The sequence below is a fragment of the Salipiger sp. HF18 genome (assembly GCF_011806505.1).
Classification (GTDB): Bacteria; Pseudomonadota; Alphaproteobacteria; order Rhodobacterales; family Rhodobacteraceae; genus Salipiger; species Salipiger thiooxidans.
Genome location: NZ_JAATOS010000004.1, coordinates 1 through 51366, shown reverse-complemented (window position 1 = coordinate 51366; position 51366 = coordinate 1). Strand labels below are relative to the sequence as shown.

Sequence of the window (51366 nt, the reverse complement as noted above, 5' to 3'; positions counted from 1 at the left end):
CAGCACCAGCGCGCAGGCGATGCCGCCGCCAAGGGTCGCGGCGGCAATCGCCCAGAACAGGGGCGCGACCTGCTCCTGCGCGAAGCCCAGCGTCTGGAAGAGCCCCGGCGCGCCAGAGGACTGCTCGGAGAGGATGATGCGGAAGATCAGCAGCGCGGCGGTCAGGTGCAGCATGGCGGGCGAGGTCAGCCAGCGCACGTCGAGGAGCGGCGTGCGCCGGTGCAGCTCGATCACCAGCGCGAGGACAAGGGCGGCGATACTTGCGGCGATGGCCTGCCCGAGCCATGGCACCTCGACCCACCAGTAGGTCGCGCCGGTGGTGAAGCAGGCGACGAAACCGCCGAACGAGGCGGCGATCAGCCCGAAGCTCACGAGGTCCATGCCCTTGATCACCTTCATGGTCTCGGCAGCCACCAGCGGCAGGCGGTAGACCAGGACCAGGCAGATCATCGACATGCCGAGCTTCAGCATCAGGATGTTGGTCCAGCTGCCGTCGGTGAGGATCAGCGGGTTGATCGCCCTTGCCAGCGGCGTGCCGAGCGAGATCATGGTCAGTGCCAGCGGCAGGCCGATGGTCAGCTTCTTCTCGGGGGGCAGGGGCTCGAGCATGTAAAGGAAGGCCAGCGTCGAGAGCGGCGCGGCGGCGATACCCGAGAGCAGCTCGACCACCAGCGCCGAGCGCAGGTCGGTGGCCAGCAGGCTCAGCAGCGCCACCGCGACGTAGACGATGATCGAGACCTCGGCAAAGCGGCGCAGGCCGAACTGCATGCGGATCTTGATGAGCATCAGCGGCAGCACCGCCCGCGGCGCCATGAACACCACCATCAGCCACATTGTCTCGGACTGGGTGGCGCCGAGCTCGCCGCCAAGGGTGGTGAGATTGGCCGACAGGAAGCCCTGCCCGAGCGACTGGGACAGCGCGATGAAAGTGGACGCCAGCATGTAGGCCGCCGCGAGTAGCGGCGGTTTCGGCACGAAGGCGGGGCGGGGCGGCGTCGCGGCCGCCCCGGGGGTGGCGGAGCTCTCGGACATCAGCCTTCCATCCGGTCTAGGTTCTGCTGGATCCGGCGCAGCGTCTCGAGCGCCTGCGCAAGTTCTTCGGGCGTGACGTCGTGGTAGACCTCGCGGCGCAGTTCTTCGGTGAAGCCCACGATGCGCTCGGCCTTGGCATGGGCTTGCGGGGTGAGGAACAGCCGGCGCAGGCGCTTGTCGTCGGGATCACTGCGCCGCTCGATCAGCTCCGCCGCCTCGAGATGGTCGAGCGTGCGGTTCATCGACGGCGTGCGGATCTCGAGCCGTTCGGCAAGCTCGGCCTGACTGAGCCCCTCGCAGGCGGAAATGTGCAGCAGGGCCTGCGCTCGGGCGTAGGTCATCTCCATCGCTGCGGCGCGCGCGTTGAAGCGTTTGCGGATCCCCCGCACGAGCCCGAACACCGCGGGCAGGAAGTCTTTGTGAACCGGATCGGTCATGGCGCGATACGTTACCCTGCTAATGATTGCCTAGGTAACGATATTGGTGCTGCGGTCAACCCCGGCGGCCCGCCGTGGTGGCTCACTTGGGTGTGAGGAGAGTCGCGGCAGACGCTCTTTCGCGTCAGATTTTTTGGCGGGCGAATCCTCCGCGAACCATCGCCGATGGCCGCGCGCGGGTGGTGTCGCGTCAACTTCGCCGCCGCGGTGGTGCGGGAATACCGGACGGCGATTCGGCCCGATCCCGGGGCGGTCAGGCGGATGCGCGGACGAACCGAATACTATCATGTAGTTCCGCTGGAATTTCTGCGGCTTTGAGGCCCGCATGTGGCGGTCGTTCCCGGCGCGCGAGGGCAGAGACTTTGTTGAGAAAAAACGCCTGTCAAGTACGGAAAGCAACACGCTCGAAGGGCTATGCAGGTCAATCACGCGCGTGTTAGGCTGATCAACATTAGCGGTAGGAGAGTTTTTTAGCCTATTACAGAGCCCCGTCGCCTTTGAGTCCCCGGCGACCACACCCGTTTTAGGCGGCAAGTCGACTCTTCCCTGTTACCCAGTGACTGCAGGTGTGCGTACCGCCCATGGCGCCACGCGCAATTTTTTATGGAGATTTTGATATGCCCAATACCCCAGTCGCCTGGCTCCCCGAGACACTCATTCCCAGCACGAGCTCAGGCACCGACGCCGACTCCCACGTCGTCCAGCTGTCCAACGGCAACGTCCTCATCGTCTGGACTGCCTTTGACGACGGCGACTACGACGTATGGGGCCGCATCCTCGATCCGTTCGGCAACGTCGTCTCGGCCGAGCTTTATCTCGGCGAGACCGACAACGCTGACGATTTCCCTGCCGTCGCCGCATTGCCCGACGGTGGCTTCCTGATCGCGCACGAGGTCGACACCGGCAGCTTCGACGACATTCGCGTGCGCCAGTTCGATGCGGACGGTGTGCAGGAAGCCCTTGCCTACGCGTTCTTCGATGGCAGCAACGGGGTGCCCAACGGCTTCGTGCCCGAGATCGCCGTGTCGAGCAGCACCTCGGCCATGGTGATCTGGTCGCAGCAGGAGAGCGCCACCGAGAGCGACGTCTACGCCCGGATCTGGAACTCCGACACCGAGTCCTTCACCGGGGCCGCGACCCTGATCCTCGGCGGCGGCTCGGTCACCACCTATCCCTACATCGACATCGATGTGCTCTCGAACGGCAACTACGTCGTGGCGGCCGGTCGCAACAATGGCGCCGGCGATACCGACATCGTCATCCGGATCCTCAGCCCCACCGGTGCCAACGTGCTCAGCATCACCTCGATCGCCGGCACCGCCGGGGACTCCGAGCTTGACTACGATCCGTCGGTGACGGCGCTCGCGGGTGGTGGCTTCGTCGTGGCGTGGCGCAACTTCGACACCGACGATGACATTCTCGCACAGGTCTTCGACGCGTCCGGCTCTGCCACGTCGGGCGTCATCGTGGTGTCCAACCTCGGCGGGGTCGACGATGCCAACGAGCCGGTCGTGGTCGCGCTCGACGATGGCGGCTTCATGGTCATCTACGACGAGGACACGCTCGACCAGCTCATCGCGCAGCGTTTCAACGCCAGCGGTGCGCAGGTCGGAAGCAACTTCGTCATCTCCGACGAGGCGAACGCCTCGCAGCCCGATGCGACGCTGCTCGCGGATGGCCGGGTGCAGGTGACCTATACGCTCAACAGCCGGATCTACACCCAGATCCTCGACGTCCGCGATGCCGCGAGCGAGGGCGATATGCCGCTGTCCGGTTCTCAGTTCGACTACTGGGCGGGCACGGTCGGCAACGACACCTTCACCGTCGACAGCGGCGCTGGTGACGTCCGTGGCGGCGCCGGCAATGACGACATCACCGAGCTCGGTGCCATCCGCAACTACTTCGGCGATGCCGGCAACGACACGCTGCGCGTCTCGTCGGCGATCAACTCCGACCTGCATGACGGTGGCTCCGGCAATGACTGGATCGACTTCTCGAATTCGGGTGAAAACGGCCTCGAAATCGACCTGACCGCGGAGCTCGTAACCGACACCAACGCCAACACGGAGCAGATGATCAGCTTCGAGAACGCGATCGGCACCGCGGGTGACGATACCGTGACCGACGCCGTGACTGAGAACAACGAGCTCATCCTCGGGGCCGGCAACGACCTCGTGAACCACCTCGGCGGGCTCAACGAGAACGGCGACACGATCACCGGCGGTGGCGGCAACGACACCGTCGCCCAGACCGGCAGCGGCTGGAGCTTCAACTTCTTCGGTGGCGCCGGAAGGGATACCGCGGACTTCTCGGGCACGACCTATGGCACGCTCGGGATGCTCGTCGATCTTGCCACCGAGACCTATGACTATCTCTATACTTCGACACGTACGGCCTATGGCGCCTCGTTCGATATCCAGAGCGTCGAGAACGTCTTCGGCTCGAACGAGCATGACAATCTCTTCGGCGACGGCGCTGACAACATCTTCCTTGGCAACGACGGGGACGACAGCATCAACGGCCGTGGAGGCGCGGACACGATCAACGGCGGCCTCGGCAATGACACCATCATCGGCGGGCTCGGAGATGACGTGATCGCGGGCGCCCAGGGCGCGGACAGCATGTTCGGCAACAACGGCCGCGACACGCTGTCGTACTCCGCCTCCAACGCCGGCATCAACATCACGCTCGAGACCGGCGCCAACACCGGCGGTCACGCGCAGGGTGACTTCATCACCGGCTTCGAGCGCATCGTGGGCTCGGCCTTCGCCGACACCATCGACGCCAACAGCCGCAACCTGACCACGGTCGAAGCCGGTGGCGGCAACGACCGCATCATCGGTGGTGCCAACACCCAAACCATGCGTGGCCAGGGTGGCAACGACACGATCACCGCCTATGCCGGTGCGAACTTCAATTCGACCAGCGTCGCGGACTTTCTCGACGGCGGTTCGGGCAGCGACGTTCTGGCCGGTGCGGCGGGTAACGACACCATCATCGGCGGTCTCGGCGACGACGTGGTCGCCGGCAACGCAGGTGCCGACAGCATGGAAGGCGGCAACGGCCGGGATACGCTCAGCTATGCCAACTCGAACGCCGCGGTGAACGTGCTGCTGGAATCCGGTGCCAACACCGGCGGCCATGCGCAGGGCGACTTCATCACCGGCTTCGAGCGCGTCGTGGGCTCGTCCTTCAATGACGTGATCAACGCCAACAACCGCAACCTGACCACGATTGAAGCCGGCGGCGGCAATGACCGCATCATCGGTGGCGGCAACACCCAGACCATGCGCGGTGGCGGCGGCAACGACACCATCACCGCCTATGCCGGTGCCAACTTCAACTCGACCTCGACAGCGGACGTGATCGAAGGCGGCAACGGCGACGACGTGCTCGCAGGCGCGGCCGGCGACGATACCATCATCGGTGGGCTCGGCGACGACGTGATCGCGGGCAACGCCGGGGCAGACAGCCTCGTTGGCAACAACGGCAAGGATACGGTGAGCTACGCCAACTCCAACGCCGGGGTGCAGGTGCTGATGAACTCCGCCACCAACACCGGCGGCCACGCCGACGGCGACATTCTCGAGGGTTTTGACCGGCTGGTCGGTTCCGCCTTCGGGGATGTCCTCGATGCCAATAGCATCAACACGGTGACCATCGAAGGCGGTGGCGGCAACGACATCATCATCGGTGGCGGCAACTTCCAGACGCTACGTGGCGGTGGCGGCAACGACACCATCACCGGCTACTCGGGTGGCAACCCTGCGTCGACCTCGACACTCGACAGCATCGAGGGTGGGTCGGGCAATGACGTGCTGGCCGGTGCCAATGGCGACGACACCATCCTCGGCGGGTCGGGCAACGACATCATCCGGGCCAATGGTGGCAACGATACCGTCGCTGGCGGTTCCGGGGCCGACACCTTCATCTTCGGGCTGAGCTCCGAGGTGGATACCATCCTCGACTTCCAGGACGACATCGACACTCTGCGACTCGACGCAACGCTCTGGGGCGGTGGCATGACGGCGCAGCAGGTGGTGAACACCTTCGCCGACGACAGCTCTGGCGACACCATTTTCGATTTCGGCGGAGGCCGGATCGTGGTGCTCGACGGGGTGACCGACAAGCAGGACATGGTGGACGACCTGTCGTTCTTCTGATCCCGCGAGGCGATCGCAACGCAAGACCGGCCCCCGGCGCGTACCGCGTCGGGGGTCTTTTCGTCTGGGCGATTGCCGGCCGACGCGAGTGACTGCGACTGCGCCGCAACGCAGCGTCGAATTTTCTGGACACGGAGCCCGTTGTCATGTGACGTAGCACGCGCAAGGGAATTCTTGGTCGACCCGCCGGGAGGAGGAGGGCGGGCCGACCCTGAAGACGGATGGCGCGATAGAGTAAGGGCCCATCCAGTCTGGAACCGGTCGCCTCCAGGGGAGGTGTGGGGCGACCGGGCGTCTCTCTTACCGAGATATAGGTGCCAGAAGGCGGCGCAATGGCAGCGGGTGGTGAAACACGCCATATGCGACCAATTGGCATATCCGGCGCTCATCTTTTGCTCACTTCCTGAGCATCTGCCCGTCCGGCGATCTGGCGATGTACGACCCTGTGTCGCAACGTCCCGGGCAACGCCCGGTCATGCCGCTTGGTTGCGCTACCGGACTGTGCTAAGAAGAGGCACCCGCCGCGCACTCGGGCGGGGATCCGAACAACTGGATGACACCGATGGACGGCCGTCCCGCCCTCTCTGGGGGCCTGTGCCGACCGAAGCCAAGGGAGAGGACACCATGAACCTTCTGAACCGCGAGCAGGCCAACAAGGTCGAGCTTCTGCTGCTGCGTGGCATGTCGGACTTCGACATCGCGACGAAGGTCTGCGGCTCGGACGATGATCCGGAGCTGTACCTCGAGGCGGTCTCCGCCGAGCGCGAGCGCATGGACCGCAGCACCGCCGCCTGATCCCTCGAGGGACGCTGACTACGACAGACAGACCCGCCCGGCCCGTGTGCCCGGCGGGTCTTTTCACGCGCAGGGCATATGCAAGGGGGCGGACTACCAGTGAATGCGAGGGGGAGGGTAGGGGCGCGGCGACCCTCAGGGAGGAGGAGAGAGGGTCGCCGCTGATTTCCGGGGCTCAGGGAGGAGGAGAGAACCCCAGGAAACTCTGTGGCACATCGCTGCGCCGTTGCCCTTACCTACGCAGTGCTGCGGTGCAGAACAAGGGACGCTGCTGCAAGGCCGCCTTGCCGCTGGTGCATGGCATTGGCTTTTCGCGTCCTGAAACGCAAGAAAGGACGGATCGTCGATCCGCCCTTCCTCTTCGGCTTGGCTGTCTGTCTGCCTTGCTGGGTCGCCCGCGCGGGCGGCCTTGCTGGGGGGATGGATGGCGTCGCCCTGTTCCGGGCCGCTCAGGCGGCTTCGGCTTCGAAGTGGCCGCACCAGTCGTCGGATTTCACCACCGGCCAGAGGCCGCGGGCGTTGGCTTCGGGCTGGGTGACCGGCGGGTTGAAGCGGCAGAGGCCGGCATCATCCAGAACCGCAGTGGTGTTCGCCTTGTGGTCTTCGAAGAAGGCACAGGTTGCGCAGTTATGCTCTTTGGACATGGCTTTCTCCTATGTATCTCTGTTGGTAAGGGCCGTGGTCCAGCGTCCCTCGCCATGAAGGGGATATAGTTGCACCTCGCGGAGTTGGCAAGATAAAAGCGAATAAAAACAAATGGTTGAGGGATATTGTCGGGATCGGATGCCAATCGTTTCGGTCAGGTTTGCTGCCTGCGCAAGGCGAGTGTTTCGCTCAGGATCGTCCGGCCCTTCATTTGTTGAGAGTTATGAACCCTGTGCATGTCGGTCGGGAAAGCCAGGGCAATCGCGGGCACGAGGCAGGGCAACGCGCAGTATCCCGAGCGGACGAGCCCGGCCTCGGGGAGTCGCGGGACGAACGGGCCCAGCGTCAGCTCGAGCGAGCGTACCGAGCCGCCCGGAACGGCGACGAACCCGTCGATGGCGCCGTCGAGGACCCAGCCCGTGATCACCAACACTGCTGTCACTCAATAGAAGTCCTCAGTTCCCGCGAAGCTTGAAAACGCCATGTCGCGTCCAGCACTGATTGGCCATGCTTGACGGGCGGTCTCCGCGGTGTGACCTTCCGCGAAAGCGTTGCGCACCTGTTCTTCCAGCGAGCTGGCGTTGTTGCAGAACTCTGTCTGCGAAGGATTCACCTCGTGAATCCATGCGGTTAGACGGGGTGCATGAGCAAGCCTGAAGCCGCCCGCTAGCGCACGACGAACTGGTCGAGCTACACGGCTTCGCAATCGCGGGTCGCTACTGATCTGGCTGGACAAGGAGTTGACTTGGCTCGCGGCGCATGACGGCGACCCCGGCCGCCGCGCGTTGTTCTCGGATGCGGCGATCCGGTTTTGTCTGTCGACTGCCCGGCATCAGGTTTCTCGGCAATGGAGAGTGGCAGGCGCGCAAGCACGGTGCTCGGGGCCGTCGTCAATGGCGCAAGGTGCATCTGGCCATGGATGCCGCCACGTCTGACATCCGCGCTGTTGAATTTACTCCCGGCAGCGATGGTGACAGTCCTGTCTTGCCGGAACTGCTCGACAAGATCCCCGAGGGCGATGAGATCGGCACCGTGACCGCCCCTTTCGGTGAACGCATGCAGTCACCTGCCGGGCAGGGGATGAACCGGATGCCACTTCCGAAGCCGGATCGAGGCGAAAATGCGGTGCCTCAGGGCCTTCGGTAGCGCGTCGCCTCAAGAGACCCGGGCCGACAAAGCGCCGGAATCCAGATCCGCATCGCCCTTATCAACCGCTTCCTCATCAACCGCTTCAATGCGCCGGGCACCGCTGAAATCGTCTGCGAGGCATGACGCCGACGGCGAAAGGGGCCATCAGGCCTCAGGCATGCGTCGCGCAACAACGCCCTGTCGAGATGAAACGGCGCGGGAGGATTCCGAGGAAGAGCGCCGTGGCCAAAGGCAGATCCACTCTCGGGACGGGATCGATCTGGAACGGCCGACCATGACAGATTTACGGACAAGCGCTTTAAGCGCTGCCTTCGCCTTGACTTCAGGCGCATGCTGCTTCCGTTTGACTATCTCTGATCTGCTTCTCGTCGAAAATCGGCACAGAGCACATTATGGCTTACGTCTGCATCCGGCTTTATGGGGGCGCTCATGGCTCGTCGCAGAGGTTCGGCGCGCCGTCGAAGTTGTATTCGCCTCGGTAGAGCCGCCGCAGGGTCGTGACCATCGCCTCGAAAGACTCATCGAACCTGACCGAGGTGCGCTCGGTTGGCGCGATATAGATCGATTTTCCCACGGGCTCGCGCCGCAGGTAGCCGCTTTCGACCAAGCTGTTGATCTTGCGGTGTAGCGTGCTGATCGGAAGGTCGAGCGCCTCTGACAGAGCCGAAAAATCATAGAGCTTGCCCTGCATCCGGCCCTGCACAACCGTGCGGATGATCAGGCTGTCGAGCGGCTTGCCCCACATCCCCGATTCCATCGCATAGAACCGGTTGAGACAGTCGATGATCTGCGACTGAACCGCCGCCCGCATCGCGTCGGGCTCTTGCTGAGAGCTGATGGCGTCGTTCATTTTTGGCCCCTCCCACGCACCCCTGTTTTCCAAAATGGAAAGGTTGGCGCTTGGTCGCAAGCCAAATCTGCTCGTATTTGGACCCCTGGTCCGAAGTCCACCGCACTGGTGGGCGGAGGGTTCCAGTATTCCAGGGGAGGGATCATGCAAAAGCATATACTCGTGGTCGGTGGCGGTATCGGCGGTACGATGACCGCAAACAGCCTTGTCACCAAGTTCTACAGAGAGATCGCAAACGGCAAGGTCAAGGTGACCATGCTTTCGGACAATCCGTGGCACTACTACAAGCCTGCGTTCATGTATGTTGCCTTTGATATGTATTTTAAAGGTGAACTGCGCAGGAAACAGCAGTCCCTTCTGCGTCCCGAGATCGACTTTCAGCTCGACAAGGTTGAAGCCTTCGATTTCAAGGGCTCCAAGGTGAAGACCGCCAGCGGCAAGACGATCAGCTACGATTACATCGTGGTTTCCACCGGCTGCCTGCCCGCGCCTGAACGGATCGAGGGGCTGAAGGAAGGCGGAGACTATTTCTATCAATACGAGCCGGCCCGGAAACTCTCGGACAAACTGCTGACGCTTGAAAAGGGCCGGGTGTTTGTCACCGTGAACTTCCCCGAAACGCCGAACGTCCCGCACCAATGCGGCATCGCGCCGATGGAAACCACGCTGATGCTCGACGAGTATTTGCGCCGCAAGGGCGTGCGCGACCAGATCGAGATCGTCTATACCTATCCGACCGTTTCTCAGCTTCTGCGCAACTGCCTGTTCATGCAGGAAGAGGTGTGTTCTGTCCTGCCGCCGATCTTCGAAGAGCGCGATATCAAATACAAGCGTAGCTTCACGTTGGCCAAGGTCGATCCGGAACGCAAGGTCGCGATCTCCAGCGAGGGCGAGGAAGAAGAGTTCGACATTCTGATGTCGACCCCGCCGATCCGCGCTGTGGACGCGGTGATCAACAGCGGTCTCTCGCAAGCGGCGAACAACGAGGGCTGGCTGCCCACCGACCGGGACACGCTGCAACTCGAAGGCTATCCAAATGCCTACGTGATGGGCGATACGGTCGATCTGCCGATCTCCAAGGCCGGCGGCTCCTGCCACAACCAGTGCCCGGTGATCGTCAACAATATCGCCGGGGATATGCGGCTGGGCCGCATCGTCGAGCACTATGACGGCAAGGTGCAGGCCGTGGCGCAGATGGGATTGGAAGCGGGCATGCCGCTTTTCTACAACTACGATGAGGATGTGCATCCGACGCCACCGACCAAGGTCGGCGGACTGCTGCGCAAGGCATTCAACCGCGGCATCTATTGGTCTGTCGCGCGCGGCATCATCTGAGATCTGAAGCTTAAGAACAGGAGGGCGCCATGGCGAACCCCACAGCAAACGGCGCGGAAACCCCGCTGCTCGAGCGCATCAATCAAGAGAGCGCTTTTTCCGACGCAGCGACGGAGGAGGGCCTGATCGATCTTGCCAACAAGCTCGCACCGTTGATCCAGGGCCGACGCCTGCACAATGTCATCGATCTGATGTCGCTCGCTTCGGACGGTGTGGACATGGCGGATGATGCCATGATCCAGAAGATGATGACCGCGTATGAAGACATCACCGGCACCGCGTGGGCGCTCGGCAATGCTGCGCGTTATGCGGCCAATCAGGCGGCGACCGCGCCAGTGCCGTCGCGGCTGGGTCTGCTGCGGGCGGCAGGCGATGAGGATGTGCGGCGAGGGCTGCATTTTGCGCTTCAGTTTCTTGCCGTGCTGGGCCGTCAGGTGACGCCCGAGCCCGACGTGGATTGACCGTGTCTATGAATGAGGCGGAACTGGCCGCACTCTACAGACCGCGCATCCGAGAGCTTGCCGCTCGGGTGCGTTCCGACCGGCGGCTGAAGAACCCGGAGGCTACGGTTTCCCGCAGAAGCCAGGTTTGCGGCAGCATGATTACCCTGGACCTGATGTGCGAGCAGGGCCGCATCACCGCTCTTGGCTGGCGGTCGCGGGCCTGCACCCTGGGCATGGCCTCGCTGGGCCTCGTCACCGAAGTCGCCGTCGGTCAGTGCCGGGCCGAAGTGGCTGCGGCCGGGGCGGCACTCTGGGACCTGTTGCATGGGCAGGAGCAGGCCTTTGCCGCTCCGTGGGAAGAGTTGTCAGTTTTTTCCGCCGCCCGCGGATTTCCGACGCGGTTTGGCTCGATCATGCTGCCCTTCGAAGCGATCAATGAGGGCTTCCGGCAAATGGGATGAACTGGTGGGGGCCACGACCCGGCTTCTGCGCACAGTCGCCCGTCAGGTGTTCAGTCCCGGCATTTGGTGGATCGGGTTCAGGATGAATCTGTCCGGATCTGAAATCCAGACCTTGCAGACCTATTTGTAAGGTGTGAGACCGCTGAGCGACTTGAGCCGGCGAGCGAAATTGTGGGCAGCGATGAAGTCCGCGAGGTGGGTGCGGAGCTGGTCGTGGCTATCGTAGTGGAAACGCTCGACGGTGCCTCCTTGATCGTTCGGTTCATCCGCTCAACCTGACCGTTTGTCGGAGAAACAGTCCCCCGGGACTGTTTCCCAATCCTCCCAACTCCAAGGATGGTTGGGCTTCGTGAGGCGATGCACAATGCCGTTGGCTTTGCAGATCATGTCGAAGCGCATGGGCCTGGAGTAGGCAGTATTTCGGTTTCGGGGCTGCTTTGCGAATTGGATGCCGTAGCACGTCGGGAACAAGCGCTGCCGACAGGTTATGGCAGCGAATTATCTCTCGCGATCTCGACCTGTGGGCTTATGCCAACGAGGTCACTTTGGACTTCTCACGCCCTGGCAAGCCAACCGACAATGGCTTCATTGAGGCCTTCAACAGCAAGCTCCGGTCGGAATGCCTGAACGCGCAATGGTTCATGAGCCTTGCGAACGCGCAAGAGAAACTGGAGGATTGGCGTAGACACTACAACGAAGACCGACCCCACAGCGCCATCGGATACAACCTCCCGATCGCCCTGCATTATCCCGGCGGCGCAGCCAGCCCGTCGCCATGACCAGGCCGAAAAACTCCGGCATTCGGCGGTCCAAGGTTGGGGAGCAGCGCAAGTTGGCTCAGACTCTACACTACGATGAGGGATTTCGCGGGAGCAGGTCACCCCGATTGACTCATCGCTGAAATCCTAGTTTCTCATCATGGTCTCCTTGCCTCAGATTTGGCGAGGACGGCGTCTTGGGCAAATGGGAACACCTAGTTTCGAGAAGTCGCTCAATACGGCGCAGGAGGCGTCACGCTGCTGGCCGTTTCCCGGTAAACTGCGCGACTTCAGTCGGACTGCTTGGCGCGCCGTGGGATTCGCAAGCGCTGTGTAGCCACTGTATCGAAGGCGGTGAGAGCAAGATGTCACGCCCGAAGCGATCCGCTCAGCCACTCCGACAGATCATGTTGAAATGAGCGGCTTTTTGGCGGAACGTTCCGGCAAGGCGGACGAGGCGAGCCGCGGATCGGAACCGAGATGCTGAACCGAATATTCAGGCGCTCCAGGCGTCCAACACCCGAGGGAAACGACGAGATCGTGCTGCCGGTGGTCTGGCTGCTCGGCAAGACCGGCGCGGGGAAGTCGTCGCTGGTCGGGGCCCTCACCGAGCAGTCGGACGTCGAGATCGGCAACGGGTTCCAGCCCTGCACACGCACCGCACGCAGCTACGATTTTCCGCCCGAACAGCCGCTCGTGCGGTTCCTCGACACCCGCGGCCTGGGCGAGGCGGGTTATGATCCGGCCGAGGACCTCGCCGCCTGTCTTGACCGCAGCCACGTGCTGCTGATTGTCTGCCGGCTCGACGATCCGGTGCAGGGCATGCTCGCCGATGCGGTCTCGGACATCGCCGGTTCGGACAGCCGGATGCGCGCCATCCTCGTGCTCACCGGCAAGGATCTGGTGCCCGACCCGGACGCGCGCGAGCGTGCCGAGCGCACCATTGCCGCGAGGATGAACCGGGCTGCCGGGCGCGAGCTTCCCGCGGTCAGCCTCTCGCTGGCACCCAGCGAGGCGACCGATGTCGAGGGGCTCGACGCGCTGAGGGGACACCTGCTCGAGGCACTGCCGGCGGCGGGGCTGCTGCTCGAGAAATCCCGCGCCGGCGACGCAGAGCATCTGGAATTCCAGAGGCACAAGCGCTGCGTCCTGTCCTACGCCGGTGTCGCGCTCACCAGCGATCTCGCGCCGGTCGTCGGACTGGTGGCGGTGCCCGCGACGCAGCTCAAGATGCTGCACGAGCTGGGCCTGCGCTACGGGGTGAAATGGGATCGCAAGATCGCCGCGGCCTTCCTCAGCACCATGGGGGTCAGCGTCGGCGCGCGCTATGCCACGAACTTCGGACTGCGCGAGCTGGCGAAGCTCATTCCGGTCTACGGCCAGACCGTGGGGGCCGCCACCGCGGGGGCGATCAGCTTCGCCACGACCTACGCGCTCGGCCGGGCCGCGGCCTACTATCTCTACCGGAGCGCGCATGGCAGTGCGCCCAGCGAGGAGGAACTGCGCAAGGTCTACCAGCGGGCGTTCAGGAGGTCTTCGGATGAAGCTGACTGAGCGCCTCCGCCCGGCGCTGCTGCGCTGGGACCGCCTGCTCGCAGTCATCGCCCTCGCGCTGCCCTTTGTGGCCTCGATGCTCGCCGGCTTCGCATGGATGATCGAACACGGCTGGCTGATCGAGTTCATCGTGGCCTCGATCTCGCTCGGGGGGCTGGTTGCGCTCATCCGGCTCACGCGGCTCTGGATGCGCGGGCGCGAGGCCGGGCGGGCGCCGCGCCCCGACCAGCTGCACGCGCGGGTCGATCCGTCGTGGAACGCGCCCGAGGTTGCCGCCTTCGAGGCCGCGCAGATGTTCATCGATGAAAAGACCTCGGGCCCGCTGCCATGGGACGAGCTGCAGCCGATCGCGCAGGAGGTGGTGCGCCGCGTCGCGGAGGCCTCGGGCAAGGGCGACAGGGGCGTGCTCGACTTCACCGTCCCCGAGGCGCTGTTGCTCATTGACCGTGTCGCCGTGCGCCTGCGCTCGGACATCCGCGACAAGGTGCCGTTCTCGGACAGCATCTCGGTGGGCACGCTGCTCTGGCTCTGGCGCCGCCGCGACGTCGCAATGAAGGTGACGAAACACGGTTGGAACGCGTGGCGGGTGATCCGCGCGGTCAAGTCCCTGCCCACCGCCGTCCTGCGCGAGATCGAGGGGGTCATTGCCGAGGGCCATTCCTCCTTCGTGACCAGCGAGGGCACCGCCATCCTGCAGGCGCTGCTGCTCGAGGAGGTGGCGGCGGCGGCGGTCGAGCTCTACTCCGGGCGGCTGCGCTTCTCGGATTCCGAGCTGCTGGACCTTGGCCTCGCCTCGCGCGATCTCGACCGGGCGCGGCTGGCGGCCAGCGACATGCCGCTGCGCATCGCTGTCGCCGGGCAGATCAGCGCCGGCAAGTCGAGCCTCGTGAACGCGCTGCTCGGCACCGATCTGGCCGAGGTCGACGTGATCCCCACCACCGACGCGCCCAAGACCTACCCCACCGATTTCGAAGGGGTCGAAACAATGCTGCTCGACATGCCCGGACTCGATGGCTCGTCGCGGCTCGCACGGAAGGTGGCGGACGAGCTGGCGCGCGCCGACCTCATCGTCTGGACCGTGCGCGCCAACCGTCCCGCCCGCGAGATCGACCGCGCCACCATCGCGATGCTGCGCGGGATCGTCTCGGACGACCCGCGGCGCCGGATGCCGCCGGTGGTGGTGGCGGTCTCCTGCATCGACGAGTTGCTGCCGACATGGCCCTTGCCCGAGGGCCATCTCACCGGCGACGCCATGCAGCGCATCACCGAGGTCGTCGCGGCGGTGCAGACGGACATTGCCGATCCACGTACCACCGCCAACACCATCCCCGTGGTGCTCACCGAGCCCGACTGGAACGTCGACCGTCTGCGCGCCCGCATCGACAGCCTCATCGGCCCGGCGCTCGACACCCAGCGAAACCGCCTGCGGATCGAGGCGCGGACGAGCGGCGTGCGGAAGGAAGCCAGCCGCGCCGGTCGCGGCCTGCGCGGTGCGCTTACGGCGTTCGGGCGGAAGTACACGCACGGAGACGATGCCGGGAACGGGGAGGAATAGACCGCAGGTCCGAAGAGCCTGCCGCCGGCCTTCCTGCTGCCGGTGCCGGATCGGGCTGAGGTCCAGCCTGGCGCGTAAGAGGCGCGAGACGGTGCTGGCTTCGCTGAAACCGAGATCGAGGGCGATGTCGGTAATCGGTCGGTCGAGGTGGTCGCGCAGGATGGCGGCAGGGTCCGGGTCGGCCTGCGAATTGCGCGGCTAGGGCAGTTCGGCGGAGAACGAGACCCCGGTCTCGTCGGCGGCGACCCCGGACGCTGTGCCCCCCCCCGGGACTCGAGCCGGCGCAGACGCTGCGCGGGTCGGGCGAAGCTGAGCGTTTCCAGATGCCACGCCGTGCCGCATCGCTGCCGCGCGTCGTTGAGGATGATGCCGGTCGCGAACTCGGCGTCCTGCGGCCGGTCATAACCCGCGTCGCCGCGGACCTCATAGGTCACCAAGGCGGCGCCACCCGGGGTCGGAACACTGTGGCCTGCGGGACAGCTCACCGCCAAAGGCCGCGAGATAGTCGCCGAAGCCGGAGCCTACGGATGTGATCAGTGGCGCTTTCTTCGCCACGGCCTGCCTGTCTCGCCGGATGCGGCAGCGGCGCCGCGTTTGCTCATGTCCGGGAAAAGGTCTGAGGCGGGCACATCTTCTGTCAATCGCCAACACCCCGATGTGACCAAGCGTCAGGAATGAGGCGCGTCCGGTCAAGAAATCCATGCAAGCCGCAGGTTTACCACCCAGAGACATGACGCCGCCGGCGCACCCTGCGGGCCAATGACAGGCCGCGCGGATCACACTGACCGGGGGCCGGGACAGGCGCGAGACGGGGATTGCATGGCGACCACGGACAGCTTCAGGCGAGCGGATAGCAGGGCAGGGCGGTCTCGGCCGGGGGCTTGATCTTCGCCATGCCGCTGCCCGCCGCCCGTCCTGCCCGAGATCTCCGGGCGCGGCGTCGTGGCCGGCACCAAGACCTTCAAGACCGCGGGAGCCATCTCATGTCCAACCTGACGATTGCCAGCCTTCACAAGGACTTCGGCGAGACCCGGATCCTGCACGACATTGACCTGAACGTCACCGACGGTGAGTTCGTGGCCCTCGTCAGACCCTCGGGCTGCGGCACGTCCCCCCTGCTGCGGAGGATCGCGGGTGTTGGGTGTGCTCATTCTTACCGTGGATGCCGGAAGAGGCTCGAGGTTCCCGGAGTACGCCGGACGGCCATGAAATCAATGCGTTGAAGGGGTGGCGCCGGGCGCGTCGCAAAGTCGATCGAGTTTTACAGCGGAGCGGCAAACTGGGCCGAATGAGGCGATCTGGGCTGTTCGGCCGACATTTCGGGGCGTCGTGGGCTGGATTGCGCAAGCCCTTGTGAATTAGCGTTTAAGGGGCTCTGAAGAGGGCGTTGAAGGGCGCGTTTGAGGCGTTCGCGAGGTCCAGGAACTGGGACCCACCCCGCCCACTTCTCCATCAGCCGTCCCACTTGAGGCTTTCTCAAACGATGACAGTCACATGGGTTGGTATACACCTGCGTGGCGGTTTCCGCCAAGTGGGACCCGTTCCAGTTGCGGAAGTCCAGGCTACTGGTTTCTGTTCAATCGCCGAGTTGGCGTTCGTGGTGAGCATCAGCTGCCTTTCGCGCCGTCTTTGCGGGCGAAAAATGCTGATGGTGGGCGCATTGGTTGCCTCGTGCTCGAATACGTAGTCAGATGGCGAACGCGTCAAATTGCCCGTACTGGGACGGGTTCATTCCGGACCTGAACTCACGAGGTGAGCGGGTTCTTTCAGGAGCTTGGAATTGGTTGCGATGAACGAAACGCTGGCAGGTCAAGTGGAGTGCTACGGGGTCATACTGTTTACCGAGAAGTTTGACGAATGCGTCGCGTTCTATCGTGAAAAGCTCGGCCTACCTTTGTGGTACGAGAAAGAGGGGCTTTGCTGCCTCCGCTTCGGGGCCGCATACCTCATGATCGAGAGCGGAGGCGCTGCCCAAGACCGACGGAAGGCTCGGTCCGAGAACCCGACCGTCATACGATTCAATGTCCCTGACGTCGCCGCCGCAGCGATCATGTTAGAGGCCCAAGGCATCGATGTTGAAACGAAGCATCACAGCTGGGGCGTCACTGGTTCCTTTACCGATCCGGACGGAAATGTCTGTAGCCTGAAGAACGCCGACGACCCCTTTTTCCATGATACGCAGAAAGTACCGTGAGTGATTACCTTGGCCTCTTTCTTGCCGTGGGCTCCATCATGCTCCATCGACAGCGTTGAGAGCTGAAAAGAGGCCAAGGTAATCACGCGGCGCTTAGGCGCTGCATACCGGCGGCCTATCTGCCGGGCCTAACATCTTCACTGCTCACAGACATGCCTGGTGTCGGCCCAATTTGGCCGTTCGAAGCGACCGCCTGTGCCGCAGCGCAGCGTCGCCGAAGCGGCCATTCATCCCCGCCGCAGCATTTCCAACGACCCAAGGTCGGCAGTGCGGACCTTCCCGTCATTCGCCACACGAGGACGAGAAACGCAGTGTCCGACAGCAAGGCGACGGGGCCGCCGCTCACATTTGTGACTGATGCCGCAAATGTATGAGTGGATAAGGTCTCCCCTGACCATCATGGGAAGACGTTCCGGTGCGGACGAAACCGACATGCTCATAGAACGCGAGCGCCTCTGGGTTTTGTTCGTTCACATCGGTTGTCAGCTCAGGATGGGCGGCGATGGCTCGCGATATGAAGGCTTTGCCGATCCCCTTTCCATGTTGATCCGGGTCAATAAACAGTGCCTCGAGGTGCCCGTCATGCACGAACATGAACCCCTGCGGCGTGTCGTCGGCACCGACCGCAAGTTGCAGGCTTAGCTGTAGGAAGAACTCCAAAAGCTCGGCCTCAATGGCAGACCTGTCGACGGGCGCAAGGAAGTGATGAGTGGCGTCGACCGCCCGGCGCCATATCTCCATGACGCGCGGTAAGTCCTGATCTGTTGAGGGTCTGAAAGTAAGCATGGAGCCTTCTACATAACCGTCCAATTTTCCGCAAAGTGAACCGCGCCGGGTTTTCCGGAGGCTGATTTGGGTTAGTTACGCGGCCATGTCTTCAGTTTCCTGAGCGGGGTAGAAGTTTGCCTCTGCTTCCGCCGATCGGCTCGAGCAAGCGGCGGTTGTTGAACCAGTCGACCCATTCGAGGGTGGCATATTCGACGGCCTCGAAGTTGCGCCACGGCCCACGACGGTGGATGACCTCGGCCTTGAACAGGCCATTGATCGTCTCGGCCAACGCGTTGTCGTAGCTGTCGTCGACGCTGCCCACGGATGGTTCGATGCCGGTAGCGAATGGACAGGTATTGCGACCCGCGGTCGGAATGGTGGACGAGCCCCGCGCCCTTGACCGGGCGGCGATCATAGACAGCCTGTTCGAGGGCATCGAGCACAAAGCCTGGGCGCGCGGTCTGGCTCGCCCGCCAACCGACGATCCGGCGTGCGTAGGCGTCGATGACAAAAGGTGAGGGCCTGCCCGCCTCGTACGGTGATCGTAGTAGGTGGATGGGGCGATCGGCAGAACTCTGCAGATCGGCTCGACCCCGTGCGCCTCACGCTGATCGTCCCTCTCGGCGTTTGCTTGCAAACGCCTGCCGGCAATGGATGAACCCGACCATCACTTCGACCGGCGGTCGAGCATCTCAGGCAGCGCTCGACGCGATGCCGCTGCTGCCTTCGATCATCGCAAAATATGCGCTCGCCTTGCGCAAGATCTCGTTTGCCTGGCGCAGCTCCCGGTTCTCCCGTTCCAGCGCCTTCATCTTCTCTGCCATGTCGGGCGGGATGCCCGCGCGCTTGCCGCTGTCGATGTCGGCCTTCTTGACCCACTCGTTCAGGGTCTGCGGCGCACAGCCGATCTTCGCGGAAATCGACATGACCGCCTGCCAGCGCGATCCATGCTGACCCTCATTGTAGAGAACCAGGTGCACGGCACGCTCACGCACTTCGGGGGAAAACTTGTTCGTCGTCTTGCTCATGATGCTCCATCCTACTCAGGAGTTGGAGCCTCCGGCATACCCGGCGCGGTTCACACCCCGCACCGCGACAAGAAGCAGGGTACGTCGCGGTCGATGGATGTCTGCGACGAGCACGGGCTCGACCACGGCATGGTGATCATCGACCACAACAACGAGGAGACCGTGGCCGAGACCCTGCAGCGCGGCTTCTGGGCCGGGTTCTCGATTTACCCGTCCACCAAGATGGGCAACGCCCGCATGGTCGAGATCCTGCGCCGGTACGGCGGCGAGCGGATCATCGTGGACAGCGCCTGCGACTGGGGCATCTCGGATTGTCTCGGCGTGGCGAAGACCGCGCAGCTGGCGCTCGAGCGCGGCATCCCGCCCGAAACGGTGGAGCGGGTGTGCTACCGCAACGCGCTCGAGGCCTACGGGCAATCGGGGCAGATGGCCGAGGAGCACTGGCTGAACCCGCCCGCCATCGACCAGCGCACGCTCTACGCGGGCAACTCGATCCTGCGTGGCGGGCGCGAGCCGCATATCGAGACGCCGGATGACCGCCGGGCGCGGCGCCTGCTGATAGACTGACCGGTGCCGCCGCCGCCTAGCCCGGCAGAAGCGCGGCGGGCGGGTGCTTGCAGCCCTCGATGCAGAGCGCGGCGCCCGAGGTCGCGTCGAGGCGCAGCTTGCGCAACGGCGCGTATTCCTCGGAATGGTACCAGCCGTCGAAGGCGATCCGCGACGGGAACTCGAGCAGCACCGGCGTGCCGATGCTCCATGTCCCCTCGACAACGTCTGCGGGCCCGCCCAGCACGAGGTAGCGCCCGCCGTGCGCCTCGACGGTGGCAAGCACGCCTGCGCGGTATTCGGCGAGCTTCTCCGTGTTGCTCACATCCCTGATGTCGACAAGAAAATAGACGGTCATTCCGGCGCCCTCCCTGGCCCATGCGGGCCCGGGTGCGCTCCTCCGGCACGGCGGGCCCTGAGTCCCTTCAGGATCGCCCCGATGGCCACATCTGGCAAGGCCGGCGCCTTGGATGAGCGGAGCCCGGCAGGCTGCACCAGCGCGGGCGCGTCACGGGCGCCGCGCCTTCACCGCCCAGGCCCGGGCGCGCAAGGCTGCCGGCCCCTCCGGTCCCAGCTGGCTTTCCAACAGCGATTTCAGCGCCCTGCGGTCCTCTTCCGGCAGGCTGAGGCAATAGCCGGGCGCGGGGCCGGCGCCGAGGGTGAAGGGCTGCCAGAAGGCTTCGAACCCGGGGAAGGGCGTGTCGATCTCGATGACGGTGATCTCGGCGTCCCCGATGCCCGCGTCGGAGCAGAGCGCCGCCAGCCCGTCGGCGGTGCAGAAGGGGAAGCGCGCGCCCTCGTCGAGCTCCGCGGCCTTGGGATCTAGCGCGGCGGCGGCCTTCCAGAAGGCGTCGATGAAGCCGATGCCGCCGCCCGGGTAGTCCCAGACGTAGAACGAGAGCAGCCCGCCCGGGCGCAGAACCCGCAGCATCTCGGCCAGACCCGCCACGCGATCCGGCACGAAATTCAGCACCAGCCCCGAGGTTACCACGTCGACGCGGCCATCCCCTGCGGGCAGCTCTTGCGCCGTGGCGGTCTCGAAGCGGGCGCGCGGGTCGTCGATGGCCTGCCGCGCGTGGGCGACGAACGCGGCCGAGGCGTCGGTCGCGAGGACCGTCCGCGGCGCGCACCGCTCAAGGATGGCAGAGGTCAGCGCCCCCGTCCCGCAGCCGAGCTCGAGCCAGTCGGCGCCCTCCGGCGCCTCGAGCCAGTCGAGGAACCGCGCCGCGACGAGGTGGCTCCAGCGGCCCATGTAATGCTCGTAGCTCTGCCCGGCCGTCCAGGCGTCGAACTTGGTGTCGGTGTCCACGGTCGTCCCCTCCCTTGCCCATGCCGGGCACATCGCTGGCCCGGCCCAAAACGCAGGCCCCATTGTCGCCCGGGACAAAAATCGATCAAGTTCAGAAAATGAAGTTGAGCGGCGGCCGGGTGCCACGGTAGCCTTCGACGCATGGGCACACGTCAGGGATACGGTCAGTTCTGCCCGATCGCGCGGGCGTCCGAGGTGCTCACCACGCGCTGGACCCCGCTCATCGTGCGCGAGCTCTACTTCGGCAGCAGCCGCTACGCCGATCTGCGCCGGGGCCTGCCCCGGATCTCCAGCGCCCTGCTGTCCCAGCGCCTGAAGGAGCTCGAGCTGGGCGGCATCGTCACCTGCATCCGCGCCGAAACCGGCAAGGGCAACGTCTACGGCCTGACCGAGGCCGGCCGCGCGCTGTTCCCGGTGCTCGAGAGCATGGGCCGCTGGGCACAGGCGCACAGCCGCGACGACATGACGAAAGACGAGAACCTCGATCCCGACCTGTTGATGTGGAACATCCGGCGCCGCGCCACGCACGAGGGCATCCCGGCCGACCGGCAGTTCGCGGTCTGCTTCCATTTCCTCGGCGTGCCCGCCCGGAAGTCCCGCTTCTGGCTGCTGTTCCGCGACGGCGAGGTCGAGATCTGCCTGCGCGACCCGGGCTATGACACCGACCTGACGGTCACCGCCGGGATCCGCACGATGACGCGGATCTGGCTCGGCCACCTGCCGCTGGAGGCGGCGCTCCGCGGGCGCGACATCGTGCTCGAAGGCGACCGGCCGCACGTGGCGGCCTTCTCGCGCTGGTTCTCGCTGAGCGCGCTGGCCGTGCGCGACGGCTGAGCCGTCCTGCCCCCCTTCCGACGTCAACGACGCGCCGGAGAAACGGTCGCAGCGAAGGCTGTGGGGCAGGGGCGGTCAAGTTTCAGTTGACCAATACATACTTAATACAATATTCAGAATGCAATTCGGAGGACGAACAAGAGGAGTGAGTCCATCCGGAGCGAACGGGAGAGAAGACCGGACGCCGCATCCCGCGGCGCCGAGAGGCAACTGCACATTTCATGTGAAGACTCGCCGGGGCGGCTGACGTTCCGGTGCCTGTGACGGCACGCCTGCCGTTGCACATCATTCGAGTTCTGCCCCGGGGTCGGGCAAGACGCCGCCCGGTTCGGGGCATGTGTCGCCACAGGCGGCACAGATCGCGCACGCCTTCGTTGCAGGGCTGCGCACTGGCGTCCTGCGCGGTGAAAGACCGCATCCATGGGAGGAGAAAGTCATGAAACGTCGTAACCTGCTGGTCGGAGCCCTCGTGGCCAGCCTCGGCCTTGCAACAGCCGCCGCGGCCCAGACCGAGATCAAGTTCGGGCACGTGGGTGAGCCGGGCTCGCTGATGGACCTCAGCGCCACCGAGTTCGCCAAGCGCGCCAACGAGAAGCTCGGCGATCAGGGCAAGGTCATCGTCTACGGCTCGAGCCAGCTCGGCAATGACAAGGCAATGCTGCAGAAACTGAAGCTCGGCACCGTCGACCTGGCGCTGCCGTCGAGCATCATGTCAACGATGGTCTCCGAGTTCGGCCTCTTCGAGATGCCCTATCTCGTGCAGAGCCGCGAGCACATGGCCAGGATCAGCGAAGAGATCGTGATGCCGACGCTTGTGCCCAAGGCCGAAGAGGCCGGCTACCACGTCATCGGCGTCTGGGAGAACGGCTTCCGCCAGATCACCAACAACCGCCGGCCCATCGTCACGCCCGCCGACCTCAAGGGCATCAAGCTGCGCGTTCCGGGCAGCGAATGGCGCGTGAAGATGTTCGAGAGCTACGGCGCGAGCCCCAGCCCGATGGCCTTCTCCGAGGTCTTCGTGGGCCTGCAGACCGGCGTGATGGACGGGCAGGAGAACCCCTACGCCCAGATCTACCCGGCGCGCTTCTACGAGGTGCAGAAGTACCTCTCGATCAGCAACCACGTCTACACGCCGGGCTACGTGACCGCCGGCCGGTCGTTCTCGAAATTCTCGCCCGAGGTGCAGCAGATCCTGACCGAGACCGCGCAGGAGATGCAGCCGGTGGTCTACGAGATCGCCGCCCGCCTCGACACCGAGCTGCTCGGCAAGCTCAAGGAAGCGGGCATGGAGGTAAACGAGGTCGACCTGCAGGCCTTCATCGACGCCTCGGCCCCGGTCTACGAGGAGTTCGCCAACAGCGTCGAAGGTGGTGCCGAGCTGGTCGAACAGGCCCGCAACCTCGCCCCCGCCACGAACTGAGCCTGACGTCGCGGGGCCGGCGCCGAGGGGTGCCGGCCCCGTGGCACGTAGCGAATTCCCCCGGAGAGACACATGCTATCGCTCAACAGCCTGAGACAGGGGTTCGAAACCCTGCTCGAGGTGATCACGGCCGCCATCGTCGCGGCCCTGACCATCCTCATCGTCTGCGGAACCCTCTTCCGCTACGCCGGCAGCCCGCTGGTCTGGTATGACGAGGTCGCCTCCATCGGCCTGGTCTGGATGACTTACTTCGGCAGCGCGCTCGCCGCGCTGAAGGGCGCGCACATCGGCTTTCCCGGCGTCGTCAACGCGCTTCCGCCCAACATGCGCGTCGCCGCCACGGTGTTCTCCGAGGCCTGCGTCTTCCTGTTCTTCGGCCTCATGGCCTATGCCGGGCTCGAAGTGCTGCTCATTCTCGAGGGCATGACCCTGGTGACGCTGCCGGCGGTCTCGGTGCAGCTCACCCAGTCGATCATCCCGCTCGGGGCCGTGCTCTTCATGCTGGCCGAGGCAATGCGCCTGCCGGAAGTGATGCGCGATGCCCGCGGCTCGGGCTTCGTCGACCACGAGGTGCGCGAGGCGCTGGCCGAGCTCGAGGCCGAGCAGGACGAGGGCCCCGCCCACAAGACCCACCGCGCCGCCCACGGCGAACCGCGCCTCGGAGACGCGTCATGACCATCGGCTACATGCTTTTCGGCCTCTTCGGCCTCTCGCTTCTGAACGTGCCCATCGCCGTGGCGCTGGGTCTGGTCGCCATCGCGGCGGTGGTGACGGTGCAGGGGGCGGACATGCTGCCCAACCTCGCGCTCACCATGTTCGAGGGTGCCTCGAGCTTCCCGCTGCTGGCGATCCCGCTCTTCGTGCTGGCGGGCGCCATCATGAACGCCTCGTCGATCTCGAAGCGGCTGATCGGTCTCGCCTCGGCACTCGTGGGCTTCATCCGAGGCGGGCTTTCGTTCGTCTGCATCGGCGCGTCGATGTTCTTTGCCGAGATCTCGGGCTCTGCGGTCGCGGGCGTCGCGGCGCTTGGTTCGATCCTGATCCCGGCGATGCGCAAGAAGGGCTATTCCAAGGAGTTCTCTGCGGCGATCTGTTCCTCGGCCTCGAGCCTCGCGATCATCCTGCCGCCGTCGATCCCGATGATCCTCTACGCGGTGATGGCGCAGCAATCGGTGGTGAAGATGTTCGTCGCGGGCTTCGGCCCCGGCATCGTCGGTGCCATCTGCCTTGCCATCGCGGCCTACATCCAGGCCCGGCGCTACAACTTCCCCGTCGAAGAGCGCTTCAGCGCCCGCAACGTCTGGGTGAAGCTGAAGGAAGCGGGCTGGGCGCTGATGCTGCCCGTCATCATCCTCGGCGGCATCTTCGGCGGCATCGTGACCGCGACCGAAGGTGCGGGCCTCGCGGTGGTGGCGGCACTGTTCATCTCGGGCGTGATCTACCGCGAGTTCGACATCAAGGCGCTCTACAAGGCGCTGATCGACAGCGGGCTGCAGACCGCGGTGGTGATGCTGCTGGTGGCGGCGTCGTACCTGATCGGCGGTTTCCTGACCGAGGCACAGCTTCCGCAGCAGCTGGCGCAGGCCATCGGCGGCGTGACCGAGAACAAGTACCTCATCCTGCTGATGCTCAACTTCGCCTTCCTCGCGCTTGGCATGTTCCTGCACTCGGCCGCGGCGATCATCCTCGTGGTGCCCATCGTCATGCCGATGGTGCTCGCCGCGGGCATCGACCCGGTGCACTTCGGCCTCGTGGTGACGCTGAACCTCGCCATCGGGCAGCAGACGCCCCCGGTTGCCTCGGTGCTCATCGCGGCCTGCTCGATCGCACGCGCCGACATCTGGGCCACGACCAAGGCGAACCTGCCCTTCATCGGCGCGCTGCTCGCGCTGCTGATCATCTGCACCTACTTCCCCGGCATCTCGCTGGCACTGGTGAACCTCGTCTACTGAGCGGGCCGGCCTCGGCCCCCTCACACATTCAACTCCGGAGGAGATATCCATGAGCCAGTCCAAGACGCCGCTTCCGCTCGAAGGCATCCGCGTGCTCGACGTGAGCCAGGTGATGGCGGGACCCTTCGCCTGCATGCTGCTGGGCGACCTCGGCGCCGACGTGATCAAGGTCGAGCCGCCCACCGGCGACCAGACCCGCAGCTCGATGGGCTTCAAGCTCAAGGGCGACGACAGCCTCGGCTTTCTCAACATGAACCGCAACAAGCGCTCCATCGTGCTGGACCTGAAGTCCGAGGAAGGGCGCGAGACCTACCTGCGCCTCGTCGAGACCGCCGACGTCATCGTCGAGAACTACCGCCCCGGCGCCATGGCCCGCATGGGGCTCGATTACGAGACCATCAAGGCGGTGAACCCCGGGGTGATCTACGCCAGCATCTCGGGCTTCGGCCAGTCCGGCCCGTGGTGGAAGCGCCCCGGCTTCGACCTGATGGCGCAGGCGGCCTCGGGGGTCATGTCGATCACCGGCGCCCCCGACGGGCCGCCTGCGAAATCCGGTGTGCCGGTGGCCGACATCGGCTGCTCGCTCTTTGCCGTCTACGCCATCCTCAGCGCCTATATCGGGCGCCAGACCACCGGGCAGGGGCAATTCATCGACGCCTCGCTCTACGAGGCGGGGCTGTCGTTCGCGGTCTGGGACATCTGCGATTTCTGGGGCACCGGCAACGTGCCGCAGCGCATCGGCACCGCCAACCGCATGGCGGCACCCTACCAGGCGGTGCGCGCCAAGGATGGCCATTTCGTGCTGGGCGCCAACAACGACCGCGCTTTCCGCAAGCTCTGCGAGGTGATGGAGCGCCCGGACCTGCCTGTGCATCCGCTGTTCGAGACCAACGCCCTGCGCCTTGCCAACCGCGATGCGCTGATCGCCGAGCTCGAAACCACCTTCACCGGGCAGACCCGCGAGCACTGGGTCGAGACGCTGCTTGAGGCGGGCATCCCGGCGGGCTCGATCCTCGATTACGCCGAGGCGCTGGACAATCCGCACGCGGACGAGCGCAACATGGTGATGCCGATCCAGCACCCCGTCGAAGGCGAGGTCAAGAACATCGGCTTCCCGGTCAAGCTGCGCGGTACGCCGCAGCAGGTGCGCCGCCACCCGCCGCTGCTCGACGAGCACCGCGACGAGATCCTGGCCGAGCTGCGCAGCCTCGGCGAAAGGCAGGTGTCCAATGGCTGACACGCTGCACAGCCGGGGCGATGTGCGGCTGGCGGTCGAGGCGGGCGTGGCGACCGTCACCTTCGACCGGTCCGAGGCGCGCAACGCCATGACCTTCGAGATGTACCGACAGCTGGGCGAGATCTGCGATACGCTCGAGGCCCAGCCCGACCTGCGGGCCATCGTCTTCCGGGGCAGGGGCGCCGCCTTCGTGGCGGGCACCGACATCTCGGAATTCACTGCCTTCGAGCGCGGCAAGGACGGCGTCCCCTACGAAAAGCGGATCGACGCCGCCATTCGCCGGGTCGAGGCGCTGCCCGCGACCACGCTCGCGGTGGTGGACGGCCCGGCCATGGGCGGGGGGCTGGTGATCACCGCCGCCTGCGACCTGCGCATCGTCACCCCCGAGGCGCGGTTCGGCGTGCCCATCGCGCGCACCGTGGGCAACTGCCTGTCGCAGGCCAACGTCGCGCGGCTGGTCCGGGCCTTCGGCGAGGGTCCGGCCAAGCAGATGCTGCTGCTGTCGCTGGCGCTCGACGGCGAAACGGTGCACCGGCTGGGCTTTGCCACCGCCTGCGTGCCCTCCGACGCGCTCGAGGACGAGGTCGCGCGCACGGTGGACAGGCTCTGCAAGGCCGCGCCGCTGACCATCGGCGCCTGCCGCGAGATGTTCCGCAACCTTGTGGGCGACGTCCCCGACGATGCCGCGACCATCGCCCGGATCTACGGAAGCCGGGACTTCCGCGAAGGCGTCGAGGCCTTCCTCGGCAAGCGCAAGCCGGTCTGGTCCGGGACCTGACATCCCAAGAAAAACCGAGCAGCCCGCGCGCCGTCGGCATCAGAGCCGGCGGCGCGCTTTCGTTTCAGCCGTAGCTTGCCACGTCGGCGCTTGCGAGCGTCGCGATATTGATGAGCCCGCGCTGGGTCACCTCGGGGGTCACGATATGGGCGCGGTTGCCCATGCCCATCAGGATCGGCCCGACCTCGAGCCCTTCGGCCACGCCCTTGAGCAGGTCCCGCGCCGCGCCCGCCGCGTCGGTGTTGGCATAGATCAGCACGTTGGCGCGTCCCGTCAGCCGGTTGCCCGGCAGCAGCCGCTCGCGCAGCTCGGGGTTCAGGGCAAGCTCGGTGTGCATCTCGCCCTCGTATTCGAAATCCACGCCCTTGGCGTCGAGGATCGCCAGCGCCTCGCGCATTGCCATTCCCGAGCGGCAGTCGAAATTGCCGAACTGCGAGCGCGAGCAAAGCGCGATGCGCGGCTCGATCCCGAAGCGCCGCACGTGCCGGGCGGCGGCCTCGACGGTGCGGGCAAGCGTGGCGCCATCGGACTCGAAACTGACGTGGGTGTCGGCGATGAACAGCGGCCCCTCGTCGAGGATGATGAGCGACAGAGCCCCCGCGGGCGACAGGCCACCCGTCTCAAGAACCTGCCGGATGTAGTTTAGATGCCATGAATATTGCCCGAAAGTACCGCAGATCATGCTGTCGGCATCGCCCCTGCGCACCATCAGCGCGGCAATCGCGGTGGTGTTGGTGCGCAGGATGGCGCGGGCGAGGTCCGGCGTCACCCCCTGCCGCTTCATCAGCTCGTGGTAGTCGCGCCAGTAATCGGTGTAGCGCTCGTCGCTCTCGGGGTTCACGATCTCGAAGTCGCGCCCAGGCACCACCGGCAGCTCCATCTGGTCGAGCCGCTGCGCGATGACGTCCGGGCGGCCCACGAGGATCGGCGTGTGGATGCCGTCCTCGGCCAGCCCCTGCACCGCGCGCAGCACCCGGCGATCCTCGCCCTCGGCAAAGACGATGCGCCGGCGCGAGCGGCGCGCCGCCTCGGTCACGCCGCGCATGGTCAGCGACGAGCGGAACACCTGCGCCTCGAGGCTCTCGCGGTAGGCGTCGAGATCCAGCGGCCGGCGCGCCACGCCGCTTTCCATCGCGGCGCGCGCCACGGCCACGGCAATGGTAGGCAGCAGCCGCGGGTCGAATGGCTTGGGGATCAGGTAGTCGGGACCGAAGCTCAGCGTCTCGTCCTGGTAGACCTCGCCCACCTCGGCGGTGGTGGTCTGGCGGGCAAGCGCGGCGATGGCGTCGACGCAGGCGAGCTTCATGGCGTCGTTGATCTCGGTCGCCTCGACGTCGAGCGCGCCCCGGAAGATGAACGGGAAGCAGAGCACGTTGTTGACCTGGTTCGGGATGTCCGACCGGCCAGTGGCGATCATCGCGCCGGGGGCGGCGGCGCGGGCAAGGTCGGGCATGATCTCGGGCACCGGGTTCGCGAGCGCGAGGATCACCGGCCGCTCGGACATGCCCGCGACCATCTCGGGTGTGAGCACGCCGGGTCCCGAAACGCCCAGCACCATGTCGGCGCCTGTCAGGGCCTCGGTCAGCGTGGTGCCCTCGGGCGCATGGGCGAAGCGGCGCTGCTCGGGGGCGAGGTCGTCGCGGCCCGCGTGCAGCACGCCATCCTTGTCGAAGACGGTGATGTTGCGCTCGGGGATCCCGAGATTGGCCAGCATCGCGAGGCAGGCGGTGCCCGCAGCCCCCGCGCCGATGCCCACGAGCCGCACCGCTGACGGCTCCTTGCCCGCGATGTGCAGCGCGTTCTGGGCGGCGGCAGCGACCACGATGGCGGTGCCGTGCTGGTCGTCGTGAAACACCGGGATGCCCATGCGCTCGCGGCAGATCCGCTCGACCACGAAACAGTCGGGCGCCTTGATGTCCTCGAGGTTGATGGCCCCGAAGGTGGGTTCAAGCTTGCAGACCCAGTCGGCCAGTGCCTCGGGATCGGTCTCGTTCACCTCGAGATCGAAGCAGTCGATGTTGGCGAATTTCTTGAAGAGCACCGCCTTGCCCTCCATCACCGGCTTGCTGGCCAGCGCCCCGATGTTGCCGAGCCCCAGCACCGCGCTGCCGTTCGACACCACCGCCACGAGGTTTCGCCGGGCGGTGTAACGGGTGACCAGCGACGGGTCGCGCGCGATCTCCATGCAGGCATCGGCGACGCCCGGAGAATAGGCCCGCGACAGATCCCGCGCCGTGGCCATGGGCTTGGTCGCGCGGATCTCGAGCTTACCGGGGGTCGGGAAGGCGTGGTAGTCGAGCGCGGCCTGCTGTTCGGGCGGGGGCGTGGTCTTGTCGAGGGCCATGGGTGTCTCCTTGGTGTCAGGACGGCGGGGCGAGGCGCTCCGTCATGTCGAGCATCCGCGCGGAAAAGCCGGATTCATTGTCGTACCAGCCGAAGATCCGCAGCTGGTCGGGCCCCACGGACTGGGTTTCTGTCCGGGCGAGGATCAGGCTCTCCTGTCGGCCGCGGAAATCGAACGAGACGCAGGGATCGGCGCAGGAACCAATGACCTGTCCGTCGGCGATCCGGTCGAGCAGCGCCTCGACGTCAGCGGGCGGCGAGGTGAACTGGATCACCGCATCCACCGCCGAGACCGAGATCGACGGGATCCGCACGGCGGCGATGCTGAGCCGGTCCGCGAGCCCCGGCAGCACGTTCGCCACCTGCGCGGCGGCGCTGGTCGAGGTGGGCACGATGGACTCGTTGGCCGCGCGGCTGCGTTCGAGCGTCTCGCCGGGGCGGTCGACGGTGGGCTGGCTGCCGGTGGCGCAGTGAACCGTCGTGACATGCGCCCGCGCGATGCCGCAGCACTCGTCCAGCGCCCGCAGCAGCGGCGCAATGGCGTTGGTGGTGCAGGACGCGTTCGACACGATCCGCACGCCCTCGGGCAGCGCGTCGCTGGCGCCCAGCACCACGGTCAGGTCAGCCGCCTTCGACGGCCCCGAGATCAGCACCCGTGCCGCACCGGCGTCGAGCCCGGCCTCGGCCACGTCGCGGCTTTTCGCCCGCCCGGTGCATTCCAGCACCACGTCGACGCCCGTGAGATCGAGCTCGCGCAGGTCGGTCACCGCGTGGAAGGGCACGCGGCCCCCGGCCACGATCAGCGCATCTGGGGCCGTCTCCACCGGGGCGGGGAAGGGGCCATAGACGCTGTCATAGCGCAGCAGGTAGGCGCAGGTCTCGAGCGGCGCCACGTCGTTGATGCCCACGATCTCGACCGGGCGGCTGCCGGTGACCACCTGTCGGAAGACAGTGCGGCCGATGCGACCGAAGCCATTGATGAAGATGCGGACGGGACGTGCCATGGCGATGCCTCATGAGCTGGGGTCAGACATCGACCTCGATGGCGATGCCCTTCTCCACTGCTAGGTCTACCACCGCAGCCGCAACCGCAAGATCCTGCAGCCCCACGCCGGTGCCGTCGAAGAGCGTGATCTCGTCGTCCGAGCGGCGTCCCGGGTGGCTGCCGTTGATCACCGCGCCGATCTGGTGGACGTCGCCTTCCGAGATCAGCCCCTCGGCCACCGCGTGCTGCGCCTCGCCGATGCTGACCGACTGGGCGACCTCGTCGGTAAAGACGGTGGCCACGGCCAGCAGCGCGGCCTCGACCTCCTGCTTGCCCCGGGTGTCGGTGCCCATGCAGGCGAGGTGAGTGCCGGGGCTCACGTGGGCGGCCATCAGGCTCGGCGCGAAGGACGAGGTGATCGACACGATCACGTCCGCCTCGCGCATGCCCTCGAGCGGCACCGCCTCGAAGGGCAGGCCGGCCTCGTCGGCGACGGTCTCGATGTTGGGCAGCATCTCGGGGTGAAGGTTCCAGCCGATGACCTTCTCGAAGGGGCGCTGCTCGAGGGCTGCGCGCAGCTGGAACGTCGCCTGATGCCCGGCGCCGACCATGCCCATGACCTTTGCGTCCCTGCGCGCCAGATGCGCGATCGACACCGACGACGCAGCGGCGGTGCGCAGCGCGGTCAGGAGGTTGCCGCCGACCATGGCCGCGACCTTGCCGGTGTCCGGATCGAAGAGAAACACCGTGGACTGGTGGTTGATGACCTTGAACTTCTCGAGGTTGTTCGGCCAGTAGCCCCCCGCCTTCAGTCCCAGCGTTAGCCCGGCGCGGTCGAAGCCGCCCTTGAAGCCGTAGAGCGCGTCCTCATGCCCGATGGCTTCGCGGATCACCGGGAAATTGTAGGCCTCGCCCGAGGCCATGGCCGCGAAGACCTTCTCCACCGCCTCGAAGGCCGAGGCGCGCGTCATCAGCGCGCCGATCTCGCGCTCGGGAACGATCAGCATCGTTGCTCTCCTGTCGTCATGTGGTGCGCCCGTGTGCAACGGGCAAAGGGTGGCCTGCACACGGGCGGCTTGCAGGCCCCTCGCAGGCCTGCCCCTATCTGCAAAGGCGCGTGGGCTCAGTAGGCCTTGCCGCGCGCCGAGACCGGCCAGACCGTCTCGACCTTGCCGTTCCGGACGCCTACGTACCAATCGTGCACGTTGGCGGTGGGGTCGCAGTGGCCCGGCACCAGCCGCAGCTTCTCGCCCACCTTGAGCACGCCCTCGGGGTCCGAGATCACGCCGTGCTCGTCCGAGCACTTGACGTATTCGACATCGGTGCGACCGAAGATCACCGGAAGCCCGGAGTCCACCGACTGCGCCTTGAGCCCCGCGTCGCAGATCGCCTTGTCGGGCTTGGCGTGGCTCATGACCTGGGTGAGAATAAAGAAGGCGTTCTGCCACTCGCCCTGGTCGATGCGCTTGCCGTCCTTGTCGAGGATCCGGCCGTAGTCGGCGTCCATGAAGGCGTAGGAGCCGCACTGCAGCTCGTTATAGACGCCCGAGTTGCTCTCGAAATAATAGGACCCGGTGCCGCCGCCCGAGACCAGGTCGCAGCCGATGCCCTCGGCCTTGAGCCCTGCCACGGCGTCCTTGACCATGGCGATGGCGGTGTCGAGCTTCTCTTTCCGCGCCTCGTAGCTGTCGATGTGCTGCATCGCGCCCTGATAGGCCTGGATGCCCGCAAAATTGAGGTTGGGCGCGGCCTCGACGGCCTTGGCGATCTCGACCACCGCGGGGGTGGAGGACACGCCGCAGCGCCCGGCGCCGCAGTCGATCTCGATGAAGACGTCGAGCTCGGTGCCGTGCCTGACCGCCGCCCCTGACAACTCGGCCACGTTGTCCACGTCATCGACGCAGACGATGATCCGGCCGCCGAGTTTGGGCAGCTGCGCCAGCCGGTCGATCTTCTGCGGATCGCGCACTTGGTTGGACACGAGCACGTCCTTGATGCCGCCGCGCGCAAAGACCTCGGCCTCGGAGACCTTCTGGCAGCAGACGCCGACGGCGCCGCCGAGCTTCTCCTGCAGCTTCGCCACGTCCACCGACTTGTGCATCTTGCCATGCACCCGGTGGCGCATGCCGTGCGCCTTGGCATAGTCGCCCATCACCTTGATGTTGCGCTCGAGCGCGTCGAGGTCGAGCACGAGGCAGGGGGTCTGGATGTCCGCCTCGTCCATGCCGGGCTTGGCCGGAATGTCGAAACCCACGTCGTACTGGTCGAAATCGGCTATGTCTTTCATCGGGGTGTCTCCCTTTGGTGTCTCGGAATGACTCGGAAAGTCGCGGGGCGGCTTAGGCAAGCCAGGGCAGGCGGTCGAGATCGACATTGCCGCCGGTGATCACGAGGCCCACGCGCTTGCCGCGGAAGGCGTCGGGGTTCTTGAGGACGATGGCCAGCGGCACGGCGCTCGACGGCTCCATGACCACGCGCAGATGCTTCCAGATCAGCTTCATCGCGTCGACGATCTCGGGGTCCGAGGCGGTGTAGATCTCGGACACGTGGTTGGAGACGAAATGCCAGGTCAGGTCCTTGAGCGGCACCAGCAGCCCGTCGGCGATGGTCTTGGGCGCGTCGTCGGCGATGATGTGACCGGCCTTGAAGCTGCGATAGGCATCGTCGGCCTGCTCGGGCTCGGCGGCGATGACCTGGCACTCGGGCGCCAGCGTCGAGAGCGTCAGGCAGGTTCCCGAGATCATGCCGCCACCACCGATGGGCGCCACCACCATGTCGAGCCCGTCGGTCTGCTCGATGAATTCCCTGGAGCAGGTGCCTTGCCCGGCGATGACGCGCGGGTCGTTGTAGGGGTGGACGAAATCGCCGCCCGTCTCTTCCTGGATCAGGGCGAAGGTCTCTTCGCGCGAAGACGTCGAGGGCTCGCATTCGGTGATCCGCCCGCCGTAGCGGCGTACTGTGTCCTTCTTGGCCTGCGGCGCGGTGCGCGGCATGACCACGTTGCAGGGGATGCCGCGCAGCATCGCCGCATAGCTCAGGCACGAGGCGTGGTTGCCCGAGGAATGCGTCGCCACGCCCTTTTCCGCCTGTGCCTCGGAGAGGCCGAAGACCGCGTTGGCGGCACCGCGCACCTTGAAGGCGCCGGGCTCCTGGAAGTTCTCGCACTTGAAGAAGAGCTCGGCGCCGGTCAGCTCATTGAGATAGTCCGAGGTGCGCACCGGCGTGCGGCGGATGTGCGGCCTGATCCGCTCGTGCGCGGCGAGCATGTCGTCATAGGTGGGGATGATCATCGTTGGGGCGTTCATCAGGCGACCTCTCTGGCGGTGTTGGCGGGGTGTCTGCGGAAGAATTCCTGCGCGGCAGCGACGCCCGAGCCGATATCGGCCATGCACCTCTCGAGCCTGGCCAGCCTCGAAGGCCTCATGACCCCGGTCAGGCTGCCGGGATGACCGATGCGGAACACCTTGCCCGCCACCTCGCCCAGGGCCACGCCATAGGTGTTGGCGGCGCGGCGCACGATCGCGGGGGCGTCGAAGCCCTTGGGCAGCTTCGTCGGGCCGGGAACGATGGTCGGGGCCCGAAGGCTCATGACGCAGACTTCCGGTTGGGGGGTACGGGCCGGTATCATTGCAGGTATCGGTCGAGCACGCGGGCGACGTGGATCGCCTCGCGCGCGGCGCCGTCGTGGATCTGGTGGCGGCAGCTGGTGCCGTCGGCCACGATCAGCGCATCCGGGGCAGCCTCGCGCACCGCCGGAAGCAGCGCCGCCTCGCCCATCTTCATCGAGACCTCGTAATTCTCGGCGGCGTAGCCGAAGGCCCCAGACATGCCGCAGCACGAGCTCTCGATCATCCGCACGTCGAGGCCGGGAACCCCGCGCAGAACGGTCTCGACCACGCCCATGGCACCGAAGGCCTTCTGGTGGCAGTGGCCGTGCACGTGCACCACCTGTCCGCCCGCGTCGCCCACGGGCATCACGAGCGTACCGGCGGCGATGTCCTCGGCCAGCAATTCCTCGAATATCAGCGCCTTGCCTGCCATGAAGCCGGTCTCGGAACCGGGCAGCAGCGCGGTCATCTCGTCGCGGAAGGTGAACATGCACGAGGGCTCGAGCCCCACGACCCGCGCGCCTGCCTCGACGAAGGGCTTGAGCGCGCCCAGAGTGCGGCGCAGCTCGGCGCGGGCCTCGTCGGTCTGGCCCGATGCGAGGTAGGTCCGCCCGCAGCACATCGGGCGGCTGCTGCCCTCGACCACCACGCGATGCAGCCGGTAGCCGGCCTTGAGCAGCACGCGCTCAGCGGCCTCGAGGTTCTCGGACTCGAAGTAGCGGTTGAAGGTGTCGCCGAAGAGCACGATGTCGCGCCCGTCGCCCTTCACGTCGCGCAGGTTGGCGGGCGCGCGGTCCTCGGCCCAGGGCTTGCGCCACTGCGGCAGGGTGCGTTTCGCCGAGAATCCCAGCCATTGCTCGGACAGCTTGGCGATGAACGGCACCTTGTCGCGCAGGTTGACCAGCGGCGCAAAGCGCGAAGCCAGCGCCGCGTAGCGCGGCATGTGGGCGATAAGCTTCTCGCGCAGCGGCAGGCCGTGGCGCTTGTGGTAATGGTGCAGGACCTCGATCTTCATCCGCGCCATGTCGACGCCGGTCGGGCAGTCGCGCTTGCAGCCCTTGCACGAGACGCAGAGATCCAAGGTCTCCTTCATCTCGGTCGAGGTAAAGGCGTCCTCGCCCAGCTGGCCCGAGATCGCGAGCCGCAGGGTGTTGGCCCGGCCGCGGGTCAGGTGCTGCTCGTCGCGGGTGGCGCGGTAGGACGGGCACATGGTCCCGCCCGAGAGCTTCCGGCAGGTGCCGTTGTTGTTGCACATCTCGACCGCGCCGCCGAAGCCGCCCCAGTCCGACCAGTCGAGCGCGGGCTCGGCGGGAAGACTGGTCTTGTAGCCGGGCTTGAAGCGCATCAGGTCGCGGTCGTCCATCCGCAGCGGGCGCACGATCTTGCCGGGGTTCAGGCGGTTCTCGGGGTCGAAGCTGTCCTTCACCGTCTCGAAGGCGCGGGTGAGCTCGCTGCCGAACATCGGCTCGACGTATTCCGAGCGCGAGATGCCGTCGCCGTGCTCGCCCGAGAACGAGCCCTTGTACTTGCGCACGAGCTCGGCGGCCTCCTCGGCGATGGCGCGCATGGTCTTCGCACCTTCCTCGGTCTTCATGTTGAGGATCGGCCTCACGTGCAGGCAGCCGACCGAGGCGTGGGCGTACCACGTCCCCCGCGTGCCGTGGCGGGTGAAGAGGTCGGTGATGCCGTCGGTGTAGTCGGCGAGATGCTCGAGCGGGACGGCGCAATCCTCGATGAAGGAGACGGGTTTCCCCTCACTCTTCATCGACATCATGATGTTGAGGCAGGCCTCGCGCACGCCCCAGACCGCCTTCTGCCGGTGCGGCTCGACCACCTCTACCACCGCATCGGGGTGGCCGTGATCGGCCATGCACTGCTCGAGACGCTTGAGGTCCATCTTCAGCGCGTCCAGGTCGTCGCCCGCGAATTCGCAGAGCAGCAGACAGTTGGGCGTACCCTTGGTGATGTCGCCGATGGTGCGCACGAAGGCGGGGATGTCGGCGCCCATGACGAGCACGTTGTTGTCCACCAGCTCGACCGCGACCGGGCCGAGCGCCACGAGATGCTGCGTCGTCTCCATTGCCGAGCGGAAGTCGGGGAAATGGCAGACGCCCATCACCCGGTGCTTGGGGAGTTGCGAAAGCTTCAGCGTGATCGCGGTGCTGACCGCCAGCGTGCCTTCGGAGCCCACCAGCAGGCGCGAGAGGTTGGGCTGCGCGGGCAGCAGCTCGTCGAGGTTGTAGCCGCCGACGCGGCGCTGGACCTTGGGGAAGATCTCCTCGATGCGGTCGCGGTGGGTGTCGGCGAGTGCGGTGAGGCTGCTCATGATCTCGCGCATCCGGGGCGAGGCATTCTCGGACCAGGGCGCGGCATCCAGCCGGAAGGTGTCGCCGTCGTGCAGCAGGCCCTCCATGGCGAGCACGTTGTCCACGGTCTTGCCGAAGCGCAGCGAACGGGCGCCGGAGGAGTTGTTGCCGCACATGCCGCCGATGGTGCAGCGCGAGGCGGTCGAGGGCTCGACCGGGAAGAACAGCCCATCCTGCCGCAGCCGGTCGTTGAGCGTGTTCAGCACCATCCCGGGACGGACGGTGACGGTGCGCGCGGCCGGATCGTAGTCCATCAGGTCGTTGAAATGCCGCGACATGTCGAGGATCAGCCCGCGCCCGATGGGCTGGCCGTTCTGCGAGGTGCCGCCGCCGCGGGCGATGACCGGCACGCCGTGCTCGGCCGCGATCTGCAGCGCCGCGGCGATGTCGTCGGCGGACTTGGGATAGGCCACGCCCGTGGGCATGATCTGGTAGATCGAGGCATCGGTGGAATAGCGGCCCCGGGCGAAGGCACCGAAATCCGTGCCCCCCTCCATCGCCGCCGAGAGGGCCTTCTCGAAGGCCTGCGACCGGGCCACCGCGCGGGCGGCGGGGGTGGTGCGCTGAGGCATGGGTGCGTTCATGGTGTGGCCTCCTGGAGAGCGGGCGTGAGAGGGGCGGGTCCGGGCCGGCATGGGCCCGGACGGCAGGGAATTCAGGCAGGACGCGCGTGGCGCGAGCGTGGGCTCAGCTGGTTTCGGGTTGCGCGTTGCCCGGACCGTCCGAGGGCGGCCGGCGGAGCTTCCCCCAGATGCCGTAAACCAGCGACAGGGCCGAGAGCAGCAGGAGCGTGCCGGCGATCGGCCGGGTGACAAGGGCCATCATGTCGTAGTCGGCGAGGATGAGTCCCTGGCGCAGGCTGACCTCGGCTATGGGACCCAGCACCAACCCGATGATGAAGCTCGCCACCGGCAGGCCGTAGCTCTTGAGGAAGAAGCCCACGCCGCCGAAGACCAGCATCACCGCCACGTCTGACACGTTGTTGTTGAGCGCGAAGACCCCGGTCATGCAGAGCACCACGATGGCGGGTCCCACGAGCTGGTAAGGCGCCTTGAGCACGACCGCAAAGAGCCTCGCCGCCCGCAGACCGAAGACCAGCATCAGGATATTGGCGAGCAGCATCCCGATGAACACCGAATAGACGAGGTCCGAGTTGTTCTGCATCAGCATCGGCCCCGGCACGATGCCGTGGATGGTGAGGCCGCCGATCATCACCGCGGTGGTGGCCGAGCCGGGGATCCCCAGCGCCAGCAGCGGGATCATCGAGCCGCCGACGGCGGAGTTGTTGCCTGCCTCGGGGGCCGCGATGCCTTCGGGCGAGCCCTTGCCGAAGAGCTCCGGCCGCTTGGACCAGCGGAAGGCCTCGGAGTAGCTGATGAACGCCGCGGTGGTGGCGCCGACGCCGGGCAGGGCACCGATGACGGTGCCGATGACCGACGAGCGCAGCAGGGTGACCTTGGTGGCGAGGAACTCCGCCAGGCTCGGCAGCTGGGTCGAGACCTGCGCCATCTGCTCGCCCTTGGGCGGGCCGTCGGCGAAGCGTTGCAGCACCTCGGCCAGCGCGAAGATCCCGATGATGGCGGCGATGAAGCTCACGCCGGTCAGCAGCATCATGTTGCCGAAGGTGAATCGCGCGACGCCGGTCAGCGGGTCGAGCCCGATGAGCGCCACGGCCAGCCCCAGGAGGCCCGCGATCAGCCCCTTGATGAGCGAGCCGCCCCCGATGGAGGCAATCGCGGTGATGCCGAGCACGGCGAGTGCGAAGTATTCCGCCGGGCCGAACTCGAGCGCGAGCCGCGCCAGCGGGGGCGCCGCGAACATCAGCACCAGAGTGCCGAAGATGCCGCCCACCGCCGAGGCCGCCAGCGCGATCCCCAGCGCCTTGCCGGCCTCGCCGCGCTTGGCCATCGGGTAGCCGTCGAGCGAGGTGCAGGCCGCCTCGGGCGAGCCGGGGGTGTTGAACAGGATCGCCGAGATCGAGCCGCCAAAGGTCGAGCCCACGTAGACCCCGCCCAGCAGCAGCATGCCCTCGGTCGGGTCGAAAGCGAAGGTGAAGGGGATGAGCAGCGCGACCCCCACGATGCCGGTGAGCCCGGGGACGGCGCCGAAGACGATGCCCCAGACCACGCTGAAGATGATCAGCAGGAAGCTCATGGGGTTGCCGACCATGTACCCGGCGGCGGAAACGAATGCATCAAGCATGGTATTCTCCCGTGCTGGGGCTCAGAAGAGCGCCTGGCTGAGCTCGTAGAAGATCCCGCTGCCACGGGGCAGCGACAGCGACAGCCCGTAGCTGAAGAAGGCCGCGAGCAGGATGGTGAAGACCGGCGCGAAGACCAGCTTCGCAAGGGTGTTCCGGTAGGGCAGGATCCACGATCCGACCCATAGGAAGATCATCGTGGCGAGCAGGAAACCGATATATTGCAGGGCGATGAAGTACCCCACGATCAGCGCGCCGGTGAGCACGAGCCGCAGGTAGTAGCCGTCGGGCGTGTAGGCCTCGATGACCTCGTCTTCCGAGCGCGGCCCGCCCGAGGGCGCGGCGATGAGCCCCGCGACCTTCTGCGCGAGATGCACAGCGCAGCAGAGCGCCAGCGCACCGAACACCAGCTTAGGCCAGAGATCGGAATCCACCTGCTCGTAGCGCCTGGACACCGGCAGCGCGTCGGCGGTGAACCAGAGTGCCACCGAGGCGATGGTCATGGCCGCGAAAACGACCACTTCGGACAGTTTGTGTAGCATTGCGCCAGCCCCTCCCACGGCTGGGGCGTGCCTCTGCGAGAGGCACGCCGCGCCGGCCGGTCAGTAACCGAGCTGGTTCATGATCTGGGAATAGGTCTCGATTTCCTTGTCGAGGAAGGTCTGGAACTCCTCCGGCCCCATGAACTCCGAGCGGTACTGCAGTGCGCTCTCGGCCTCGACCTTCTTGTAGCCCTCGTCGGCGGCGGCGTCGCGGAACAGCGAGACCAGCGTCTCGAGTTCGGCAGCGTCGGTGTCTGGCTTGATGCCGAACCCGCGCCAGCGGCCTAGGGTCACGTCGTAGCCCAGTTCCTTGGCGGTGGGCACGTCAGGCAGTTCCGCCAGCCGCTCGTCCGAGAACAGCACGAGCGGGATCAGGTCGCCGGACTCGATCAGGCCGCGGGTGGGACCGTATTCCTCGTACATCAGGTCGAGGTGGCCGCCGAGCGTGTTCGAGACCATCTCTGCCGCGCCGAAGGGCACGGTGGCCAGCTCGGTCCCGGCCTTCTCGTTGAAGAGCCCGATCAGTGCGTCGTCGAACCCGGCCGAGCCGGTGACGCCGACCTTGAGCCCGCCCGGGCTTGCCGCCTCGGCGGCGAGCACGTCGTCGAGCGACTTCAGCTCGCTGTCCTTGGAGACCAGCAGCAGGCCCTGGTCGTACTGGATGCGCACCAGCGGCAGGACCTGCGTCAGGTCGATCCGCCCGAGCGCGTGGTTGATCACGTCATCGGGGCTGAGCGACACCAGCGTGTAGCCGTTTGCGGGGCGCTGCAGGAAGGTGACATAGGCCGGGACACCGCCGCCGCCGGCGATCGAGATCGGCACGAAGCTCTGGCCGGTGGCCTCCTGCATCGGTTCGGCGATGGCGCGGATGAAGCGGTCGGTGCCGCCGCCGGGGCCGTACTGGTGAATGACCTCGACGGTGCGCGAGGGGTAATCCGCGGCAAGGGCCGGGGCTGCGGTCAGTACCGCTGCCGCAACGGCCACGGCCGCGCGCAGGTGATGTCGTGCCAGTTGGGTCATGTGGTCTCTCCTCCCTGGATGAACGGGACGGCGCGGCACCTCCATGCCGAAAGCCTCCCATATCCGGCGGCTGCTCTCCGCCGGATATGCGGTGCCCGGCATCGCGGGCACGCCGGGCAAGCCGTCACTCGGCCGCGATCGTCTCGAAGCGGGTCTGCTCCAGCTCTGCCATCGCGGCGGCGACACCGCCCTCCTTGTGGGGGACGCCGGATTTCCTCAGGCCAAGCTCGACCCCGGTGAGCGTGCCCGCAAGCGTCAGGTCATTGATGTCACCGAGGTGGCCGATGCGGAAGACCCTGTCGGCAACCTTGGACAGACCGTTGCCCAGAGAGATGTCGTAATGGCGCAGAGCGGTTGCGCGGAAGGCATCCGCGCTGTGCCCCTCAGGCATGAGCACGGCGGTCAGCACGCCGCTTTCCTGTCCCTGCTGCCGGCAGAGCACCTCGAGTCCCCAGTGCCGTACGGCGGTGCGGGCCGCCGCCCCGTGCCGCTGGTGACGGGCGAAGACGTTGTCGAGCCCTTCCTCGTGCAGCATCGAGATGGCCTCGTTCAGGCCGTAGAGCATGTTGGTGCCGGGGGTGTAGGGGAAATAGCCGGTCGGGTTGATCGCCGCCATCTCGCGCCAGTCCCAGTAGGAACGGCGCATGCCGCCGGTCTTGGAATGCTCGAAGGCCTTCTCGCTCACCGCGTTGAAGGACAGGCCCGGCGGCAGCATCAGCCCCTTCTGCGAGCCCGACACCGCCACGTCCACACCCCATTCGTCGAAACGGAAGTCGATGGAGGCCAGACCCGAGATCGTGTCGACCATCAGCAGGGCAGGGTGCCCGGCGGCGTCGATCGCCTGCCGCACCTGCGCGATGGGCGAGACCGAACCGGTCGAGGTCTCGTTATGGACCACGCAGACCGCCTTGATCTTGTGCTCGCTGTCCTCGCGCAGGCGGGTCTCGATCCGGTCGGGATCTGCGCCGCCGCGCCAGTCGCCCTCGATGAACTCGGCCTCGACGCCCAGCTTCGAGGCCATCTTCTTCCACAGCGTGGCGAAATGGCCGGTCTCGTACATCAGCACCTGGTCGCCCTCGGACAGCACGTTCACCAGCGCGGCCTCCCACGCGCCGGTGCCCGAGGAGGGGTAGATGAAGACGTGCTGGTCGGTCTTGAAGATCGTCTTCATGCCGTCCAGCGCCTTGCGCCCCACCTCGGCGAACTCCGGCCCGCGGTGGTCCATCGTCTGCGCGGAAATCGCTCTCAGTACCCGATCCGGAACGGGGCTCGGCCCGGGGATCTGAAGGAAATGGCGTCCTGCCCTGTGTGTCATCTCTGTTCCTCCCTTGCGCCACAGCCGGAGACATCCCCGCGTCGGCAATTATGAATTATGAATGCAGTTTGAGCGGACATGTGTCAACAGCTAAGATGACCTGCGGGATTTTGGCTGGTATAACAGGGAAAAGGTTACGGCTTGTCGTGCGACATAAAAATGAATAATTATGAATGCACAGCGGGATGGGTTTGCGCCTGTTCGTGGGGGCCAGAGATTCACAATAGGTGACCAGAGATGACGACCGCTCTTTCGACACAGCCCGCCTTCCGCAGGAAATCGCTGCACGAGGAACTGACCGACGCGATTCGCGAGCAGATCGTGAACGGCGATCTCGCTGCCGGGATCCGCGTGCCGGAAAAGGATCTCTGCACCTTCTACGGCGTGTCCCGCACCCCGCTGCGCGAGGCGCTGAAGGTGCTGGCGACCGAAGGGCTTCTGTCGCTCGAGCCCAACCGCGGCGCCTGGGTGAGCCGCATCACCACCGAGGATCTGGACGAGGTCTTCCCGGTGATGGGGGCGCTCGAGGCGCTGTCCGGAGAGCTTGCCTGCAAGCACATCACCGATGACGAGATCGGCCGCATCCGGGTGCTGCACCGCCAGATGGTGAAGCATTACGAGAAGCGCGAGCTCGCGAAGTATTTCGAGGTCAACCAGCGGATCCACGAGGCCATCCTCGAGGCCGCCCGCAACGAGACGCTTGCCATCCAGTACCGCTCGCTCGCCGCGCGTGTGCGCCGGGCCCGCTACGTGGCCAACATGACGCAGGACCGCTGGGCGCAGGCCACGGACGAGCACGAGCAGATCATGGAATGCCTCGAGACCCGCGACGGCGAACGGCTGTCGGTGGTGCTGAAGATGCACCTCGAGCACAAGCTCGAGACCGTGCGGCAGTGGCTCATCGACAACCAGAGCCCGTCCGACGCCTGACCGCCTGACCGCCTGCACGGCAGCCGGTTGCTGCGACCAACCGTTCCGATCATTGGCCGCGTGACGCGCTGAGGCCCAGGCACGGCGCGAGACGCCAAGACCTGGCGTCAGACGCGCAGGTGCGGGAGCCTGAGCCCTTGCATTCGCTCCGAAAAATCGCGTATCGGGCAGGGCGCAGGCCCCGGTGTTTCCATTTTGCCCGTGAAGCGGGCGTTCGAAACACCTTCGGGCGAGTCCTGCGACGGCGATTGCCCGGTTTCCGAGATCCGACTCACCCTGACCTGACGGGCCGACCCCGCGCCGGCGCGCGCCGGCATGTCCGTGTCGTGGTAATACCGACGAGCTGTCGCATGGGTTCTATGTTGACGGGCCCTGCTCGTGGATACCGCAGAGATTGTGGGGAAGACCCCAGGAATACCCGCTAAGGCAGAGCGCTTTCGGGAGTGCCCCGAGAGCCCCCGCGCCGGTCAGGCGGGTCCTGTGGACGTGGGCGGCAGACCTGCCGCGCACCGTGTTTCCCATGAGCCATAACTGCGAGGCCCGGCGTACCGGGCACGATCCCGAGGGAACGTCCTCGTCCCAACACAGGAGCGGCATTCTTGACCAATGAAGCGACCACAGACCAAACCAACCTGTCCGGGGCGCCCGAAGCCCCGCCGGAAGGCCTCATCGACACAGAGTACACGGTCGGACAGGACAACATCGAAGGCAACGTCGGACCCTTCGGCTTTGACGTTCACAACCCTGTTTTCCTGATCTCCGCCCTCGCGGTCATCGCCTTCGTGGTCTTCACCATCGCGCTTCCGGACCTCGCGGGCAGCCTCTTCAGCGCCACCTTCTCGGAAGTCACGCAGGGCTTCGACTGGTTCTTCCTCGGCGCCGCGGACATCTTCGTCCTGCTCTGCCTCGTGCTCGTCGTCAGCCCCTACGGCAAGATCCGCCTCGGCGGTCGCGACGCCACCCCCGACTTCGGCTACGCCAGCTGGTTCTCGATGCTCTTCGCGGCCGGTATGGGCATTGGCCTCATGTTCTACGGCGTCTCCGAGCCGCTGAGCCATTTCTCCTCGTCGCTGGGCGGCGCCGCCATCGGCGACGGCGGCATGCGCACAGACTGGGCCCCGCTCGGCGCCGCCAACTCCGAGGCCGAGGCGATCCGGCTCGGCATGGCGGCCTCGATTTTCCACTGGGCGCTGCACCCCTGGGCGATCTACGCCATCCTCGCGCTGAGCCTCGCGCTCTTCAGCTACAACAAGGGCCTGCCGCTGACCATCCGCTCGGCCTTCTACCCGATCTTCGGCGAGCGCGTCTGGGGCTGGCCCGGCCACATCATCGACATCCTCGCGGTCTTCGCGACGCTGTTCGGCCTCGCCACCTCGCTCGGTCTCGGCGCGGCGCAGGCAAATGCCGGCTTCAACAAACTCTTCGGCATGCCGGTCAGCAACACCTCGCAGATCATCCTGATCATCGTGATCACCTCGATCGCGCTCTTCTCGGTGATGCGGGGCCTCGAGGCGGGCGTGAAGCTACTCTCCGAGATCAACATGGGCCTCGCCTGCCTGCTGCTGCTCTTCGTGCTGCTGGCCGGCCCGACGATGCTGCTGTTGACCGACACCTGGGACTTCCTGCTGGCCTACCTCGAGTACCTCCCGGCGCTGTCGAACCCGGTGGGCCGGGAGGACGTCAACTTTGCCCAGGGCTGGACGGCGTTCTACTGGGCCTGGTGGATCTCCTGGTCGCCGTTCGTGGGCATGTTCATCGCCCGCGTCAGCCGTGGCCGCACCGTGCGCGAGTTCATCGTGAGCGTGCTGCTGGTGCCCTCGTTGGTCTGCGTGCTCTGGATGTCGGTGTTCGGCGGCTCGGCGATCAACCAGGTGGTCCGCGACGGCTACACCGCCGCCAAGGACGCCGAGCTTCCGCTGCAGCTGTTCTCGATGCTCGACGCGCTGCCGCTCACCTCGATCACCTCGATGATCGGCATCGTGCTGGTGATCGTCTTCTTCGTGACCTCGTCCGACTCCGGCTCGCTGGTGATCGACACCATCGCCGCCGGTGGCAAGGTCGATGCGCCGGTGCCGCAGCGGGTGTTCTGGTGCCTGTTCGAAGGCGTGGTGGCGATCGTGCTGCTGCTGTCCTCGGGCGGTCTGAAGTCGCTGCAATCCATGGTCATCTCGACGGGCCTTCCGTTCACCGTGGTGCTCTTGCTGATGTGCGTCGCGATCTGGCGCGGACTGGCAAGCGAGCCGCGCTAAGGCGCGGCCTTCGGACAGACACCGACCTGAAACACGCGGCGGCCCCCGGAAAAGGGGCCGCCTTTTTCATGGGCGGTGATCTCGTCGTGTGAGACGTCAGGTGCCGCAGTCGGCCTTTGCTTCTGCGTCGCACGCTTCGGTCCAGCGGCTTGCATAAAGCGCCAGCCTGTGCGCGCTCCCTGAAGCGCGACTCACATTACCAGCGACGGTAGGGGCGTCGTCCCATTTCCTCCATCACCTTTTCACGGAAGACCTCGGCCGGGGACCTCCATCCAAGGGGTTTTCGAGGCGTTTTCTGAGCGCAACACTGCCTTTTTGCACAACTCGGCTGAGGGATTCATCTTGTGAATCCAGTGTGGTAGCTGAGTGGCATGAGCAGTAGGGCCCCTACGAAGTACAAGACCACGAACTGGTCGGCTTACAATGACGCGTTGAAGCTGCGCGGATCGCTGACGATCTGGTTTGATCCTGAAATGACATGGCGAGCGCCGCCGACCGGAAAACGCGGGCTACACCGCGCTCGGACTACCCGTCACTGTCCCCGTAGGACAACTCCAGCCCTGGAAAGGGGAAGACCGGCCCTCAGCCGATTTGTGCGACGAGGCCCTCCTGGCTGATAAGCCGTATCTCCAAAAGCGGTTTAGTGATTGGATGTCGCTGCAGCTACCTCGTCTCTGACATCGATTTCAACAATCTGCAGAGGCACCGACAATGACCAACTTTCGCACCCTTTTCCTGGCCGGAAGCGTGGCGCTCGGCACCATGATGGCGCTGCCCGCCACAGCCGTCGCTGACGTTCACAGTATCGTCCTGGTCCATGGCGGAAATGTGGACGGGAGCACCTGGCGAGGGGTCTACGAGCGGCTGATCGCCCGGAATTACGACGGTACCGTCACGCAACTTCCGATGACCTCCATCGAGGACGATGTCGCGGCGGTCCGGCGAAGCCTGGACGTCCAGGACGGACCAGTGCTGCTCGTTGGGCATTCCTACGGCGGCGGCGTCATCACCGAAGCCGGCGTCGATCCGGACGTCAAAGGCTTCGTCTACGTCACTGCATTCATGCCTGATATCGGCGAAAGCGGCGGGGCGTTGTTGCAGCACTCTGTCTGCGAAGGACTCACATCGTGAATCCATGCGCTTAGACAGGGTACAAGAGCAAGCCTGCAGCCGCCCGCTAGCGCGCGACGAACTGGTCGAGCTACACGGCTTCGTTTCGCAATCGCGGGTCGCTACTGATCTGGCTGGACAAGGAGTTGACTTGGCTCGCGGCGCATGACGGCAACCCTGTCCGCCCCGCGTTGTTCTCGGATGCGGCGATCTCAACACCGGCCACCACAACGGCTCCGAATGGCGGGCCGAGGGGCTCTTCGATATTGCCCGAGCGGCTTGGTTCGAGGTCCATGGCGGGCCCGAAGACACGCCCACCACCCGTCCGAGCTTCATCGCCCGCTTCCCCGAGCGCGCGATGAAGCTCGACTGGTTCCTCTCCCGCGGCCTGACGCTGGAGACGGTCGAGATCCGGCCCTCGCCGGCTCCCGATGGCACCCCGCTGTCGGATCACGACGCCATCATGGCCCGCGTCGAGGCGATCGGCCAGGCGCTCAGCGGATCGTCCAGCCGCCGTCCACCACCAGCGTCGAGCCGGTGCAGAAGGTGGCATCGTCGCTTGCCAGGAAGAGGATCGCCCGGGCGATTTCTTCCGGGCGGCCGAGGCGGCCCATGACCTGCCGGTCCTCGAGCCCCTTGCGCAGCGCTGCCGCGTCCTGGGACTTGGCGAAGATCTCGGTGAAATAGGGGGTTTCGATGGTGCCCGGCGCGACGCAGTTCACCCGGATCATGTCGTCGGCGTGGTCGATGGCCATGGCGCGGGTCAGCGCCGCCACCGCGCCCTTGGACGCCGTGTAGGCCGCGCGGTTGGCGATGCCCACGATGGCGCCGCCCGAGGCGGTGTTGACGATGATGCCGCCGCCCTGCGCCGCGAAGATCGGCACTGCGTGCTTGCAGCCGAGGAACACACCGCGCACGTTGACGGCAAACAGCGCGTCCCAGTCTTCGACCGAGGTGTCGGCCACGGTGCCGGCAAAGCCGTAGCCGGCGTTGTTGACGAGGATGTCGAGCCGTCCGTGGCGGGATTTTACCCCGTCGAGCAACGCCTTGACCTGATCCTCCTGCGAGACGTCGACCGCCACCGCCTCGGCAGCGGCCCCATCGGCGGCCAGCTCGAGCGCCACCTTCGCGGCGGCGTCGGCGTCCCGGTCGGCGACGACCACGTGGGCGCCCTCGGCGGCAAAGAGCTTCGCGGTCTCGTGCCCGATCCCGGAGGCCGAGCCCGTCACCACGGCGATTTTCCCGGCAAGTCTCATCGTTCAGTCCTTTCAGATGTCAGTGGGGCGTCCAGCCAGTCGGTCACGATCGCGACGAAGGCATCGGTGCGCGAGGCTGGGTAGAAATGGCCGCCGTCGGGCAGCATCCGCAGCGCGGCACCGGGCAGGTGGCGGGCGAGTTCTTCCTGCAGGAAGGCGGGCACGATCATGTCGTCCTGCGCGCCGATGATGGTGGTCTCGGCGGTCACCGCGCCGATCTGGTCGCTGCCGTCGAAATCGAGCAGCGCCCGGATGCGCTCGGCCACGATGGCCTGCGTCCCGGGGTCCGCGGGCGGGTTGGCGGTGGCGCGTTCGTACTTGTCCCAGTTGCTCTCGAGCCAGCCCGGCGCGTAGGAGAGCAGCGCGGCGCTCTCGGCATAGGCCCTGGGATCGCGGTGCAGCAACCCGAGGCGGAATTCGAAAAGCGCGGTCAGGTAGTTGCCGGGCTTCAGCCACGCGGCGCTGAGCGCCAGGCGCTCGACCCGCTCGGGCGCTGTTGCGGCGATGGTCTGCACGATGCAGCCGCCGGTCGAGTGGCCGAGGAAGGCGGCGCGGGTCAGTTCCAGCGCGTCGCAGATCGTCAGCACGTCCCTGGCCAACTGCGCAATGTTCACCGGGGCGCTGCCGCGGGTGGAGCCGGCGATGCCGCGCTGGTCGAAGGTGATGAATTCGAACCGGTCCTGCAGCCGCGCGATCACCGGGTCCCAGAACCCCGCCGTCCCGCCCAGCCCGCTGACCAGCACCACCGGCGCGCCGCTGCCCTGACGGCGTACCTTCAAGACCGCGCCGTCGCCGGTTTCGACCGTGAGCGAGGTCATTGCAGCGGCGAGAAGCTGGTGGGTGTGAGGATCCGGGTGTTCTGGGTCTGCAGCAGCCCGTCGACCCGCGCGAGGTAGTCGGACCATTCCGGGTCCGCAAGCATCGCCGCCCGCATCTCGGCCCGCTGGTCGAGGCTCTCGTAACTCCAGAGTGCGACGACGTGGTTCAGCTCGCCGATCTCGGTGGTGAAGTAGCCGATGAAGGTGCCGAGATACTTCTTCTGAATCTCGACACCGTAGTCGCGATAGAGCCCGACGAAGGTGTTCAGCTTGCCGGGTTTGATCGCGTAGTCGCGTTCCTCGTAGATCATGGTGGCTCCGGTGTTCGGCGTGAGTGGTGGCGTGGGTGGGGACGGTCCCGGCGAAAATTGCCGGGACCGGGCAGGCAGGGGCGTCAGCCGTAGATCAGCTTGGGCATCCAGGTCGCGAGCGCGGGGAACAGGATGACCAGCGCCAGGACGATCAGCTGGCAGCAGATGAAGGGAATGACGCCCCAGTACATCTGCTTCAGCGTCATTGTAGGCGGCGCGATGGCGCGCAGGTAGAAGATCGACGGTGCCATCGGCGGGGTCAGGTAGCTGGTCTGCAGCGTGATCAGGAACACGATGGAGAACCACAGCAGGTCGACGTTGTAGGAATTGAGGATCGGCACCGAGATCGAGGTCATGATGAGCACGATCGAGGTCAGCTCCACCGCGAAGCCCAGCACGAAGGTGATGATCAGGATCAGCGCGATCACGCCCCCGGCCTCGAAGCCGAAGCTGTCGAGGAAGCTGCGGATGGCCATCATGCCGCCCGAGGCGAAGAGCACGCCCGAGAACATCACGCCTGCCAGCACGATGGCGAGGATCATCGCCGTCAGCGACACGGTCTGCAGCGACGCCGCGAGCAGCATCCTGAACGTCAGGCGGCGGTAGAAGGCGGCCAGCACCAGCACCCCGAAGGAGCCGCAGGCGGCGGCCTCGGTCGGCGTCGCGAGTCCGCTGAAGAGCGTGCCCAGCACCAGCGCGATCAGCACCACCGGCGGCACCAGCGCCTTGAGCGTGAAGGTGATCTTCTCGCCGAGCGTGTGGGTGTCTGGATCGGTGTCGCGCGGCGCAAGCTCGGGCTTCAGCGTGGCCGAGAGGATGATGTAAAGCGAGAACATCGCCGCCATCATCAGGCCCGGCACGAGGATCCCCGCCATCAGGTCGCCCACGGGCAGCGTCATGATCGGCGCCAGCACGATCACCGGGATCGACGGCGGGATCACCGTGCCCAGCGAGCCGCCGGCGCAGATCGTGCCAGCTACCAGAGAGTTGTCGTACTTGCGCTTGAGCATGCCGGGGATCGCCAGCATCCCCACCAGTGTCTCGGTGGCGCCCACGACGCCCGAGGCGGCGGCGAAGATCGTGCACATCACCAGCGCGGCGACGGCGAGGCCCCCGGGCAGGCGTCGGGTCCACATGTAGATGGCGTCGAACAGGCGCTCGGCGATGCCCGCGCGCTCGAGGATTGCGCCCATGAAGATGAAGAGCGGGATGGCGCCCAGCACGTAGTTCGAGGCGACCTCGTCCACGCGCTGCGCGAACTGGCGGAAGACGATATCCTCGAAGCGGATGAAGCCGAAGATCGCGGCCACCAGCATCATCGAGAAGGCGATCGGAATGCCGAGCGCGATCAGCACGATCAGCGCCGGGAACATCAGAAGGACGGCGTCTCCCATCACGCGGCCCCCGCCTTTTCGTCGACGGTCGCGTCGGGGTGGCTGGGCGGCTTGCCGCCCGAAAGCACCAGCAGCGCCTCGAGGAACCGCCCGAAGACCTGCAGCGAGAACAGCGCGAAGCCCACGGTGTAGACCAGCCGGAACGGCCAGACCTTGGGGTTCCACGCCGACAGCCCCGAGCCCTCGCCGGTGCGGTAGGTGCGGGCCACGCCCTCGCCCAGCGTGATGGTGAGCCAGACCAGCAGCACGGTCAAGCCGCCGAAGGCCATCACCTCGATCACCGCGTTGACGCGGGCGGGCAGCAGGGAGGGCAGGATGTCGACGTTCACGTGGGCGTCGTTGCGCAGGCAGTAGGACAGGCCCAGCGTGAAGATCGTGCCCATGAGCATGTAGCTGATCTCGAACGCCCACTGGGTTGGCGCGGAGAAGACGTAGCGGCTGACGACCTCGTAGACCATGGCGAAGACGAGCGGCACGAGCAGGAGCGCCGCGATCCGTCCGGACCAGAGCGATATGGTTTCGATGATGGAGATGAGTGTCCTCAAGGCGGGCTCCTCGGGTCCGGGGCAGATCGTCGTTGGGTGTTCACCCGTTACGGCGCGAGCGGGTGCGCGGGCGGGGCGAACGGAAACATCCGGCGGGCGGGCGCCGGGGACGGTGGGGCGATCCGGACGCGGCGGGAGGTGCCGCGCCCGGGGTCAGGACTTAGCGGGAGCCCGGCGCGAAGCGGAACTCGGAGAGGCCCGAGAGACCTTCGAGGAAGGCGGACTGGTCCTCGTAGACCTTCTTGAACCACTCGTTCGAGGCGGATTGCTCGACGGCCCATTCGTTCGACGCGGCGGTGGCGGCTTCGACGAGGCTCTGGTCGATCTTCACCATCTCGACGGGGGACTCGGTCTTCAACGTCTCGAAGGCGGCAAGGTCCATCTCGGCATAGCCGAGGTAGGTGTCGAGCATGGTCAGGCGGCCGGCGATCTCCATGAGCTTCTGGTCGCTCTCGGGGATCTTGTTCCAGGCGGTCTCGTTGAAGATGCAGTCATGCACGGCCGCACGCGAGTGCACGCCGGGCATCATCATGTAGGGTGCGATCTTGTCGAAGCCTTCCTGCAGGTTGCCGCCCGGGCCACCCCATTCGATGGCGTCCACCACCTGGCGCTCGAGCGCCGAGAACACCTCGGAGCCGGGCAGGGTGACGGTCGAGACGCCGAGCTTCGGCGCGATCTCGGCCCAGGCCGAGGAGGTGCGCAGTTTGAGGCCCTGCAGATCCTCGGGCGTCTGCACCTTCTTGTGCGAATGCATGAAGACCTCGGTCTCGGTCACGCCACACGGGATGGCGACCACGTCGAACACGTCGGCGCGCCACTCTTTCCACAGCTCGAGCCCGTTCCCGTTATACATCCACATCATGTATTCTTCCGGGGTCGGGCCGCCCGGCCAGCCGCCGAAGAGTGCGCTGGTGCGGTCCACCGACCAGTCGTAGCCGCCCCAGGCGTGGCCCATGTCGGCGATGCCCATCTGCACCGTCTCGGTGACGTCGAGCGCAGGGCCGAGCGCGCCGGCGGGGAAGACGTTGATCTTGACGCGGCCCTCGGTCAGGTCCTCGACGTTCTTGGCGTAGCTTTTGGCGCCGATCTCGAGCCAGTGGCCGCCGGCCCACGGCGTGGCCATGCTCAGCT

The 51366-nt window shown here is 66.1% G+C and carries 43 protein-coding genes, 8 pseudogenes and 1 other annotated feature; of the genes and pseudogenes, 23 read left to right on the top strand and 28 right to left on the bottom strand.

Features of this window, described 5'->3' with window-relative positions; genetic code table 11:
- A pseudogene (locus HC022_RS01510) lies at positions 1-1032 on the bottom strand (MFS transporter); the annotation flags it as partial.
- The gene (locus HC022_RS01505; protein ID WP_008887459.1) at positions 1032-1469 is read right to left on the bottom strand and encodes a MarR family winged helix-turn-helix transcriptional regulator; all 438 of its coding nucleotides are present in this window, start codon (positions 1467-1469) and stop codon (positions 1032-1034) included. The gene HC022_RS01505 and the pseudogene HC022_RS01510, both read right to left, overlap by 1 nt.
- Positions 1470-2086: 617 nt before the next feature.
- Here HC022_RS01505 and HC022_RS01500 point away from each other — a divergent pair.
- Both HC022_RS01500 and HC022_RS01495 read left to right on the top strand, forming a co-directional pair.
- Complete coding sequence (locus tag HC022_RS01500; protein ID WP_167451068.1) at positions 2087-5632, top strand: calcium-binding protein; 3546 nt, start codon at positions 2087-2089, stop codon at positions 5630-5632.
- Positions 5633-6256: 624 nt separating this feature from the next.
- On the top strand, positions 6257-6427 hold the full coding sequence (locus HC022_RS01495; RefSeq protein WP_008887484.1) for a hypothetical protein: 171 nt from the start codon (positions 6257-6259) through the stop codon (positions 6425-6427).
- Positions 6428-6876: 449 nt separating this feature from the next.
- On the opposite strand, the gene HC022_RS01490 is transcribed toward HC022_RS01495, so the two are convergent.
- The 3 genes from HC022_RS01490 to HC022_RS01480 all read right to left on the bottom strand — a co-directional run bounded on the left by HC022_RS01490 (position 6877) and on the right by HC022_RS01480 (position 7685).
- Positions 6877-7071, bottom strand: coding sequence for a hypothetical protein (locus HC022_RS01490; protein ID WP_167451067.1), 195 nt, complete (start codon positions 7069-7071; stop codon positions 6877-6879).
- A gap of 155 nt (positions 7072-7226) precedes the next feature.
- Complete coding sequence (locus HC022_RS01485) at positions 7227-7505, bottom strand: hypothetical protein (RefSeq protein ID WP_167451040.1); 279 nt, start codon at positions 7503-7505, stop codon at positions 7227-7229.
- A 9-nt stretch (positions 7506-7514) separates the two neighbouring features.
- On the bottom strand, positions 7515-7685 hold the full coding sequence (locus HC022_RS01480) for a hypothetical protein (protein ID WP_167451066.1): 171 nt from the start codon (positions 7683-7685) through the stop codon (positions 7515-7517).
- Positions 7686-7715: 30 nt separating this feature from the next.
- On the opposite strand from HC022_RS01480, the pseudogene HC022_RS01475 reads away from it, so the two are divergent.
- Positions 7716-8344: pseudogene (locus HC022_RS01475) on the top strand (transposase).
- A gap of 304 nt (positions 8345-8648) precedes the next feature.
- Here HC022_RS01475 and HC022_RS01470 read toward each other — a convergent pair.
- The gene (locus tag HC022_RS01470) at positions 8649-9071 is read right to left on the bottom strand and encodes a helix-turn-helix domain-containing protein (RefSeq protein WP_089962439.1); all 423 of its coding nucleotides are present in this window, start codon (positions 9069-9071) and stop codon (positions 8649-8651) included.
- A 144-nt stretch (positions 9072-9215) separates the two neighbouring features.
- On the opposite strand from HC022_RS01470, the gene HC022_RS01465 reads away from it, so the two are divergent.
- Genes HC022_RS01465 through HC022_RS01455 form a run of 3 tightly spaced genes read left to right on the top strand, consistent with a single transcriptional unit; the run spans position 9216 to position 11310 of the window.
- On the top strand, positions 9216-10406 hold the full coding sequence (locus HC022_RS01465; RefSeq protein ID WP_008887366.1) for an FAD/NAD(P)-binding oxidoreductase: 1191 nt from the start codon (positions 9216-9218) through the stop codon (positions 10404-10406).
- Positions 10407-10435: 29 nt separating this feature from the next.
- Positions 10436-10867, top strand: coding sequence for a DUF1641 domain-containing protein (locus HC022_RS01460; RefSeq protein ID WP_089962434.1), 432 nt, complete (start codon positions 10436-10438; stop codon positions 10865-10867).
- A gap of 8 nt (positions 10868-10875) precedes the next feature.
- Positions 10876-11310: an iron-sulfur cluster assembly scaffold protein gene (locus tag HC022_RS01455; RefSeq protein WP_254884861.1), complete on the top strand. Its 435-nt coding sequence runs from the start codon at positions 10876-10878 to the stop codon at positions 11308-11310.
- 42 nt (positions 11311-11352) lie between these two features.
- Here HC022_RS01455 and HC022_RS28920 read toward each other — a convergent pair.
- Positions 11353-11703: pseudogene (locus tag HC022_RS28920) on the bottom strand (integrase core domain-containing protein); the annotation flags it as partial.
- A 107-nt stretch (positions 11704-11810) separates the two neighbouring features.
- Here HC022_RS28920 and HC022_RS01445 point away from each other — a divergent pair.
- The 5 genes and pseudogenes from HC022_RS01445 to HC022_RS01425 form a co-directional block, all read left to right on the top strand.
- Positions 11811-12089: pseudogene (locus tag HC022_RS01445) on the top strand (transposase); the annotation flags it as partial.
- A gap of 519 nt (positions 12090-12608) precedes the next feature.
- Positions 12609-13622, top strand: a complete 1014-nt coding sequence (locus tag HC022_RS01440) for a GTPase (RefSeq protein ID WP_167451064.1) — start codon at positions 12609-12611, stop codon at positions 13620-13622.
- Positions 13623-14424: 802 nt separating this feature from the next.
- A pseudogene (locus HC022_RS28915) lies at positions 14425-15177 on the top strand (GTPase family protein); the annotation flags it as partial.
- Between the two features lie 983 nt (positions 15178-16160).
- On the top strand, positions 16161-16400 hold the full coding sequence (locus HC022_RS01430; RefSeq protein WP_167451062.1) for a hypothetical protein: 240 nt from the start codon (positions 16161-16163) through the stop codon (positions 16398-16400).
- A gap of 566 nt (positions 16401-16966) precedes the next feature.
- Positions 16967-17371, top strand: a complete 405-nt coding sequence (locus HC022_RS01425; protein ID WP_167451061.1) for a VOC family protein — start codon at positions 16967-16969, stop codon at positions 17369-17371.
- Positions 17372-17713: 342 nt separating this feature from the next.
- Here the strand turns inward: HC022_RS01425 and HC022_RS01420 are convergent, their stop codons facing one another.
- Both HC022_RS01420 and HC022_RS01415 read right to left on the bottom strand, forming a co-directional pair.
- Positions 17714-18157, bottom strand: coding sequence for an acetyltransferase (locus HC022_RS01420; RefSeq protein WP_167451060.1), 444 nt, complete (start codon positions 18155-18157; stop codon positions 17714-17716).
- 75 nt (positions 18158-18232) lie between these two features.
- A pseudogene (locus HC022_RS01415) lies at positions 18233-19167 on the bottom strand (DDE-type integrase/transposase/recombinase).
- Positions 18696-18886, bottom strand: a sequence feature (AL1L pseudoknot). Its footprint overlaps the pseudogene before it by 191 nt.
- A gap of 93 nt (positions 19168-19260) precedes the next feature.
- Here HC022_RS01415 and HC022_RS01410 point away from each other — a divergent pair.
- Positions 19261-19734 carry a hypothetical protein gene (locus HC022_RS01410; RefSeq protein WP_175583406.1) on the top strand — a complete coding sequence of 158 codons (474 nt, stop codon included), beginning with the start codon at positions 19261-19263 and terminating at the stop codon, positions 19732-19734.
- A gap of 16 nt (positions 19735-19750) precedes the next feature.
- Here HC022_RS01410 and HC022_RS01405 read toward each other — a convergent pair whose 3' ends face one another.
- Both HC022_RS01405 and HC022_RS01400 read right to left on the bottom strand, forming a co-directional pair.
- Positions 19751-20071 (bottom strand): DUF1330 domain-containing protein, encoded by a 321-nt coding sequence (locus HC022_RS01405; protein WP_008887479.1) that lies wholly within the window; start codon positions 20069-20071, stop codon positions 19751-19753.
- Between the two features lie 150 nt (positions 20072-20221).
- A complete protein-coding gene (locus tag HC022_RS01400) occupies positions 20222-21022 on the bottom strand; it encodes a class I SAM-dependent methyltransferase (RefSeq protein ID WP_167451059.1) in 801 nt (266 codons plus the stop codon).
- Between the two features lie 141 nt (positions 21023-21163).
- Between HC022_RS01400 and HC022_RS01395 the strand changes: the two genes are divergently transcribed.
- The 6 genes from HC022_RS01395 (at position 21164) to HC022_RS01370 (ending at position 27243) form a co-directional block, all read left to right on the top strand.
- Positions 21164-21856 (top strand): helix-turn-helix domain-containing protein, encoded by a 693-nt coding sequence (locus HC022_RS01395; RefSeq protein ID WP_167451058.1) that lies wholly within the window; start codon positions 21164-21166, stop codon positions 21854-21856.
- A gap of 436 nt (positions 21857-22292) precedes the next feature.
- Positions 22293-23276: a TRAP transporter substrate-binding protein gene (locus tag HC022_RS01390; RefSeq protein WP_008887352.1), complete on the top strand. Its 984-nt coding sequence runs from the start codon at positions 22293-22295 to the stop codon at positions 23274-23276.
- 72 nt (positions 23277-23348) lie between these two features.
- Entirely contained in the window at positions 23349-23951 is a 603-nt protein-coding gene (locus HC022_RS01385) for a TRAP transporter small permease (RefSeq protein ID WP_008887436.1), read from the top strand.
- On the top strand, positions 23948-25228 hold the full coding sequence (locus tag HC022_RS01380) for a TRAP transporter large permease (RefSeq protein ID WP_175583404.1): 1281 nt from the start codon (positions 23948-23950) through the stop codon (positions 25226-25228). The genes HC022_RS01385 and HC022_RS01380 overlap by 4 nt, the downstream gene beginning before the upstream one ends.
- Positions 25229-25277: 49 nt before the next feature.
- Positions 25278-26465: a CaiB/BaiF CoA-transferase family protein gene (locus tag HC022_RS01375; RefSeq protein ID WP_089962406.1), complete on the top strand. Its 1188-nt coding sequence runs from the start codon at positions 25278-25280 to the stop codon at positions 26463-26465.
- Entirely contained in the window at positions 26458-27243 is a 786-nt protein-coding gene (locus HC022_RS01370) for an enoyl-CoA hydratase (RefSeq protein WP_167451057.1), read from the top strand. Before HC022_RS01375 ends, HC022_RS01370 begins: the two co-directional genes overlap by 8 nt.
- Before the next feature lie 64 nt (positions 27244-27307).
- On the opposite strand, the gene HC022_RS01365 is transcribed toward HC022_RS01370, so the two are convergent.
- From HC022_RS01365 to HC022_RS01315, 11 genes are all read right to left on the bottom strand, one after another.
- Positions 27308-29587, bottom strand: a complete 2280-nt coding sequence (locus HC022_RS01365; RefSeq protein ID WP_167451056.1) for an NADP-dependent malic enzyme — start codon at positions 29585-29587, stop codon at positions 27308-27310.
- Positions 29588-29603: 16 nt separating this feature from the next.
- Positions 29604-30590, bottom strand: a complete 987-nt coding sequence (locus HC022_RS01360) for a type I glyceraldehyde-3-phosphate dehydrogenase (RefSeq protein ID WP_167451055.1) — start codon at positions 30588-30590, stop codon at positions 29604-29606.
- 22 nt (positions 30591-30612) lie between these two features.
- The gene (bhcD, locus tag HC022_RS01355; RefSeq protein WP_167451054.1) at positions 30613-31578 is read right to left on the bottom strand and encodes an iminosuccinate reductase BhcD; all 966 of its coding nucleotides are present in this window, start codon (positions 31576-31578) and stop codon (positions 30613-30615) included.
- A 116-nt stretch (positions 31579-31694) separates the two neighbouring features.
- Positions 31695-32858, bottom strand: coding sequence for a 3-hydroxy-D-aspartate aldolase BhcC (bhcC, locus tag HC022_RS01350; protein WP_167451053.1), 1164 nt, complete (start codon positions 32856-32858; stop codon positions 31695-31697).
- A 52-nt stretch (positions 32859-32910) separates the two neighbouring features.
- Entirely contained in the window at positions 32911-33861 is a 951-nt protein-coding gene (gene bhcB / locus HC022_RS01345; RefSeq protein WP_175583407.1) for a beta-hydroxyaspartate dehydratase BhcB, read from the bottom strand.
- A 14-nt stretch (positions 33862-33875) separates the two neighbouring features.
- Positions 33876-34160, bottom strand: a complete 285-nt coding sequence (locus HC022_RS01340; RefSeq protein WP_175583403.1) for a hypothetical protein — start codon at positions 34158-34160, stop codon at positions 33876-33878.
- Positions 34161-34195: 35 nt separating this feature from the next.
- Positions 34196-37129 carry an FAD-binding and (Fe-S)-binding domain-containing protein gene (locus tag HC022_RS01335; RefSeq protein WP_167451051.1) on the bottom strand — a complete coding sequence of 978 codons (2934 nt, stop codon included), beginning with the start codon at positions 37127-37129 and terminating at the stop codon, positions 34196-34198.
- A 103-nt stretch (positions 37130-37232) separates the two neighbouring features.
- Positions 37233-38747 carry a tripartite tricarboxylate transporter permease gene (locus HC022_RS01330; protein WP_167451050.1) on the bottom strand — a complete coding sequence of 505 codons (1515 nt, stop codon included), beginning with the start codon at positions 38745-38747 and terminating at the stop codon, positions 37233-37235.
- 21 nt (positions 38748-38768) lie between these two features.
- Complete coding sequence (locus HC022_RS01325) at positions 38769-39287, bottom strand: tripartite tricarboxylate transporter TctB family protein (RefSeq protein WP_008887476.1); 519 nt, start codon at positions 39285-39287, stop codon at positions 38769-38771.
- A 60-nt stretch (positions 39288-39347) separates the two neighbouring features.
- The gene (locus HC022_RS01320; protein WP_167451049.1) at positions 39348-40307 is read right to left on the bottom strand and encodes a tripartite tricarboxylate transporter substrate binding protein; all 960 of its coding nucleotides are present in this window, start codon (positions 40305-40307) and stop codon (positions 39348-39350) included.
- A 124-nt stretch (positions 40308-40431) separates the two neighbouring features.
- Positions 40432-41622, bottom strand: coding sequence for an alanine--glyoxylate aminotransferase family protein (locus HC022_RS01315; protein ID WP_167451048.1), 1191 nt, complete (start codon positions 41620-41622; stop codon positions 40432-40434).
- 237 nt (positions 41623-41859) lie between these two features.
- On the opposite strand from HC022_RS01315, the gene HC022_RS01310 reads away from it, so the two are divergent.
- The 5 genes and pseudogenes from HC022_RS01310 to HC022_RS01290 form a co-directional block, all read left to right on the top strand.
- Positions 41860-42552 carry a GntR family transcriptional regulator gene (locus HC022_RS01310; protein ID WP_008887533.1) on the top strand — a complete coding sequence of 231 codons (693 nt, stop codon included), beginning with the start codon at positions 41860-41862 and terminating at the stop codon, positions 42550-42552.
- Positions 42553-43151: 599 nt separating this feature from the next.
- A complete protein-coding gene (locus tag HC022_RS01305) occupies positions 43152-44801 on the top strand; it encodes a BCCT family transporter (RefSeq protein ID WP_175583402.1) in 1650 nt (549 codons plus the stop codon).
- Positions 44802-45172: 371 nt separating this feature from the next.
- Positions 45173-45310, top strand: a pseudogene (locus HC022_RS01300) (IS5/IS1182 family transposase); the annotation flags it as partial.
- Between the two features lie 202 nt (positions 45311-45512).
- On the top strand, positions 45513-45932 hold the full coding sequence (locus HC022_RS01295) for an alpha/beta fold hydrolase (RefSeq protein WP_167451047.1): 420 nt from the start codon (positions 45513-45515) through the stop codon (positions 45930-45932).
- A gap of 26 nt (positions 45933-45958) precedes the next feature.
- Positions 45959-46123: pseudogene (locus tag HC022_RS01290) on the top strand (IS5/IS1182 family transposase); the annotation flags it as partial.
- A gap of 282 nt (positions 46124-46405) precedes the next feature.
- On the opposite strand, the gene HC022_RS01285 reads toward HC022_RS01290, so the two are convergent.
- The 6 genes from HC022_RS01285 to dctP all read right to left on the bottom strand — a co-directional run.
- Positions 46406-47167 carry an SDR family oxidoreductase gene (locus tag HC022_RS01285; RefSeq protein ID WP_167451046.1) on the bottom strand — a complete coding sequence of 254 codons (762 nt, stop codon included), beginning with the start codon at positions 47165-47167 and terminating at the stop codon, positions 46406-46408.
- Entirely contained in the window at positions 47164-47985 is an 822-nt protein-coding gene (locus tag HC022_RS01280; protein ID WP_167451045.1) for an alpha/beta fold hydrolase, read from the bottom strand. The genes HC022_RS01285 and HC022_RS01280 overlap by 4 nt, the downstream gene beginning before the upstream one ends.
- Complete coding sequence (locus HC022_RS01275) at positions 47982-48296, bottom strand: NIPSNAP family protein (RefSeq protein ID WP_167451044.1); 315 nt, start codon at positions 48294-48296, stop codon at positions 47982-47984. Before HC022_RS01275 ends, HC022_RS01280 begins: the two co-directional genes overlap by 4 nt.
- A gap of 83 nt (positions 48297-48379) precedes the next feature.
- On the bottom strand, positions 48380-49690 hold the full coding sequence (locus tag HC022_RS01270) for a TRAP transporter large permease subunit (protein WP_167451043.1): 1311 nt from the start codon (positions 49688-49690) through the stop codon (positions 48380-48382).
- Positions 49690-50235, bottom strand: a complete 546-nt coding sequence (locus HC022_RS01265; RefSeq protein WP_167451042.1) for a TRAP transporter small permease subunit — start codon at positions 50233-50235, stop codon at positions 49690-49692. Before HC022_RS01265 ends, HC022_RS01270 begins: the two co-directional genes overlap by 1 nt.
- A 160-nt stretch (positions 50236-50395) precedes the next feature.
- Positions 50396-51366: TRAP transporter substrate-binding protein DctP (dctP, locus tag HC022_RS01260; protein WP_167451041.1), on the bottom strand; the 971-nt coding region annotated here is incomplete at its 5' end.

Coding starts and splice junctions, on each gene's coding strand:
- HC022_RS01410 (WP_175583406.1), top strand. CDS start 19,261: ATGGATGTCTGCGACGAGCACGGGCTCGACCACGGCATGGTGATCATC.
- HC022_RS01360 (WP_167451055.1), bottom strand. CDS start 30,590: ATGGCACGTCCCGTCCGCATCTTCATCAATGGCTTCGGTCGCATCGGC.
- HC022_RS01460 (WP_089962434.1), top strand. CDS start 10,436: ATGGCGAACCCCACAGCAAACGGCGCGGAAACCCCGCTGCTCGAGCGC.
- HC022_RS01405 (WP_008887479.1), bottom strand. CDS start 20,071: ATGACCGTCTATTTTCTTGTCGACATCAGGGATGTGAGCAACACGGAG.
- HC022_RS01330 (WP_167451050.1), bottom strand. CDS start 38,747: ATGCTTGATGCATTCGTTTCCGCCGCCGGGTACATGGTCGGCAACCCC.
- HC022_RS01320 (WP_167451049.1), bottom strand. CDS start 40,307: ATGACCCAACTGGCACGACATCACCTGCGCGCGGCCGTGGCCGTTGCG.
- HC022_RS01490 (WP_167451067.1), bottom strand. CDS start 7,071: ATGTCCAAAGAGCATAACTGCGCAACCTGTGCCTTCTTCGAAGACCAC.
- HC022_RS01315 (WP_167451048.1), bottom strand. CDS start 41,622: ATGACACACAGGGCAGGACGCCATTTCCTTCAGATCCCCGGGCCGAGC.
- HC022_RS01430 (WP_167451062.1), top strand. CDS start 16,161: ATGTCCAACCTGACGATTGCCAGCCTTCACAAGGACTTCGGCGAGACC.
- HC022_RS01370 (WP_167451057.1), top strand. CDS start 26,458: ATGGCTGACACGCTGCACAGCCGGGGCGATGTGCGGCTGGCGGTCGAG.
- HC022_RS01295 (WP_167451047.1), top strand. CDS start 45,513: ATGACCAACTTTCGCACCCTTTTCCTGGCCGGAAGCGTGGCGCTCGGC.
- bhcC (WP_167451053.1), bottom strand. CDS start 32,858: ATGAAAGACATAGCCGATTTCGACCAGTACGACGTGGGTTTCGACATT.
- HC022_RS01390 (WP_008887352.1), top strand. CDS start 22,293: ATGAAACGTCGTAACCTGCTGGTCGGAGCCCTCGTGGCCAGCCTCGGC.
- HC022_RS01310 (WP_008887533.1), top strand. CDS start 41,860: ATGACGACCGCTCTTTCGACACAGCCCGCCTTCCGCAGGAAATCGCTG.
- HC022_RS01270 (WP_167451043.1), bottom strand. CDS start 49,690: ATGGGAGACGCCGTCCTTCTGATGTTCCCGGCGCTGATCGTGCTGATC.
- HC022_RS01280 (WP_167451045.1), bottom strand. CDS start 47,985: ATGACCTCGCTCACGGTCGAAACCGGCGACGGCGCGGTCTTGAAGGTA.
- HC022_RS01340 (WP_175583403.1), bottom strand. CDS start 34,160: ATGAGCCTTCGGGCCCCGACCATCGTTCCCGGCCCGACGAAGCTGCCC.
- HC022_RS01505 (WP_008887459.1), bottom strand. CDS start 1,469: ATGACCGATCCGGTTCACAAAGACTTCCTGCCCGCGGTGTTCGGGCTC.
- HC022_RS01275 (WP_167451044.1), bottom strand. CDS start 48,296: ATGATCTACGAGGAACGCGACTACGCGATCAAACCCGGCAAGCTGAAC.
- HC022_RS01380 (WP_175583404.1), top strand. CDS start 23,948: ATGACCATCGGCTACATGCTTTTCGGCCTCTTCGGCCTCTCGCTTCTG.
- HC022_RS01455 (WP_254884861.1), top strand. CDS start 10,876: ATGAATGAGGCGGAACTGGCCGCACTCTACAGACCGCGCATCCGAGAG.
- HC022_RS01425 (WP_167451061.1), top strand. CDS start 16,967: ATGAACGAAACGCTGGCAGGTCAAGTGGAGTGCTACGGGGTCATACTG.
- HC022_RS01335 (WP_167451051.1), bottom strand. CDS start 37,129: ATGAACGCACCCATGCCTCAGCGCACCACCCCCGCCGCCCGCGCGGTG.
- HC022_RS01385 (WP_008887436.1), top strand. CDS start 23,349: ATGCTATCGCTCAACAGCCTGAGACAGGGGTTCGAAACCCTGCTCGAG.
- HC022_RS01495 (WP_008887484.1), top strand. CDS start 6,257: ATGAACCTTCTGAACCGCGAGCAGGCCAACAAGGTCGAGCTTCTGCTG.
- HC022_RS01365 (WP_167451056.1), bottom strand. CDS start 29,587: ATGGCCCTCGACAAGACCACGCCCCCGCCCGAACAGCAGGCCGCGCTC.
- bhcD (WP_167451054.1), bottom strand. CDS start 31,578: ATGCTGATCGTTCCCGAGCGCGAGATCGGCGCGCTGATGACGCGCGCC.
- HC022_RS01285 (WP_167451046.1), bottom strand. CDS start 47,167: ATGAGACTTGCCGGGAAAATCGCCGTGGTGACGGGCTCGGCCTCCGGG.
- HC022_RS01470 (WP_089962439.1), bottom strand. CDS start 9,071: ATGAACGACGCCATCAGCTCTCAGCAAGAGCCCGACGCGATGCGGGCG.
- HC022_RS01500 (WP_167451068.1), top strand. CDS start 2,087: ATGCCCAATACCCCAGTCGCCTGGCTCCCCGAGACACTCATTCCCAGC.
- HC022_RS01375 (WP_089962406.1), top strand. CDS start 25,278: ATGAGCCAGTCCAAGACGCCGCTTCCGCTCGAAGGCATCCGCGTGCTC.
- HC022_RS01420 (WP_167451060.1), bottom strand. CDS start 18,157: ATGCTTACTTTCAGACCCTCAACAGATCAGGACTTACCGCGCGTCATG.
- HC022_RS01325 (WP_008887476.1), bottom strand. CDS start 39,287: ATGCTACACAAACTGTCCGAAGTGGTCGTTTTCGCGGCCATGACCATC.
- HC022_RS01395 (WP_167451058.1), top strand. CDS start 21,164: ATGGGCACACGTCAGGGATACGGTCAGTTCTGCCCGATCGCGCGGGCG.
- HC022_RS01465 (WP_008887366.1), top strand. CDS start 9,216: ATGCAAAAGCATATACTCGTGGTCGGTGGCGGTATCGGCGGTACGATG.
- bhcB (WP_175583407.1), bottom strand. CDS start 33,861: ATGATCATCCCCACCTATGACGACATGCTCGCCGCGCACGAGCGGATC.